Annotated in this window: 58 protein-coding genes, 1 tRNA gene and 1 riboswitch (1 of these 60 running past the window's edge); of the genes, 24 read left to right on the top strand and 35 right to left on the bottom strand. The window is 60.9% G+C overall.

The window, feature by feature from the left end; translation table 11 throughout:
• Positions 1-303, top strand: the 3' portion of a protein-coding gene (locus NW833_RS07945; RefSeq protein WP_414394683.1) for a DNA-3-methyladenine glycosylase. Its footprint begins 285 nt before the window's first position; only the last 303 of its 588 coding nucleotides appear in the window; its start codon lies off the left edge, out of view; it ends in the stop codon at positions 301-303.
• 539 nt (positions 304-842) lie between these two features.
• Positions 843-2,738 (top strand): NHL repeat-containing protein, encoded by a 1,896-nt coding sequence (locus NW833_RS07940; protein WP_414412104.1) that lies wholly within the window; start codon positions 843-845, stop codon positions 2,736-2,738.
• Here the strand turns inward: NW833_RS07940 and NW833_RS07935 are convergent.
• From NW833_RS07935 to NW833_RS07925, 3 genes are all read right to left on the bottom strand, one after another.
• On the bottom strand, positions 2,735-4,201 hold the full coding sequence (locus NW833_RS07935) for a DASH family cryptochrome (RefSeq protein ID WP_414412103.1): 1,467 nt from the start codon (positions 4,199-4,201) through the stop codon (positions 2,735-2,737). The two genes, NW833_RS07940 and NW833_RS07935, sit on opposite strands and share 4 nt — an antisense overlap.
• A 1-nt stretch (position 4,202) precedes the next feature.
• Positions 4,203-4,529: an HU family DNA-binding protein gene (locus NW833_RS07930; RefSeq protein ID WP_414394677.1), complete on the bottom strand. Its 327-nt coding sequence runs from the start codon at positions 4,527-4,529 to the stop codon at positions 4,203-4,205.
• A 117-nt stretch (positions 4,530-4,646) separates the two neighbouring features.
• Entirely contained in the window at positions 4,647-4,874 is a 228-nt protein-coding gene (locus NW833_RS07925; protein WP_041438789.1) for a cytochrome b6f subunit family protein, read from the bottom strand.
• A gap of 148 nt (positions 4,875-5,022) precedes the next feature.
• On the opposite strand from NW833_RS07925, the gene NW833_RS07920 reads away from it, so the two are divergent.
• Positions 5,023-5,466, top strand: a complete 444-nt coding sequence (locus tag NW833_RS07920) for an ATP-binding protein (RefSeq protein WP_414412102.1) — start codon at positions 5,023-5,025, stop codon at positions 5,464-5,466.
• On the opposite strand, the gene NW833_RS07915 is transcribed toward NW833_RS07920, so the two are convergent.
• Entirely contained in the window at positions 5,463-7,067 is a 1,605-nt protein-coding gene (locus NW833_RS07915) for a DUF3352 domain-containing protein (protein ID WP_414412101.1), read from the bottom strand. The two genes, NW833_RS07920 and NW833_RS07915, sit on opposite strands and share 4 nt — an antisense overlap.
• 339 nt (positions 7,068-7,406) lie before the next feature.
• Between NW833_RS07915 and tatC the strand changes: the two genes are divergently transcribed.
• The 3 genes from tatC (at position 7,407) to NW833_RS07900 (ending at position 10,906) form a co-directional block, all read left to right on the top strand.
• Entirely contained in the window at positions 7,407-8,093 is a 687-nt protein-coding gene (gene tatC, locus NW833_RS07910) for a twin-arginine translocase subunit TatC (protein WP_414394817.1), read from the top strand.
• A 609-nt stretch (positions 8,094-8,702) separates the two neighbouring features.
• A complete protein-coding gene (locus NW833_RS07905; RefSeq protein ID WP_414412100.1) occupies positions 8,703-9,926 on the top strand; it encodes an NAD(P)/FAD-dependent oxidoreductase in 1,224 nt (407 codons plus the stop codon).
• Between the two features lie 248 nt (positions 9,927-10,174).
• Entirely contained in the window at positions 10,175-10,906 is a 732-nt protein-coding gene (locus tag NW833_RS07900; protein WP_414412099.1) for a DUF2993 domain-containing protein, read from the top strand.
• A 443-nt stretch (positions 10,907-11,349) separates the two neighbouring features.
• On the opposite strand, the gene NW833_RS07895 is transcribed toward NW833_RS07900, so the two are convergent.
• Complete coding sequence (locus tag NW833_RS07895; RefSeq protein ID WP_414412098.1) at positions 11,350-13,227, bottom strand: cation:proton antiporter; 1,878 nt, start codon at positions 13,225-13,227, stop codon at positions 11,350-11,352.
• Between the two features lie 198 nt (positions 13,228-13,425).
• A riboswitch (Glutamine riboswitch) is annotated at positions 13,426-13,505 on the top strand.
• Positions 13,506-13,601: 96 nt separating this feature from the next.
• Here NW833_RS07895 and NW833_RS07890 point away from each other — a divergent pair.
• The 3 genes from NW833_RS07890 (at position 13,602) to NW833_RS07880 (ending at position 16,535) form a co-directional block, all read left to right on the top strand.
• Entirely contained in the window at positions 13,602-14,051 is a 450-nt protein-coding gene (locus NW833_RS07890) for a DUF4278 domain-containing protein (RefSeq protein WP_414394668.1), read from the top strand.
• A 240-nt stretch (positions 14,052-14,291) separates the two neighbouring features.
• Positions 14,292-15,275, top strand: coding sequence for a methyltransferase domain-containing protein (locus NW833_RS07885; protein WP_414394667.1), 984 nt, complete (start codon positions 14,292-14,294; stop codon positions 15,273-15,275).
• Between the two features lie 15 nt (positions 15,276-15,290).
• The gene (locus tag NW833_RS07880; protein ID WP_414412097.1) at positions 15,291-16,535 is read left to right on the top strand and encodes an FAD-dependent hydroxylase; all 1,245 of its coding nucleotides are present in this window, start codon (positions 15,291-15,293) and stop codon (positions 16,533-16,535) included.
• Here the strand turns inward: NW833_RS07880 and NW833_RS07875 are convergent.
• Entirely contained in the window at positions 16,505-16,723 is a 219-nt protein-coding gene (locus NW833_RS07875; protein WP_414405698.1) for a hypothetical protein, read from the bottom strand. The genes NW833_RS07880 and NW833_RS07875 overlap by 31 nt on opposite strands.
• Before the next feature lie 506 nt (positions 16,724-17,229).
• Complete coding sequence (locus NW833_RS07870; RefSeq protein WP_414394661.1) at positions 17,230-17,535, bottom strand: AbrB family transcriptional regulator; 306 nt, start codon at positions 17,533-17,535, stop codon at positions 17,230-17,232.
• 428 nt (positions 17,536-17,963) lie between these two features.
• Between NW833_RS07870 and coaBC the strand changes: the two genes are divergently transcribed.
• Both coaBC and cax read left to right on the top strand, forming a co-directional pair.
• The gene (gene coaBC / locus NW833_RS07865; protein WP_414412121.1) at positions 17,964-19,193 is read left to right on the top strand and encodes a bifunctional phosphopantothenoylcysteine decarboxylase/phosphopantothenate--cysteine ligase CoaBC; all 1,230 of its coding nucleotides are present in this window, start codon (positions 17,964-17,966) and stop codon (positions 19,191-19,193) included.
• Between the two features lie 227 nt (positions 19,194-19,420).
• A complete protein-coding gene (gene cax, locus NW833_RS07860; RefSeq protein ID WP_414394655.1) occupies positions 19,421-20,608 on the top strand; it encodes a calcium/proton exchanger in 1,188 nt (395 codons plus the stop codon).
• A 56-nt stretch (positions 20,609-20,664) separates the two neighbouring features.
• On the opposite strand, the gene NW833_RS07855 is transcribed toward cax, so the two are convergent.
• The 4 genes from NW833_RS07855 to NW833_RS07840 form a co-directional block, all read right to left on the bottom strand.
• Complete coding sequence (locus tag NW833_RS07855) at positions 20,665-20,904, bottom strand: DNA-directed RNA polymerase subunit omega (RefSeq protein WP_414394653.1); 240 nt, start codon at positions 20,902-20,904, stop codon at positions 20,665-20,667.
• Between the two features lie 73 nt (positions 20,905-20,977).
• A complete protein-coding gene (locus NW833_RS07850; protein ID WP_414394652.1) occupies positions 20,978-21,883 on the bottom strand; it encodes a cell division protein FtsX in 906 nt (301 codons plus the stop codon).
• Between the two features lie 80 nt (positions 21,884-21,963).
• The gene (locus tag NW833_RS07845) at positions 21,964-22,650 is read right to left on the bottom strand and encodes a cell division ATP-binding protein FtsE (RefSeq protein ID WP_414409888.1); all 687 of its coding nucleotides are present in this window, start codon (positions 22,648-22,650) and stop codon (positions 21,964-21,966) included.
• A 308-nt stretch (positions 22,651-22,958) separates the two neighbouring features.
• Positions 22,959-23,714 carry a WecB/TagA/CpsF family glycosyltransferase gene (locus tag NW833_RS07840; RefSeq protein WP_414412096.1) on the bottom strand — a complete coding sequence of 252 codons (756 nt, stop codon included), beginning with the start codon at positions 23,712-23,714 and terminating at the stop codon, positions 22,959-22,961.
• A gap of 72 nt (positions 23,715-23,786) precedes the next feature.
• Here NW833_RS07840 and NW833_RS07835 point away from each other — a divergent pair, with 72 nt between their 5' ends.
• On the top strand, positions 23,787-24,755 hold the full coding sequence (locus NW833_RS07835; RefSeq protein WP_414412095.1) for an alpha/beta fold hydrolase: 969 nt from the start codon (positions 23,787-23,789) through the stop codon (positions 24,753-24,755).
• Here NW833_RS07835 and NW833_RS07830 read toward each other — a convergent pair.
• Positions 24,649-25,161: a pyridoxamine 5'-phosphate oxidase family protein gene (locus NW833_RS07830; RefSeq protein ID WP_414412094.1), complete on the bottom strand. Its 513-nt coding sequence runs from the start codon at positions 25,159-25,161 to the stop codon at positions 24,649-24,651. The two genes, NW833_RS07835 and NW833_RS07830, sit on opposite strands and share 107 nt — an antisense overlap.
• A gap of 230 nt (positions 25,162-25,391) precedes the next feature.
• Here NW833_RS07830 and NW833_RS07825 point away from each other — a divergent pair, with 230 nt between their 5' ends.
• A complete protein-coding gene (locus NW833_RS07825; RefSeq protein WP_414405691.1) occupies positions 25,392-25,613 on the top strand; it encodes a high light inducible protein in 222 nt (73 codons plus the stop codon).
• Between the two features lie 76 nt (positions 25,614-25,689).
• On the opposite strand, the gene NW833_RS07820 is transcribed toward NW833_RS07825, so the two are convergent.
• Positions 25,690-27,705 (bottom strand): CHASE2 domain-containing protein, encoded by a 2,016-nt coding sequence (locus NW833_RS07820; RefSeq protein WP_414412093.1) that lies wholly within the window; start codon positions 27,703-27,705, stop codon positions 25,690-25,692.
• Positions 27,706-27,748: 43 nt separating this feature from the next.
• The gene (locus tag NW833_RS07815; protein WP_414412092.1) at positions 27,749-29,887 is read right to left on the bottom strand and encodes a polyribonucleotide nucleotidyltransferase; all 2,139 of its coding nucleotides are present in this window, start codon (positions 29,885-29,887) and stop codon (positions 27,749-27,751) included.
• Between the two features lie 311 nt (positions 29,888-30,198).
• Here NW833_RS07815 and NW833_RS07810 point away from each other — a divergent pair, with 311 nt between their 5' ends.
• The gene (locus tag NW833_RS07810) at positions 30,199-31,848 is read left to right on the top strand and encodes a 2-isopropylmalate synthase (protein WP_414394640.1); all 1,650 of its coding nucleotides are present in this window, start codon (positions 30,199-30,201) and stop codon (positions 31,846-31,848) included.
• Between the two features lie 64 nt (positions 31,849-31,912).
• Here NW833_RS07810 and NW833_RS07805 read toward each other — a convergent pair whose 3' ends face one another.
• The 5 genes from NW833_RS07805 to NW833_RS07785 all read right to left on the bottom strand — a co-directional run bounded on the left by NW833_RS07805 (position 31,913) and on the right by NW833_RS07785 (position 35,245).
• On the bottom strand, positions 31,913-32,920 hold the full coding sequence (locus NW833_RS07805; protein WP_414412091.1) for an ABC transporter ATP-binding protein: 1,008 nt from the start codon (positions 32,918-32,920) through the stop codon (positions 31,913-31,915).
• A 103-nt stretch (positions 32,921-33,023) separates the two neighbouring features.
• Positions 33,024-33,227 (bottom strand): phycobilisome linker polypeptide, encoded by a 204-nt coding sequence (locus tag NW833_RS07800; RefSeq protein WP_011431036.1) that lies wholly within the window; start codon positions 33,225-33,227, stop codon positions 33,024-33,026.
• A 157-nt stretch (positions 33,228-33,384) separates the two neighbouring features.
• Entirely contained in the window at positions 33,385-33,870 is a 486-nt protein-coding gene (gene apcB / locus NW833_RS07795; protein WP_414394636.1) for an allophycocyanin subunit beta, read from the bottom strand.
• 52 nt (positions 33,871-33,922) lie between these two features.
• Entirely contained in the window at positions 33,923-34,408 is a 486-nt protein-coding gene (locus tag NW833_RS07790) for an allophycocyanin (RefSeq protein WP_414412090.1), read from the bottom strand.
• Between the two features lie 144 nt (positions 34,409-34,552).
• Positions 34,553-35,245, bottom strand: a complete 693-nt coding sequence (locus NW833_RS07785) for a hypothetical protein (protein ID WP_414412089.1) — start codon at positions 35,243-35,245, stop codon at positions 34,553-34,555.
• Between the two features lie 263 nt (positions 35,246-35,508).
• On the opposite strand from NW833_RS07785, the gene NW833_RS07780 reads away from it, so the two are divergent.
• The 3 genes from NW833_RS07780 to NW833_RS07770 are packed head-to-tail and all read left to right on the top strand — an operon-like array spanning position 35,509 to position 38,201.
• Positions 35,509-36,777, top strand: coding sequence for an HhoA/HhoB/HtrA family serine endopeptidase (locus NW833_RS07780; protein ID WP_414412088.1), 1,269 nt, complete (start codon positions 35,509-35,511; stop codon positions 36,775-36,777).
• A 51-nt stretch (positions 36,778-36,828) separates the two neighbouring features.
• The gene (locus NW833_RS07775; protein WP_414405686.1) at positions 36,829-37,431 is read left to right on the top strand and encodes a sigma-70 family RNA polymerase sigma factor; all 603 of its coding nucleotides are present in this window, start codon (positions 36,829-36,831) and stop codon (positions 37,429-37,431) included.
• 17 nt (positions 37,432-37,448) lie between these two features.
• Positions 37,449-38,201, top strand: a complete 753-nt coding sequence (locus tag NW833_RS07770; protein ID WP_414412087.1) for an anti-sigma factor domain-containing protein — start codon at positions 37,449-37,451, stop codon at positions 38,199-38,201.
• On the opposite strand, the gene ubiE is transcribed toward NW833_RS07770, so the two are convergent.
• From ubiE to NW833_RS07755, 3 genes are read right to left on the bottom strand one after another with little or no spacing between them, the layout of a single operon-like run.
• The gene (gene ubiE / locus NW833_RS07765) at positions 38,198-38,911 is read right to left on the bottom strand and encodes a bifunctional demethylmenaquinone methyltransferase/2-methoxy-6-polyprenyl-1,4-benzoquinol methylase UbiE (RefSeq protein WP_414394628.1); all 714 of its coding nucleotides are present in this window, start codon (positions 38,909-38,911) and stop codon (positions 38,198-38,200) included. The two genes, NW833_RS07770 and ubiE, sit on opposite strands and share 4 nt — an antisense overlap.
• Before the next feature lie 31 nt (positions 38,912-38,942).
• The gene (locus tag NW833_RS07760) at positions 38,943-39,713 is read right to left on the bottom strand and encodes a hypothetical protein (RefSeq protein WP_414412086.1); all 771 of its coding nucleotides are present in this window, start codon (positions 39,711-39,713) and stop codon (positions 38,943-38,945) included.
• Positions 39,714-39,771: 58 nt separating this feature from the next.
• Positions 39,772-40,044, bottom strand: coding sequence for a hypothetical protein (locus NW833_RS07755; protein WP_414409899.1), 273 nt, complete (start codon positions 40,042-40,044; stop codon positions 39,772-39,774).
• Between the two features lie 132 nt (positions 40,045-40,176).
• On the opposite strand from NW833_RS07755, the gene cobU reads away from it, so the two are divergent.
• The 3 genes from cobU (at position 40,177) to NW833_RS07740 (ending at position 41,852) form a co-directional block, all read left to right on the top strand.
• A complete protein-coding gene (gene cobU / locus NW833_RS07750; protein WP_414394623.1) occupies positions 40,177-40,740 on the top strand; it encodes a bifunctional adenosylcobinamide kinase/adenosylcobinamide-phosphate guanylyltransferase in 564 nt (187 codons plus the stop codon).
• A gap of 69 nt (positions 40,741-40,809) precedes the next feature.
• Complete coding sequence (locus tag NW833_RS07745; RefSeq protein ID WP_414394621.1) at positions 40,810-41,298, top strand: CRR6 family NdhI maturation factor; 489 nt, start codon at positions 40,810-40,812, stop codon at positions 41,296-41,298.
• Between the two features lie 5 nt (positions 41,299-41,303).
• Positions 41,304-41,852, top strand: coding sequence for a hypothetical protein (locus NW833_RS07740; RefSeq protein WP_414412120.1), 549 nt, complete (start codon positions 41,304-41,306; stop codon positions 41,850-41,852).
• Here NW833_RS07740 and NW833_RS07735 read toward each other — a convergent pair.
• From NW833_RS07735 to NW833_RS07700, 8 genes are all read right to left on the bottom strand, one after another.
• Entirely contained in the window at positions 41,828-42,301 is a 474-nt protein-coding gene (locus NW833_RS07735; protein WP_414394618.1) for a YbhB/YbcL family Raf kinase inhibitor-like protein, read from the bottom strand. The genes NW833_RS07740 and NW833_RS07735 overlap by 25 nt on opposite strands.
• A gap of 48 nt (positions 42,302-42,349) precedes the next feature.
• A tRNA-Ser gene (locus tag NW833_RS07730) sits at positions 42,350-42,434 on the bottom strand.
• Between the two features lie 202 nt (positions 42,435-42,636).
• A complete protein-coding gene (locus NW833_RS07725; protein WP_414412085.1) occupies positions 42,637-42,894 on the bottom strand; it encodes a DUF2358 domain-containing protein in 258 nt (85 codons plus the stop codon).
• Complete coding sequence (locus NW833_RS07720) at positions 42,891-43,688, bottom strand: MBL fold metallo-hydrolase (protein WP_414412084.1); 798 nt, start codon at positions 43,686-43,688, stop codon at positions 42,891-42,893. Before NW833_RS07720 ends, NW833_RS07725 begins: the two co-directional genes overlap by 4 nt.
• 4 nt (positions 43,689-43,692) lie before the next feature.
• Positions 43,693-45,033, bottom strand: a complete 1,341-nt coding sequence (locus tag NW833_RS07715) for a TldD/PmbA family protein (RefSeq protein ID WP_414412119.1) — start codon at positions 45,031-45,033, stop codon at positions 43,693-43,695.
• Between the two features lie 18 nt (positions 45,034-45,051).
• Positions 45,052-45,345 (bottom strand): DUF4351 domain-containing protein, encoded by a 294-nt coding sequence (locus NW833_RS07710; protein WP_414412083.1) that lies wholly within the window; start codon positions 45,343-45,345, stop codon positions 45,052-45,054.
• A 27-nt stretch (positions 45,346-45,372) separates the two neighbouring features.
• Positions 45,373-45,984 carry an Rpn family recombination-promoting nuclease/putative transposase gene (locus NW833_RS07705; RefSeq protein WP_414412082.1) on the bottom strand — a complete coding sequence of 204 codons (612 nt, stop codon included), beginning with the start codon at positions 45,982-45,984 and terminating at the stop codon, positions 45,373-45,375.
• 15 nt (positions 45,985-45,999) lie between these two features.
• Complete coding sequence (locus tag NW833_RS07700) at positions 46,000-47,460, bottom strand: TldD/PmbA family protein (protein WP_414412081.1); 1,461 nt, start codon at positions 47,458-47,460, stop codon at positions 46,000-46,002.
• A gap of 262 nt (positions 47,461-47,722) precedes the next feature.
• Here NW833_RS07700 and NW833_RS07695 point away from each other — a divergent pair, with 262 nt between their 5' ends.
• Positions 47,723-48,328, top strand: coding sequence for a uracil-DNA glycosylase (locus NW833_RS07695; RefSeq protein WP_414394814.1), 606 nt, complete (start codon positions 47,723-47,725; stop codon positions 48,326-48,328).
• 50 nt (positions 48,329-48,378) lie between these two features.
• Entirely contained in the window at positions 48,379-49,986 is a 1,608-nt protein-coding gene (locus NW833_RS07690; RefSeq protein WP_414412080.1) for a B12-binding domain-containing radical SAM protein, read from the top strand.
• Positions 49,987-50,001: 15 nt separating this feature from the next.
• On the opposite strand, the gene rbsK is transcribed toward NW833_RS07690, so the two are convergent.
• Positions 50,002-50,919, bottom strand: a complete 918-nt coding sequence (rbsK, locus tag NW833_RS07685; RefSeq protein WP_414412079.1) for a ribokinase — start codon at positions 50,917-50,919, stop codon at positions 50,002-50,004.
• 120 nt (positions 50,920-51,039) lie between these two features.
• Here rbsK and NW833_RS07680 point away from each other — a divergent pair, with 120 nt between their 5' ends.
• A complete protein-coding gene (locus tag NW833_RS07680; RefSeq protein WP_011431068.1) occupies positions 51,040-51,351 on the top strand; it encodes a YbjQ family protein in 312 nt (103 codons plus the stop codon).
• Between the two features lie 5 nt (positions 51,352-51,356).
• On the opposite strand, the gene NW833_RS07675 is transcribed toward NW833_RS07680, so the two are convergent.
• Both NW833_RS07675 and NW833_RS07670 read right to left on the bottom strand, forming a co-directional pair.
• The gene (locus NW833_RS07675; protein WP_414394604.1) at positions 51,357-52,106 is read right to left on the bottom strand and encodes a YebC/PmpR family DNA-binding transcriptional regulator; all 750 of its coding nucleotides are present in this window, start codon (positions 52,104-52,106) and stop codon (positions 51,357-51,359) included.
• Between the two features lie 96 nt (positions 52,107-52,202).
• The gene (locus NW833_RS07670) at positions 52,203-52,829 is read right to left on the bottom strand and encodes a hypothetical protein (RefSeq protein ID WP_414412078.1); all 627 of its coding nucleotides are present in this window, start codon (positions 52,827-52,829) and stop codon (positions 52,203-52,205) included.
• 399 nt (positions 52,830-53,228) lie between these two features.
• Between NW833_RS07670 and NW833_RS07665 the strand changes: the two genes are divergently transcribed.
• A complete protein-coding gene (locus NW833_RS07665; RefSeq protein WP_414412077.1) occupies positions 53,229-53,891 on the top strand; it encodes a hypothetical protein in 663 nt (220 codons plus the stop codon).
• On the opposite strand, the gene NW833_RS07660 is transcribed toward NW833_RS07665, so the two are convergent.
• Entirely contained in the window at positions 53,888-54,205 is a 318-nt protein-coding gene (locus NW833_RS07660; RefSeq protein WP_414412076.1) for a hypothetical protein, read from the bottom strand. The genes NW833_RS07665 and NW833_RS07660 overlap by 4 nt on opposite strands.
• Positions 54,147-54,395: hypothetical protein (locus NW833_RS07655; protein ID WP_414412075.1), on the bottom strand; the 249-nt coding region annotated here is incomplete at its 5' end. The genes NW833_RS07660 and NW833_RS07655, both read right to left, overlap by 59 nt.

The raw sequence follows: 54,395 nt of genomic DNA, 5'->3' as shown, positions 1-54,395 counted from the left end.
CTAATCCGGGCAGCCCAGTTGGATTGCCTGCCGGAGTGGATCCCGGCCAATAAGCGCATGAAACCGGCGCGGGTGGCGGCAGGTCCGGGCCTACTCTGTCAGGCGTTGCGCATTGACGGATCCCACAACGGCTGGCGGCTGGAGCCGGTGGCCGTCGGCCAGGAAGGCATTTGGCTGGAGGGATCCCCTGCCTGGGAGGCACAGTTCCCCATTGTCCAGACCACCCGCATCGGCATTACCCGCGGTGCGGAGCTCCCGTGGCGCTGGTACATTAAGGGGCATCCGGCAGTGTCCTGCTACTAGAAGGGCAAGATGAACCCAAGCCCTGCGGGTCGCCAGTGGGGGAGCTTGATGCTTCTGGCTGCTCTGGCGCTTGGGGCAGCCTCACCTCTTTGGCGGCAGAAACCTGAATTGCGCTAGGGGTGCCGGTAGTCCTCAGATCTGCCTGGGGCGGAGGCAAGCTGAGGGGCACCGATCCCCAGAAGCGACGGCAGCGAAAGCTTCTGCTCGGGATCCCGTCTCTGACCGTTGGGCGAACAAAAACAGACCTGGCTTAGTAAGCATCAGATTGCAGCTGGCTTTTCGAAAGGGATTTGCGTAAGGATAGAGGGAGTGAGGGGTGCAACTCACCCTTGGGTGAGACAGGTTAAGCATGAATAGAGTTAGGGTTAAAGGCCCAGGACGGTGGTTCGGGGGCTTCTCCTTGCCCAATAGACGCTGGAGCGTGGCTGTCGGAAGGAAGGCAGCGGGGCAATTTCTGCCGGCTTTTAGGTAGTCGGTGTCAACATGAGGGGTTTGGGTTGCTGCCACTTCCCAGTTTGTGGAAGAGGATGAGCTGCACGATGCCACGACGGGTTTCCCCTGCGCCGCTCTCCCTGCCTGCACTCAGTGCCCTGGTGCTGGCCCTCTCAGCCTGCGGCCAGCTCTCTTCCTCGAATGTCTCTCCCAGCCTTGTTCCCCCTTCTACCCTGCAGCCAGTTTTCACGCCAACTCCCCTTGGTCTTTCCACCTTTGCCCTCACGCTCGAACAGGCCCGCCAATCGGGTTTGGCGGTGCCCAGCAACCGCATCGTTTTGCTGCTCCAAGAACAGGGATCCGATCTGGTGGCCCAGCTGCCGGCTTCTGAGGTGGAGCGCTGGCTGGCCCGCACCCCCACCTGGCCGGGGGTGGAAGGGATTGACCTGAGCATTAACCTGGGCAGCTATCGCCAGACTGCCAACGCGCCCCTGCGCCTGGGGCAACCAGCCACCTTCACCTTTACCGACCCGCCCGCTGGCGAAGCCGAGCTTAGGGCTGTTGCCTATCGGGGATCCACCACCTTGGCACAAGGAAAGGGATCCCTGACTCTTTCTGCCCGCTCTGGAAGCGCTGACAGCAGCAGTCGCCGCCTGAGCCTGCTGGTGCTCTCCGAGGTGGAAGTGCCGCTGCTGCACGCAGGGGCAGGGGTGCCGGCGCCTGGCCAGCCGTTGTTGCTGTCGGGGGAAAATCTGGAGCGGGTGGAAAGCGTTCTTTTTGCCTCAGCCGCCAATCCGGAGCGCATCCTGAGGGGGGAAATTCGCTCGCGCAGCCGCAACAGTCTGACGGTGATGCCGCCAGCCTCCCTTTCCGGCACGGTCTGGGTGGCGGTGGCCGACGCTGAAGGACAAGGACTGGGAACCTGGATTGACGAGTGGCCCACTCCCACCCCCACTCCTACAGCGGCCTCGGGCTGGCGAGTGGAGACCCTCCTCGATGGCCGCACCGCTGCGGCAGCCAAGCCGGAGGGCAGCAGCTCCGATAACGAGGGGGAGGCCGGGATCTCCCTGCAGCAGATCGGCGGCATTGCCGCAGACCCCGAGGGGTTCTTTTACTTAGCCGACCCGGCCCAGCACCGCATTTTCCGGCTTTCCCCCGAAGGGGAACTGGAGGTGTGGGCGGGCAGCGGCAAGGCCGGCCACCGGGATGGGGTGGCGGAGCAGGCCCAGTTTCACTCCCCCCAAGGGCTACTTTGGGATCCCAAGGGGGGGTTGTGGGTGGCCGACAGCGGCAACCATTGCCTGCGCTACATCAGCCGACAGCGGCGGGTGAGCACCTTTGCCGGCACCTGTTCAGCCGGCCACCGAGATGGAGAGCGCGACGAGGCGCAGTTTCGCGAACCCTTTGGCCTGGCCCTGGGTCTGGACGGCAGCCTTTACGTGGCCGATCGCGCCAACCGCCGCATCCGCCGCATCACTCCCACGGGCAAAGTGACGACGGCCGCTGGCACTGGCCAGCCGGGATCCGCCGATGGGCCGGCAGACCAAGCCCAGCTTCTGGAGCCGACAGCTCTGGCAGTGGACAGGGCAGGCAACCTCTGGATTGCCGATAGGCATCGCCTGCGCCGGCTCTCTGCCGACGGACACCTGACCACCCTCTCCCAGGCGGAAGCAGGCTACCGCGATGGCCCTCTGGCGGAGGCCCGTTTTCAAACCCTTGCGGGGCTGGCCTTCGACAGTGCGGGGGTCCTCTGGCTGACTGACCAAGACAACCGCCGCATTCGCCGTCTTCAGCCCAGCGGGCAGGTCTCTACCCTGGCCGGGGGGGATGAGCCTGGCTGGCAGGATGGCCCGGTGGTCTCAGCTCGCTTCCAGCGGCCTGGCTCTCTGCTTGCCTTGCCAGACGGCAGCTTGGTGGTGGCGGATGCTGGCCTGCCTGGCTTGTGGCGTCTTAGCCGCGTCGTCCCCCAGCCCGCCACTCCCGTTTCGAGGGGATCCCCCTAGGTGCGACGGTGACGGTCCAGGGCCGCTTCGTAAGCCCGCCGACTGGCCTGCAGGGACTTTCCCAAATCCACCACGGGGCGGGGATAGTCTACCCCCAGCCGCACGCCAAACTGCTTTTGCTCAGCAGCGCTGAGGCGGTAGGGCTCGTGGATCTTGTCCCCCGGGATCCCGGCCAGCTCCGGCAGCCAGTGGCGTAAGTAGTGGCCCTGGGGATCGTAGTCGCGGGATTGCTTGGGAATGTGGAAGTAGCGAAAGCCGCGGGCATCGTTGCCCACGCCGGCGGTGTAGTTCCAGTTGCCGTAGTTGCTGGCCACGTCGTAGTCAATCAGCAGCGATTCAAACCATTCCGCCCCCAAGCGCCAGTCGATCCCCAGGTTCTTGGTGAGAAAGCTGGCCACATTCTGCCGCCCGCGGTTGGACATAAAGCCGGTGGCGGCCAACTCCCGCATGTTGGCATCCACCAGAGGGTAGCCGGTCTCGCCGCGGCACCAAGCCTGAAAGCGGTCCCAGTCCTGCTGCCAGGGGATGGGGATCCCTTGGATCCCCGAGGGACGAAACAGCTTGGCGCCATGCTTGGCCAGGATGAAGCGAAAGTAATCCCGCCACAGCAGCTCGAAGACCAGCCAGTAGGTGGATTCGTTGCGCACCCGCTCCTCCTCGTAGCGCTTGACTTCGGCATACACCGTGCGAGGAGAAAGGCAACCCAACGCCAACCAGGCAGAAAGACGCGAGCTGTCGTTGGGATCCAGCATGCCGTTGCGGGTTTCTTTGTAGACGCGCAGCCGATCCAGACCCCAGATGTAGATCTGCAGGCGCGCCTGGGCAGCGGTGCTGCCGCCGGTATAGACAAAGCGGGCGCGGGGATCCGGCGGCGGCAAGCTCAACCCCAGCTCTGCCAGAGTGGGCAGAGGGCCAGGGTCCAGCCCTGGCGGCAGGGGCGGCAGGGAGGGGATGGGCAGGGGAGCGCGAACGGCGGCCTTGGCTTCCACCTGCTGGCGGAAGCGGGTGAACACCTCCGGCAGGTCTGCCAGGGCAAAGGGGAGGTCAGCAGGATGGTAGAGAGTGTGGCCCCACTCCAGGTGCAGCGGGATCCCTAAGGGCTGAAGCGCTTGCTGCAGGGCCCTGGCAACCGCCTCCTCCTCCGTGCCCACCTCTTCGTGGGCATAGACAGCCTTCACCCCCCACTCCCGCGCCAGGGCCGGGATCACCTGCTCCGGCTGGCCTTGGCGGATGACCAGATCAGAGCCGCGGGCCCGAAGCTGCTGCCGCAGGTCAGCCAGGCTTTCCAGCAGGAACTGGGCGCGGAAAGGACCGGTCTTAGGAAAGCCAAAGGCCGTCCGGCCAAAGTGGCGCGGATCCAGGCAGTAGAGGGGAATGAGGAAGGATCCCTGCTGGCAAGCGCGCGTCAGCGGCTGGTGATCCAGTAGGCGCAAATCGGTGCGAAACCAAACCAGAACGGCCATTCTAGACGGATGGCGGCGCTTCCAGATCCCCTCGGCGTTTTCTCCTAGGGCGTCCCAGCTCCGGGCTGGGGACAAAATAGGGCACTTGGGCAGCCGGGATGTGGACAGGAGCCTTAGTGCGGGGGTGATAGGTTTGCCGGGCCGGACGGGGCCGCAGCAAGAAGGTGCCAAAGCGCGCCAGCCGCACGGATCCTCCTTCCGCCAGACATTGGCTGATGCTGTCTAGCATTGCCTCTAGGGCAGCGGCAGCCATTTTGACGGTCAGGCCATCCACTTGCGCAGCCATCTGGCGGGCCAACAAACGGCGATTTAGATGGGGAGAAGCCACAGCCACCTCCCAAAACGGCAAGATATTATAAGCTTCCCTAGCTCTACAACGGCGCCGAAGCTGGCTACCAAGCCGAAACACCAGCATGGGGAAGCCTGCTTGGCTGCCTCCAGAGCTTCAGCGAGCCTTCTCCTGCGTCGGGTTGGAATCGACCTCCTCTACCTCACTCTCGAAAAACCAGTGCCGCGAGCGGTCAGGAAACTCCAGGATATAGCCAATGCCGCTGCCATCGACCACCCGACGCGCCAGGACCACGCCCTCCTTGCCCACCAGGGCGCTCACCTCTTCCTGCCCGCGATCGCGAATGGAGCGCACCCTAACTTTATCGCCAACTTTGATCACCATAGCAACAGGGGTAACCGCGAAGAGCTTCACCACTCAAGATGGTACGGCAAAAATGGCCACCCCTTTCCCGAAACTGGCCTGCGCCGGCCGACGCAGACGGCCATTGCTAAGATCGACAAGAGCGTTGTGCGCCGGGAAGACCGCCCCTGTGATTGCCCTGTCCCTAAGACCCGCCCATTGCTCCTGGAGCGTTATCAGCTTTCCCTCCACCCTCTACACTCAGCCGATTCTGGATCTGTTGGTTGCCAAAGTTCCTCCCCCCTGGAAGGCAGAGGTACGCCTGGGCCTGCAAGAAGCCATCATCAACGCTGTCCGCCATGGCAATGGTCTGGATCCCAACAAGAGAGTGATCGTCGAATACACCAGCTCCGAGCGCTTCTACCAGTGGCTAGTGCGGGATCAGGGATCCGGCTTCTGTCCCCAGCAAGAGCTGCAGCGCTGCCGCTGCGGCCTCTTGGAAACCGAGGAATCGGGCCGGGGGGTGCTCCTGCTGACCCAAATCTTTGACCTTGTGGAATGGAACGAGACGGGCAACCAAGTCTATTTGGCCAAGTTCATCTACCCCGGCTGCCGCGATCCCTGGATAGTCTAATACCACTGCCAAAACAGCTTGCCCCTCTGGAGAAGCCAGCGGCCCCGATCGGGGTAGGGAGCTTCAGAGAACTTCAGGGCAGTAGTGGCAAAGGCAAAGCGAGTGGATGACCAGCGGGATCCCGAAAGCTGAGGCAGCCAGGTTTCCAGTAAGCCTAAGGATCCATATCCATAACCCAGGTTGCGGTGAGGCAGGGGAGCCACCAGGCGGCGCCAGGCGCGAGTGGCGCTCAAGGGGGGATCTGCCAGGGCCGCTTCCAGAGCCGCCAAAGACGGAGCCAGATAGGAATAGCCGTCCCGGTCAGCGTGATACACCTGGGCTAGCGGCGGCGGCTTTGGGATCGCGGGCAGGTTCTGAGGCAGCGCCTCTGCTAGGGGCTGGACTACGGGTTTGCTCCAGGCGGTGGCGACGCCGTGTTTTGTTGCCATCGACACCACCTGCCAGCCCTGGGCAATTGCCCGCTCATCCAGCGTCGGTGCCTCCGGCCTCTTGCCAACCCAGAGCCAGGCCGGTTTCCCATCCGCGGGTAGAAGGGCAAGGGCAAACTCTCCCGTTTCCGGCACCAGCCGCTGCCAGTCCAGGTCGACCTGGGCTGGCCCCCACTGACCCGGATCCAGCGGCAATCCCAGAAGGCGGAGGGGCTGCACCTGGCCCAGGCTTTGCCAAAAGACAGCCCAGTTGCGGCCGGACACCAGCGCCAGCGTCTCGTCGGGCAGCTGACCAATAACCTGGGGACGAAAAGCTTCGCTCCTGGGCAGGGCAAAGTTGGCAGGCGTATGCCAAAGGGCAGCCGTTTCTGCTAGCAAACCCTGAAAGCTCACCCCTAGCCCCAGCCCCACCGCCTGCAAGGTCAACCCTTCGGCGGAGGCCGGCTGCGGATTTTGCCAGAAGGCCCAACCTACCTGCGCCGGTGGCAGCGCCTGGATGACCTGCCGAAACTGCGGCTCGGCCATGAGCGACAGCTGCGGCACCTGCCAGGCATCGATAGCGGCGCGAAGGGCTGCTGCCTTCTCCGCCAACAGCACGTAGCGCTCCCCGAAAAGGGCTGCCGCAAACCCCGGCAACCCTGGCAGCGGACTGGAAACTACCTGGATGCCCTTGTAGGTGTCCACCTGGACCGGCAGACCGGCCAAACTCTGCCGCTCCCACAACAGGTTGAGCTCAAACTGCGCCAGCGCCGGCTTGCGGATTTCCAGGGCAACCAAGGTGCCCCACTCCGGCAAGCTGGCCAAGAGGGTGCTTTTTCCCAGCCAGGGCTGCACCTCCCGCTCGAAATTCAGGGATCCCCCCGCCAAGAGGGATCCCAGCCATCCTGGACCTTCGCTGGAGAAAAATTTGCGCCACTGCTGGCGGGTAGCGCGTCGTTGGGAGGCGGGGGTTGCCGCTTGCCAGAATGCCTGCAGATTTTCCAGGGGAACAGCTAGCAGCAGCAGCGCCTGGGTGGAGCGGGGGGCCAGGCCCACAATCGGCGGCAGCTCATGGCGAACCAGCAACAAGGCCAGCGGACTTTGGGTGAGCAGCCAAGCGATTACCCACACGCTCATGGCCGCCAGCAGGCCCAGACCAATTAGGATGCCGCGCCGGAGTTGCCCTTGTCCCATACCTCCATCCCCAGTCTGGAATAGACGCTGTCTTGCCGCAAAGCCGGCAGTTAGCACCGCGTAACCATCTTACCTGGGAGGGGAAGTTGGCTCCCCTTGCTTGCCGTTAACCGCCACCTATGAAGAGTTTCCTGGAACAGCGGTGCGCTGACCCATGCTGAGGGGGGCGTGTTGGGCGGGCGCTTTTCCTTGAGGCTGGGGCAAGGCTAAGATAGCGGGAAAGGTTGTGTTACCAGCCGGCTCATGCCCCTTGCCTCTGAGACTGACTCCTCGCAGCAAGCTGCGCCAGCGCAAGCGCCCACGCGGCTGCCCAATCCAGAGTTTCCCTACGAGGTCGAGATGACCTTGATGGAGCACCTGGAGGAGCTGCGCCGCCGCCTCTTGGCCAGCCTCATTGCTGTGGGCCTGTGCATCGTCGCCTGTTTTCTGGGGGTAAACCGCCTTGTTGCTTTTCTGGAGGTGCCAGCCCAGGGGGTAACCTTCCTGCAACTGGCGCCGGGCGAGTACTTCTTCGTCTCCCTCAAAGTAGCGGCCTATGCCGGCTTGCTCTTGGCCACGCCCTTTTTGCTCTACCAAATCGTCCGCTTTGTGTTGCCAGGGCTAAGCGTCAAGGAGATCAGGCTGCTGGGACCGGCGGTGCTGGGATCCAGCCTCTTGTTTGTGGCGGGCTTAGCCTTCGCCTACTACCTTCTTATTCCGGCAGCGCTGAACTTCTTTATTCGCTATGGGGAAGGGGTAGTGGAGCAGGCATGGTCCATCGATCGCTACTTTGAGTTTGTGCTGCTGTTGATGTTCAGCACTGGCTTGGCCTTTCAGGTGCCAATTCTGCAGGCACTGCTGGGGGCTTTGGGGCTGGTAACTGCCGAGCAGATGCTCAAGGGCTGGCGCTACGTCGTTGTGGCTTCAGTGGTGGCGGGGGCCATTCTTACCCCTTCCACGGATCCCCTTACCCAGAGCCTCCTAGCCGGCGCGATCACGTTCCTGTACGGGTTGGGCGTTTTGCTGGTGAAGCTACTGGGTCGGTGACACGGGCGCTGGCTTGGGCAGCCTGGCTTCCCCGTGCGGGGAAAGCGGTTTGACCTTGGAAAGAAAGATGGACAAGCTCTACCTGCTCACCAAAATCCTTAGCGGTAACAGTCGAGACTGCAGCCCTGGTTAGGGCTGGAATACCAGCCTTTGGCAACAGCCGCACCCTTTGGCCAGCAGAAAGGCTCATTGGGGCAGAGGGAAAGTTTGTCCAATTTGTCTATCCCGGCAGGGGATCCGCCCCGCCCCTACCCTAGCTCAGGCGAGGGGGGTAGCTAGCTATGCGCCCCTAGTGTAAGGGGTGTGGGCAACAGTTGGCTGCTGTTTTCCATCTTCAGTAGCTGCTGCAGGGCCTTGGCCAGCGGGGACAGGCAGCAAAGCTTCCTACTGCTGCTCGCTGCCGAAGAGGCTGCTGCTGCAGAAGCGGATTTTCTGAACTTTCAAGAACGAGTTCTTGACCTCAGGGCTTCTATGCTTTCTTGGAGTTTTTGCCCCAAAACAAACCCCTATCCTGCTAGAACCTACGATCCTTCCTATCCAGTTGGCAGTTACTGGGACAGCACGATAGCAGACTCCAGTTGGCGACACCCAGCACCTCTGCAAGGGCAGGTGGAGGCTGAGGTAGCCATCATTGGGGGCGGGTTCACAGGGCTTTCGACAGCCCTGCACCTAGTCCGCGATCACGGCATTTCCGCCTGCCTGCTGGAGGCGGGATCCCTGGGCTGGGGAGCCTCGGGGCGTAATGGCGGTTTCTGCGGCGTGGGGGCAAGCTGCCTGACTCACGCCCAGATGGTACGGCGGGTAGGGCTAGCGGAGACGGAGCGCTACTACCGGGATCAATGGCAGGCAGTGGAAACCGTCCAAGAGCTGGCTGCTACCGAGGGCTTTTCCCTGGATGCCCAGGGCCAGGGCTGGTACGCGGTGGCCCATCGCCTCAGTGCTTGGCAGGAGTTGGAGGCGGAATACCAGATCTACACCCAGGTGGCCGGCTACCCCGTTCAGCTCCTTAGCCCCAAAGAGCTGCGGGAGCGGGGCTTCGACAGTCGGGAGAACTACGGCGCTCTCCACATCGGCATTGGTTTTGGCCTCAACCCCCTCAAGCTTACCCAGGGGCTAGCTCAGGCTGCCCGCCGGTGGGGAGCCCAGCTATACAGTGCTAGCCCGGTTATCGCCTGGGAGAAAGTGGGATCCTACCACCTTTGCCATACACCGGGGGGGACGGTGCGGGCGCGCCACCTGGTGATTGCCACCAACGGCTACACGCCAGCCCACCTCTATCCCCAACTGGCGGGATCCCTGCTGCCGGTGCTTTCCAACATCGTGGTGACCCGCCCCCTGACGCCAGCGGAGCAAAAAGCTCAGGGCTGGTGGGATCCGACCCCTGTCTACGACACGCGGCGGCTTCTGTTTTACTACCGTCTCTTGCCCGATGGGCGGCTGCTATTTGGGGGGCGGGATGGCACCTGCGACGACCCAGCGCAACGGCAGCGCCTGCAAGCTTGGATGGTGCAGCGGCTCTACCGCCTCTTTCCCGCCTGGGAGGGGGTGGAGATTGAGTACGCCTGGAATGGCTTGGTTTGCCTCTCCCGCCAGCTTCACCCTCACATCGGCCCTTCGCCAACGGATCCCAGCCTGTGGTACGGCCTAGCCTACCATGGCAGCGGTGTGGCCACAGGGGTGTGGGCGGGCAAAATCTTGGCTCAGGATATCGCCGGTAATCGACCCCAGATCAGTGCCCTCTTTCGTCAGCCGCCGCGGGTTTTCCCTTTCCCTGGCTTGCGGCTTCACTACCTGCGGTTGGGGTATCTTTGGTGGCAGTTGATAGACGGCTAGCTTCCCCAAGAGTGCGCGAGAAGCCCCTGGGCGCTGCCACCGCCCTGTCGTAATCTAGTCCTAGCCTGGCCCGAGAAAGCCCCCTAGCTTCTCGCCTTTTGGTTCTTATTCCCCTGAGGTGCCTCGTGCTGTCCCCATCTTGGCCTGAACAGGACTCTCTCCCCCTGAAGCCAACAACTAGCCGCCAGCGACAGCCCTCCCCTGGGAGGCAGCGGCTGGGGTTTGCTCTGCTGCTTGGCCTGCCTGCTATGTTTTTGCCCTGGCCTGCCTTTGCCCAAATTGCCGGATCCCTGCTCAATCCTCTGGTGGCTGCCTGGATTCGCTCCGAGGTGCAGCAGGTGGACAACTTGCAGGTGCAAATTGCCGGTTCCGACGCCCAGATTCTCAAGGGTCAGATCCCTCAAGCTCAGGTCTCAGGAGACAACCTCATCTACCAAGGCTTCCAGATCAGCCATCTGCGGCTGCGGGGCCAAGATATTCGCCTCAATGTGGGGGAAGCTATTCAAGGGCGCAGCCCCCTGCGGCTGTTGGCCCCTGTGCCAGTGCAGGTAAGCTTGCGCCTCACGGAAGCAGACTTGAATCGCACCCTTCAGGCTCCCCTCATCCAGTCGCAACTGGCCCAAGCGCGGGTGCAACTGCCCTTTGGAGAGCAAACGGTTCCCTTTTTAATCCGCCAGCCCCAGGTTGCCCTAGAGCCAGGGCGGCTGCGCATCCGGGCCCAACTGGTTACTCCTGAGGGGGCGGAGGTGCCCGTTACGGTGGTGACTGGGCTGCAGGCTCAGGGCCCTAGCCAGTTGCGGCTGGTTAACCCTGTGTGGATAAGTGAAGGTCAGGAGATCCCTATCCCCGGCCTGGCAGATTTTCCCATCCAGTTGGATCCAGGTGTGCGCATTGATCGCTTGGAGCTGCAGCCCGGCCAGATCCTCTACGAGGGGATGTTGGTTATCTACCCGGAAGCGGCGACCCCAGCCCGGGGGTAGTTGCTGCTGCTGAATTCTCTCCCCCGCAAGCTGCAGGTAGCCAGATACCACTTGACCAAGTTGAGGGCAGCGTTGAAACTACCCTATAACCGAGCTGGCCCCGGCCACGCCTATCGCCACAATCCCTTCTCTCCAACTTCTCAAGGTGGGGTGACGCCTGTTCTCTGGGCCGGTGAGCCAATGATGGACGTAGGCAACAAGGCACGCCATGACACCCAAGTCGTGGCAAAGGCTACCCCCAGAAGTGCCTTGTTCTCGAAAATAGCGCTGGCTACTGCTCCCCAAAATAGAAGAGTCCTCCCTACCCCTGCCACGAGAGCCGAAAGGGCAAGCAGAGCAAAGGATCTCAACCAAGCGAGTGGTCTGGGTAGCCAAACAGGCCAGCGCATAGAGACCTCCCAGAGAGTAAGTCGCCCAGCTTAGTCTTGCCCCAGCTTGTGTTCTCACTCAGCCGAGCTAGGGATCCCTGCCCATTCCGGCTGCCCGGGGCGCCGCCACTGCTCCCACCAAGCCAGCACCGATTCCGATGGACTAGCGTCATGGCTGCCGTTAGCAGGAGGCGGTGGCGGCCAGCTGACAGACGTGGGGATTAGGCAACTGGGGGGGAGAGGTCGCAGGTTGCGGTAGTGGCAGCTGCGGATGGCCAGGATCTCCTGCTGGACAACCTCCAGGGGCTCGCCCAGCTGGAGCAACAGGTGACTGCACAGCCCCAAGCTGGCCTCGAATTCCGGGTGGACGACTTCTCTAGCCCCCAACTGGTAGAGCTGTTCAATGTCCTCTTCGTGAGTGGCCCGCACCACTACCTCCAGGTGGGGCGCCAGTTCTAGCGCCTGTTTGAGGCAGAGGCGGGTGCTTAGACGATCTGGCAAGGCAATGACCAGAGCGTGAGCTTGGTTCAGGCGAGCTTTCTCCAGCACCAGGGCGCTGGCAGCATTGCCGTAGAGGTAGGGGATCCCCTGCGAGCGCAGCTGTTGGATGACCTGTTCCGAGGAGTCAACTACCAAAAGGGGATGGCGACGGGCCTGCAGAATGCGCACCACATCCTGCCCCACCCGACCGTAGCCACACACCACCACGTGGCCCTCTTGAGGAGCCCTGGCATCCAGGTCGCGAGGCCGCTCGTCTGCTGCTAGCCAGCGAGACAAGAAGGGGATCCCTTGCAGTTTCCTCAGCAGCCCCGGCGCGCCCTTAAGCAAAAAGGGAGTGACAAGCAAGGTAACAGCAGTGGTGCTGACAATGAGCAAATACAGCTGCCGCGACACCAGTCCCAGGGCCTGCCCCTCGCTGGCCAGGACAAAGGAAAACTCGCCAATCTGAGAAAGGCCCAGCCCTACCAACACCGCCGCCGGGAGGGGGTAGCCAAACAGCCCAGCCAGAGGCGCCACCAGGCAAAACTTGCCCACCATCACTAGCCCCACCAGCCCCAGAATCAGCGTCAGGTGGTCAGCAATGAAGCGGGGATCGATGAGCATGCCAATGGCAGCAAAAAAGAGGGCAGCAAACACATCCCGCAAGGGCTCTACGTAGGCCAGGGTTTGGTCGGCGTATTCCACTTCCGAAATCATCAGCCCCGCAATGAAAGCCCCGATCTCGCTGGAAAGGCCCAGCCGCTCGGTTAGGAGAGCAATCCCCACGCAGAGGCTGATGACCCCCAGTAGGAATACCTCTTTGTTCTCCTGCTGGGCCAATAGCCGCAGCAAAGCGGGCACCAGCCAAATACCCCCCAGCACTGCTCCTACTGCCACCAGGCCAATTTCCGCTACTGACTTAGCCAGGGATCCCGCCAGCTCTGGCAGGGGAGCATCCAAAGCTGGCAACACCGCCAGCATTAGCCCTACCGCCAAATCCTGCACGATCAAGATCCCCAGCATGGCCTGGGCCTGGGGCGTGCCCATCTGGTTGGTCTCGGTGAGGCTTTTGAGCACCACCGCCGTGGAAGACAAGGAGAGTACCGCTCCCAAAAAGATCCCCTGCACCGGCGTCAGCCAGCCACTGGCCACTGCCAGCACCGCTGTGACTGCAATCGTTAGGCCAATCTGCAAAAGGCCGCCGCCTAGAGCAATCCCGCGCACTTGGCGCAGTTCTTTGAGGGAAAACTCCACCCCCAAGGTAAACAGCAAAAAGGTCACGCCAAACTGGGCCAGGGTTTCCACCTGCACCACCTCTTTAATCCACCCCAGCCCTGTTGGCCCCACTAGGATCCCGGCTAGCAAGTAACCCAAAAGCACTGGCTGCCGCAGCAGTGCCGCTAGAAGCCCTCCTGCTGCCGCTGCCGCCAGTACTGTGGCAATGTCCAGAATCAGGCGAAAGTCTTCCTGCACAGGGACACCCACCCCGAAATATGAACTTTTGTAGCCGATTCTGAGGGCTCTTCCACGATACTGCTTCCCTCAGCCGCGTGGACAGATCCCCGCGCACTCCAGTCCAGCAGGGGTAGCCCCGGGGGAGAGCGGCCAAAATTTTTGTTAAAGGTTACCTAGAAAACCTCAAAACCGTAGCTTATAATACGAAATGAAGAAATCGTTCATCCTCTGGCGGGTTCAAGAGCGACCCCACAGCCAGAGGACGGAAGTAGGGAGCTATCCCGAAGGAACGCGCCTCAACCCCTGTAGCTGTTTGCAAAACATCCCAGCTCACCTCTCACCTGGGGAGGGGGAGGGGATACCAACAACTCTCAACTTTGGAGGCGAAGATGATGAAACTCTCTTACCGTGGTGTCGGTTACACCTTCTCACCGGCGACCGTGACCGTTTCCCCTGGCAAGGTGGGGGGCCGTTATCGAGGGCTGGACTGGCGGTTCCGCCACCTAACCAAGCCGCTGGTTTTGTCCACCAACTTGGACTTTCTCTACCGGGGAGTAGCCTATCGTCCCAAAGCGGCTGAGGCAGTGGCTCAAGAGATTCCAGCAGTAGCCTCCGAGGCGGCAGCAACCCCTGGCCGTTCCCACGTTTTGGATGAGCTAGCTCGTCGGCTGATGGCGGGCCACCAACGCGCTATTCGAATTCGGCAGCAGGCGATGCTGGTACGCGGTACAGAGCGGGTTGGCCTGCACACCAACGTGCGCAACTTCTGGAACCGTATCCAAGGGAAAGTGCACCCCACCTTCCGCTTGACCTACGACCGTACGCGAGTTAGCATGAGCTAACCTCCAGGCAAGTGCTTTGGGGGGATCCTCAAAGAGGCCCCTTGCAAGAGGCGCCAGAAGTCTTCCTGCTGCTAGCAGGGAGAAAGGCGCTGTTTTTTGTATCTCTTTGTATCTCTCAGACTCGCGAGGAGGAGCCTAGTAACCTCCGCGGGGTCAAGAAAACTGGCTCTCCAAGGCTATAATGCCCTAGTGAGCTTTTGGGATTCTGTCTGTCTCAACTCGAGCAGCCTCTAGTTATTCATGCGCCCAATGCCTTGGATTTTGGCCCCAGTTTTGCTCCTAGGGGTAGGTCTAGCGGCCTACGTGCTGACTGCTCGCAAGTATCGCTCTCCTGAGTCGGTAGCCCGCGCCTACGACGAGTGGACGCGGGACGGGATCCTGGAGTTTTACTGGGGCGAACACATCCACCTGGGCCACTACGGATCCCCGCCGCGGCGGAAAAACTTCATCCAGGCTAAGCACGACTTTGTCCATGAGATGGTGCGCTGGGGGGGGCTGGATCGGCTGCCGCCGGGGTCAACAGTGCTGGATGTGGGCTGTGGCATTGGCGGCAGCTGCCGCATCTTGGCTCGCGACTATGGCTTTGTGGTAACCGGCATTACCATCAGTCCGCAGCAGGTGAAGCGGGCCCAAGAGCTCACCCCTCCTGATCTGCCTGTGCGATTTCAGGTGGCCGACGCCCTCGACCTCCCCTTTCCCGACGCCAGCTTCGATGTCGTCTGGTCCATTGAGGCCGGCCCCCACATGCCAGACAAGGCCCGCTATGCTAGCGAGATGCTGCGGGTGCTCAAGCCAGGCGGCATTCTAGTGGTGGCGGACTGGAACCAGCGCGACGACCGCCAAAAGCCCCTCAACTTTTGGGAGCGCTTGGTGATGCGGCAGTTGTTGGATCAGTGGGCGCACCCTGCTTTTTCCAGCATCGAAGGCTTTGTGGAAGCGCTGGAAGCCACAGGGCTGGTAGAGGGAGGAGTGGAGACTGCCGACTGGACCCAAGAGACTCTTCCTTCTTGGTTAGATTCCATCTGGCAGGGGGTTGTCCGACCGGAGGGGTTGCTAAAGTTTGGCTTGGTGGGCCTGATCAAGTCGCTGCGGGAGGTGCCCACCTTCTTACTCATGCACCTGGCCTTCAGTACCGGCCTCTGCCGCTTTGGCATGTTCCGAGCCGTGCGAGCGGCCACGCCAGCTAACTCGAGTTGCGTGGAGGCAGTGGCCTACAGCACCTGACTACCCAAGTGGGAAATGACAGCCCTTGCTTCCCCTTTAGATACCTTGGAAGCCTTCTACGATGTGGTGATTGTCGGCGGAGGCATCACGGGTCTAACCCTAGCCTGTGCCCTCCGGGGTTCCGGCCTGCGTTTAGCCCTCGTTGAGGCCCAGTCGTCTGAGGCTGTTCGGCAACGCCCCCTGGCCTACGCCCTTTCGCCCCTGTCAATCCGCATCTTCCGGTCAATTGGCGTGTGGGAGGCCCTAGCTCCCCACATTACCCCCTTTGCCCAAGTCATTTTGACAGACGCCGACGCTCCCCAGCGGGTGACGTTTAGACCGGAGGATGTGGGGGAAACAGCAGTTTTTTACTGCGGCGAACATGCCTGGCTGCAGCAGGTGCTCCAGGAGCAGGTGGCTGCCGATCCCTGCATTACCTGCTACTACGAAGCCAGGGTGGAGCGAGTTACCTACGGGAAAAGCGCGGCTGAGGTGGAGCTGACAACAGCCCAGGGTCAGCGCCGACTGGCAACCTCGCTGGTAGTAGCCGCCGATGGTCTGCGCTCCCAGGTGCGGCAGTGGGCAGGGATCCCAAGCGACGGCTGGGACTACTGGCAGTCGTGTATCACTGCCCTGGTGGCCCCTGCCCAAGACCACCAAAACATCGCCTACGAACGCTTTTGGCCTGCTGGGCCCTTTGCCATCCTGCCCTTGCCTGGCAATCGCTGCCAGGTAGTTTGGATCTTGCCCCATGAGCAGGCCAAAGCCACGCTGGCTCTTTCTCAGGCTGACTTCTTGGCCGAGATGCAGCGCTACTATGGTTCCCAGGGCGGCTGCCTGACCTTGCTGAACCCGCCTCAGCTCTTCCCCGCTCGTCTGCGCCAGAGCCGCCGCTACTATCAGCACCGCTTGGCCTTGGTGGGAGATGCGGCTCACCACTGCCATCCGGTGGCTGGCCAAGGGCTAAACCTCGGTATCCGCGATGCTGCCGCCCTGGCCCAAGTGTTGCTGGAGGCTCGCAGGCGGCAGGAGGATCTGGGGGATGTTAGAGTCCTGCGGCGCTACGGCCGCCGTCGCCGTTGGGAAAACTGGGTGGTGCTGCTCTTTACCGACCTGCTCACCCGCACCTTCTCCAACTCCTACTGGCCCGTAGTGGTTGGGCGGCGCTGGGTTCTCCAGGGGATGATAGTTTTCCCGCCACTGCGGCGCTTTTTGCTGCGCCTGATGACTGGCCTGTGGGGGAGTCCTCCCTACAACCCCAGCTCCTCCTTGGCCTTTTGAGCTGCCCAAAGCACCTCCGCATCCTCGACCTGCAACCGGTTGGGCTTGACAATCTCAGCGTAGAACTTTTCGTCGTAGGGGCGGGTTCGCACCACCACCGGCATGGGCACAGCATGGCCAAGGATCAGGGGCTGCTGCTTCGAATCCAGCTTAACTAGCACCGTCTTCAGGTTCTGGTTGCCTGCCACTCGTGGGAGCACGGCCTTGACGACAGGACAAGTGCAGCTTGTAGGTGTCCTGCGGCTCAGGGCGAAAGCGCAGCTGACTAACCTGCTGCAGGGGCAGCCCTAGCTGCATCGGGATGGTGAGGGCAGAGTTGGTGCTGAAGCGCAAGAGCTCCTGCGGTTTAAGCAGCAGCTCGCTGCCCTACCCTACACGTCGAAAACGACCGCTGTCAGCGGCTCCAACTGAACCGTCAGCCGTTGTTCAAATTGCAGCCAAATGCGTCCTGCTGCCCAGGGGCTGGCTGAGAGGAGACCCACTGCAGCAACTCCCTTGGCAGTGACCCAACCTGCGGATCCGTTGCCCTCATGAACCCTCTACGCTGGAGCCCTCAACAATTGCAACTAGGGATCCTCAACAGATGTGAGGGTCCCTTCTCTGCCTCAAGGAGGGGGAAGATTTCCCACCCACCGTACCCCCCTGAAACGCTGGCATTACTAGAGAGAACCTCGACAAGGTAGGTGATGGGAAATCAGTCGACGCGCTCCAGCTTGATGTTGTGGTGGCCCAACTTGATCTCAAACTGATCTCCGGGCTTGAGGCCCATTTTCTTTGTATAGGCGGCCCCAATTAGGATGTTGCCGTTCTTATGAACCGAAACCCGGAAGGTAGGAGCGCGACCGCGGGAACCGTTCTCATCACTGGTACCGAGATCTACCCCAATAGCCTTGAGCAAGGCGTTGTTGAACTGCATCAGATTTACTCGCTCCTGCCCGTTCTTGGTATAGGTGACGTAACCGCAAGCGCGAGCTTTCTCCTTGGGATCTGCGTTTCCCATGGAGGTTACCTTGTCGAGGAGCTCTTGGCCAGTGAGTGGCTTCGGCTTTCCGGTCGTAGTCATATCCAGCGCGTTTAAGGACAACAGTTAGTGTAGCCAAAAACAAATAGCGATTGCAATAGAGTTGCCTTCAGCTCTTTCTTATCTTGTTAGACTTGTTAAAGGGATAAGTTTGGCAACCGAGTAGGATCTGAGGAGGCGGGTGCGCAAAGCCGCAGTAGTGAATTCTGTCTAGGGGACGGAGCCTGTAGAGTTGGGTTGGACTTTTGCAAAGAGGGGTTCTCCGCAGGCAAGCCATAGGCTTGCAAGTGCTGTTCTCAGCTATGTCTACTGTCGGAGTACTAGCGCCTTTGGGCGAGGGATTTGTGTCGCTGGCAGGAGGCAAAAGCAGGGAAACTGGAAGCAAGGCTGTTTGAGTGTTCACTGGTATGGATCTCTTTTGGTCGGGGCGGCGTCTTTTGGTTGGGGTGAGCGGGGGAATTGCAGCCTACAAAACGGCAGCCTTGGTGTCAGCTCTGGCGCAGCAGGGAGCAGAAGTAAGGGTGGTTTTAACCAGAGCCGCCGAACAATTTATCTCCCCGCTGACCTTTGCTACCCTGTCCCGTCAGCCAGTTTTTACGGATGCCGAGTTTTGGCAAGCTACGCGGGGGCGACCGCTGCACATCGAGCTGGGGGAATGGGCCGAGGCTCTCCTGATTGCGCCGCTTTCGGCCAACACCTTAGGCAAGCTAGCCCAGGGGCTGGCGGACAATTTGCTCACCAATGTGGTTTTGGCTTCCCGCGGTCCGGTGGCCTTGGCGCCGGCCATGAATACACACATGTGGAAGGCTGAGGCGGTGGCGGAGAATTGGCAGCGACTGCAGCGGGATCCCCGCTTTTGGGCCTTGCCTACTGCCAGTGGCCGCCTGGCCTGCGATGCGGTGGGGGAAGGACGGATGCTGGAGCCGGAGGTGTTGCAGGAGTACGTACGGGCTTTGTTTTGGACAGGGGGGAAAAAAGATTGGCAGGGCAAGCGGGTGTTGGTGACAGGGGGGGGTACACGGGAGCCCATTGACGCCGTGCGTTTCATCGGCAACCCGGCCAGTGGACGGATGGGGGTGGCGCTGGCGGTGGCTGCCGCCTGCCGAGGTGCCAAGGTTACCCTGGTGCACGGGCCACTGGGAATCCCCTTTGATCCAGCACCCTTCGCCATCCGGACCATTCCTGTGCAGACAGCAGCCCAACTGGAGCAGGTTTTGCAGGCCGAGTTCCCCCAGGCCGATCTCCTGTGGATGGCAGCAGCGGTGGGGGATGTGCGACCTGCGCAGACCTACGCGGGCAAGCTGGCTAAGACTGAGCTGCCGTCGCTACTGCCTTTGGAACCCGTTCCTGATCTGGTGGCAGCTTTGGCCCGTCAGCGACGTCCCGGCCAGCGCCTGATTGGCTTTGCTGCCCAGAGCGGGGATCCCCTCCCCCTAGCCCGCAAGAAGCTCCAGCAAAAAGGGCTAGACGCCATCGTAGCCAACCCCATTGACCAGCCGGAGAGCGGCTTTGGCAGCAGCCACAACCAAGGCTATTGGATCCCGCGTCAGGGAGATCCCGAGCGGCTCCCCCTGGCTCCCAAGGCTACCCTGGCCCATCGGCTGCTGGATCTGGCCCTGCAACTGGACCTAGGCTGAAAGCTACCTCTGGCACTCCTCGTTTTGAGAGGCTGGAGAGAGCTCCTGGCAGGGGAAGCTCAGCAGCCCCTATCCGCGCCTCCCCAGCAACGGCTAGACTGCTTCGGGAGATGTCCAGACGGTGGCTTTTGTTTTGGGCAGTCCTATTTTCCGCAAAGTCTCAAAGCTGCAGCGGCAGCCACTTTATCTGAAACTGGAACTAGCTATTGGTCTTCATCTTTGGAGCTATGACTCTGGCGGATACAAATTTCCCGGCTCGTTCTGCAGCAGGTTGGCAGCAAGTCCTAAACGTCTTGCCGTTTCTGCTGCTGGCGGGGGTTCCCCTCTCCTGGATAGGCCACCTTCGGGGTTGGGATCCCAACCTAATCTTCCTCTGCGCCGCTTTGGCAGTGGTGGCTTTGGCCAAGTTTACCGGCCAGGCCACAGAAGAGATTGCTGCCTTGACGGGGCCGACGATTGGGGGGCTGGTCAACGCCACCTTTGGCAATGCCACCGAGCTCATCCTCGGCCTGGTGGCCCTGCGGGCTGGCCTAGTGGAGGTGGTCAAGGCTTCCATCACTGGCGCCATCATCAGCAACCTGCTCCTGGTGGCTGGCTTGGCCATGCTTCTGGGCGGGATCAAGTTTCGCGAGCAGAGCTTTCGGCCTGAGGTAGCGCGCATGAACGCCTCAGTAATGAACCTGGCGGTGGTGGCGCTGATCCTACCCAGCGTGGTTACCTATGCCGATGCCAATTTGGGCGAGATCTCGATTCAGGAGCTCTCGACGGCAGTGGCTCTGGTGTTGCTAGTCGTCTACGGTCTCACCTTGCTCTTTTCCCTCAAAACCCACAGCTACCTCTACAGCATTCACGAAGCTGAAGCCGCGGAAGAGGAAGCTGCCGCCCGTCTTGCCCCCAATCCGGTTCTGCAGGCAGAGGGATCCATCCCCCAGATCTTGACGGCCTCGTCGGAGCAAAGTCGGCTGTGGCCCTGGGTGCTCGCTCTTTTGGGGCTAACAGTGCTAGTGGCCCTTGAGTCGGAGTTGCTGGTGGATACCCTAGAGACCGCCCTCGAGCAGTTGCAAGTCACGCCTCTGTTTATGGGGGTGATCCTGCTGCCAATCATCGGCAATGCGGCCGAACACGCGACGGCAATCACAGTGGCCTTGAAAAACAAGATGGATCTCTCCTTCTCGGTGGCCCTGGGCTCGACGATGCAGATTGCCCTGTTCGTGGCTCCTCTCTTGGTGCTGGCCGGTAGCCTTCTCGGCCAACCGATGAACTTTAACTTCGGGCCAGTGGAGTTGGTGGCAATTGCCGTCTCCGTGCTGCTGGTTAACTCCGTTACCAGCGACGGGCGTTCCAATTGGCTGGAGGGGCTTTTGCTCTTGGCCACCTATGCCATTCTTGGGATTGCCTTTTTCTTCTTGGAGTAACTGCGCCTGCCTACGGACAAAAACCCTCTCTCCCGCTCAAGGGGTTGGGCCGACTTCTACTCATCCCCAATGATTTCTGGCTGGGTCAGCTCATCCGACATCTCGATGATGGCGCGGCGAATGGGCTTCATCCAGCCTTCTTCGACATCGTCGGGATCCTCATAGCGGCGACGCTTGGCACGATTAGCTACCTGTACGGTAATGCGATAGCGATTTTTGGAAGCGTTAATCAATGCCTCTACCCGACGCATGAGCTCGTCGTTGTCAATGGCCAAGTGAGGGTTGCGGGACACCATAGTTGGAGTCTTCCTGTTCCTGAGTCAATCGTAGCGTAAGGGGGCCGAGTAGACTGGCATAGAAGTCCCAAGCTTAGAACCCGCGACCTGCTGACTTGCGCACTGCAATGAGGCTACTGCTGGTGCCTAGGGAAATTCCCATCCCCAACAGCAAAAGCGGTAAGAACCAAGCCTTCAGGGGATCCGAACCTGCCTGGAACACTTTGATCAAGGGCAGGGCAATGAGCTGCTCCAGCGCCTCCTGCAGCAACTGACGGGATCCCACAACTAAGCCCCAAGCCCCCAGGGCACTGATCAACCCAAACAAGCAGCCCTGCAAAACAAAGGGCAGGTAGATCCAGGCTGCCGTTGCCCCCACCAGCTGCATCACCTCAATCTCCCGCCGCCGGGCGATGACGACAAGGCGAATGGTAGTGGTGGTTACAGCCACCGCGGCCAGGGTCAGCACCCCAAGGATGCCCAGGGAGCCCAGCCGCAGCAGCTCCTGAAGCTGGGCCAGTTCCTCCACAACACGGCTGCCGTAGTATACCTCGTCCACCCCTTCCAGGCGACGGATCTGCTCAGCCACTTGAGCCAGGGTTGCGGCAGAATCCGCCTTGACCCGCAGGGTATCTACGAGGGGGTTTTCTCCCAACTGGGTTTCCAGGGCCGCCTCATCTTGGATCCCCATCTCCAGCAAAAGGTCGCGCCAGGCCTGCTCTTTGGTGATCACCCTCACCGCTTCTACATGAGGCAGTCGGGCAACTTGCGGCTCCAGCTCCACCCCTCGGCGCCCCGGCTCTAGATAAACGGAGATCTCCAGTTGTCCTCCCAGGGAGCGCACCGTCGCCTCCACGCCCCAAGACAGCTCCACGCCGATCCCGACCAAAAACAGCAACACCAACAGGGTGCTGATCGCAGCCCAGTTCAGCCAGCCCCCCCGCCGCAACCCCAAAAGGGTCTCCTGCAGGAGATAGCGGATCTTATAGAGAAATGGCATGCTGCCTACCGCCACCTGAACCCAGCTTGGGATTCCAGCCCTCTGGAGCGCCGCCTTGCGCTGGGAATCCCGGCAGATCCTCAGCCCATATCATACAGACGTCCTCCTTCTATGCGCACCACCCGGTGGCCGGCCCGCTCCACAAGATAGGGGTCGTGGCTGGTCATGATGACAGTCACCCCAAAAGAATTGAGCCGCTCCAAAATCTGGAGAACCAACAGCGAGTTTTCCGGATCCAGGTTGCCCGTTGGCTCGTCTGCTAGCAGCAGCACCGGCAGGTTGACAATGGCACGGGCCAGGCTGAGGCGCTGCTGTTCTCCCCCTGAAAGTTCGTGGGGAAAGCGATCCTCCTTGTCAGCCAGCCCCACCATCTTCAGGGTTGGCCCGAGGCGGCGGCGAATTTCTGCTGGGGAGAGCCCTTGGGCGCGCAGGACAAAGGCCACGTTTTCCGCTAGGGTGCGATTGGCCAACAGGCGATAGTCTTGAAAGACCACTCCCAAACGCCGCCGCAACATCGCCAGGGGACGGGAGGAAATCCGGTAGGGCCGCTGCCGACCTTCCGAAGAAAACAGGCACACCCCATCCACCATCACCGTGCCTTTGGTGGCCTGTTCAGCCCCGTAGAGCAGCCGCAGGAGGGTGGATTTGCCCGCTCCCGAGGCCCCCGTTAGGAAGACAAACTCGCCGCGGCGCACCTCCCAGTCTACCTCCCGCAAGATCCACTCGCCGTTGGGAAAGACTTTGCTCACACCCCGCAGCAACACCATGCTCTCGGAGCCGCTGGGCAGGGATCGCGGGCGAGGTTGAAGGCCTAAGTCCGTTAAAGCTGGAAGAGAGAGGCTTGGGCTTGGATTGGCCAAGTAGCAAGAAGCATAGCCAACGGGCTGACCAGCCATATGGAAAAACGCGGCGCACAGATCCCCAGACTTAGCCGTGGCAAGGAGCGCCACCCTCTACAACCCTGGCCTGCAAGCTAGCTACTGCTTCTTCCGGAAGCAGTTTCCCTACTCGGGCCAGCGGAGCGGCGTCCTTAAAGCTCCCGGCTTTAGCCGTAGGGTAGTTTACAGCAAAGCACCTACAAAGAGGAAGCCGGGGAGGAGGAAGAAGACCACAGCACTTGCCAGGCAAATCTGGGCAGAGCCAGCATGCGTCGCCAGCGCCAGGGTTCCTGATAGAGACGATACAGCCATTCCAGGTGATGGTCGCGCCACCAGCGGGGGGCCCGTCGTTTTTGCCCAGCCCAAATGTCGAAGCTGCCGCCCACTCCCATCCAGATGGCTTGGGGCAAGAGGCTGCGCCATCTCTGGATCCACAGCTCCTGGCGCGGGGATCCCAGCCCCACCCACACCAGTTGGGGTTGGATTTTCTGGAGAGCTTGCAGAAGTTTTTCCTCTTCGGCGCCAGAGAAGTAGCCGTGATGGCCCCAAATGGACAGAGAGGGAAAGTGAGCTTGCCACTGCTGAACCGCTGCCCGGTTGACTGCCGGCCTTCCTCCCACCAAGGCCAAGCGCCACCCCCGTTCTGCTGCCCGCGAGATCAAAGCTTCGGCCAGCTCGATCCCCGGCACCCGCTGGACACGGATCCCCTGCCGCCGCAAAGCCCACACCACCCCCGCCCCATCTGGGATCACCAGCTCAGCCTCCTGCAGCACTTGGGCAAAGGCCGGATCCCGCTGCGCCTGCATGATCATCTCCGGATTGCAGGTGACTACCTGGGCGCCCAGACCCTGGCTGATGCGCGCTTCAATCCAGGCAGCGTAGCTCTGCAGGTGGGCTTCCGGCAGGGTAAGGTGCAGGTTGACGCCCAAGAGGGGGCAGGTGACCAGCGACATGCCACGAGGGGGGAGAGGACTTGCTTCCCAATTCAAATTGTGCCAGCAAAAAAGAGCGCCATCCTAATCCCCATGCTCCCCGAACAGCCTTCTCCAAGCGGTGTTGCTCCCTGCGAGGGGCGCTGGCTCTGGCAGGGCCAGTCCATCCGCTACCAGCAGGCGGGATCTGCTGGCCCAGCGGTGGTGCTCATCCACGGCTTTGGCGCCAGCAGCGACCACTGGCGGAAGAATTTGCCGGAGCTGGGGCGGCACTGCCGCGTGTACGCCCTTGACCTTCTGGGATTTGGGGGATCCGCCAAGCCCTTGCCCGGATCCCCGCTCCCCTACACCTTCGAAACCTGGGGTGCCCAGGTGGCCGATTTTGGGCGGGAGGTGGTGGGGGAGCCGGCTTATCTGGTGGGCAACTCCATTGGCTGCATTGTGGCCTTGCAGGCGGCTGTTTTGGAGCCAGCCCAGGTCTTGGGAGTGGCGATGTTGGATCCCTCGCTGCGGCTGCTGCACGAGCGCAAGCGACACCAGCTCCCCTGGCTGCGCCGCTGGACTGCTTCTCTGCTGCAGTTCCTGCTGGGGTGGCCCCCCTTCGGGCGGTTTTTCTTTGCCCAGCTAGCTCAGCCCCGGGCCATTCGCCAGATCCTCCTCCAAGCCTATGGGCGCAAGGAGGCAGTTACGGAGGATCTAGTGCAGCTTTTGCTGCAACCGGCTCTCGACCCAGGGGCGGCAGAGGTCTTCTTGGCTTTTGTCCGCTACTCCCAGGGGCCCTTGGCCGAAGATCTCCTGCCGCAGGTCACCTGCCCCGTCCTCATCCTCTGGGGGGAGGCAGATCCCTGGGAGCCCATTGCCCTAGGGCGGGCCCTGGCCGAGTTTCCCTGCGTGGTGGGGTTTATCCCCCTGCCGGGGGTGGGCCACTGCCCCCAAGATGAGGCGCCGGAGCTGGTCAACCCGCTGCTCCTAGCCTGGATCCGGGATCCGCACGGCCTAGGTGCTCCAGTTGATCCAGGTTGGGTCCACTCAGCCGGAAGGCCTGGCCAAACCCCTGGATGAAGCTGCCCCCAGTGGGGGTGATCTGACAGAAGTGGAAGTCCGCTAGCCCCAGGATTATCTCGGCAATCTCGTACTTGGAGCGGTAGAGGGCCTCGAACCCCTGGACTTGGGCCTCCTCGCGGCTGAGGAACTGGGCTGTTCCACTGACCATTAGCCGCGGCAAGGCGTGGTTGCTGCGCGGATCCCCTGCCGTGGGCGGCTCGTGGATGAGCAGGCCGACCCGTGGATCCTCCCGCAGGGCCTGAGTGTGGGGGGAAAGGTCGCTAATGACGATGGCAAAACGCAGGGGATCCCACTGCACCACAAACGGCACCAGCGACACCGCCGGCGCTCCCCGCTCCAGCACTGCCAGACTGGCTACTGGCTGGGTCTCCAGCAGTGCTCGCAACTTTTCCTGGGCTGACATGGCTGCTCCCATAGCCGCTGCTATTATCCTCAACCTGGCTTGGCTTGAGAAGAGTGGGATGTAGTCTTCGGGTTGCAGGGGAGCGGGAGGGAGCAAAATCCCGCGTCTCAGTCACCGAGCTCGCACCTCTTGACGAAAGCCACAACCCTGCTTACCCAGCTTCCTCAACAAAACTTTACAATTCTCTATAGAGCAGGCTACACTGCTAAAGAAAGGATGAGGAGAACCCTATGAGCAGATATCGCTCCGTGGTTGTCGAAGACGGTGGCCGCCTCAACAACTACGCCATTGAGCCAGAGATGTACGTAGATCCCGTTCCACGGGTGGGCTTTACCGAGTATGCGGAGCGCTTGAACGGGCGCTTGGCGATGATTGGCTTTGTGGCGCTGGTTTTGTTTGAAGCGCTGTCCGGCACCACCCTCATCGGCTGGCTACAGGCCTTGGGTCGCTAGGAGAAGGGAAGGCAGGCGGGAGCTTGTAGGGAGCAAGAGGCTTGCCGAAGAGCTTCCCTTGCCTTCCTGACTGTAGCTAGGGACCAGGCATCTCCCAGCGTAGCTCTACATGGGTGTAGCCTTCCGGGGTTTGGGTGCGGTGCCAAGAGCCCTTAGGCAGGTAGCGGGCGATGGTATTCATGGCCTTGCTGCCGTAGCCGCCGCCCGGGGTAGGGGCGTACTCTATGCCGTCGTTGATAATTGACAGACAGCAGAGGCGATCCCTTTGAACCAGCGACACCTTGACGAAGGAAGCGTTGCCCTTGGGAGGCTGGACATGGGCAATGACGTTGCCAATGGCCTCCCGCAAAAAGCGCAAGATGTCCTCCCGCTGGTCAAACCACTCACTGGTATTGGGCTCCGCTAAGGGCTGTAGGTGGCGCTCCACAGGTAAAGTCAGGCTGCCCGTTTGGATAAGCTCGTCCAGGTAGGTGTCGATGCCCCGGTGCAGCCCTTCCCGCAAGCTAGGGGAAATGTGCAGCTTGGTGGCCAGGGTGCGCACGTCATTGAGCTGGGCGCGAATGCCCCGCCCAATTTGCTCCAGTTGCTCCAGCAGACGATCGTAAATAGCCGGATCGGGAGCCCTGCCCTGCTGCTGTTGCCATTGCAAGCTCTCCAGCTCGTCCATGACCACCTTCAGCTCCTGCAGCTCGCGATCGTGAATGTCGGTGGCTACCCGGTAAAGGAGCTTACGGGCTTGGTCAATGGCTGCCTCCTGCTCAGCCCGGCGCAGGCGCTCCAACTCCTGCTGTTGAGCCAAAAGCCGCTGGTGGTTTTCCAAGATCACCAGGGTCAGCAGCAAGCTCACCCCCGTCAGGCCAACGGCCAAAGCTGGCAAGGTCAGCGGCCAAATCCAACGCCCCAGCAAGAATTGGGCCACAGCCCAGCCCTCGTAAACGGCTAGCCCTAGCAGCGGCAAGAGGAGAGAGCGCACCTGTTTCCAGCGGTTTTCGCGCGAAGAGGGTCGATAGAGAACCAAGAGCAGGCCCGTTGCCGCGCCTAGGAGGAAGACAACTCCCGCTGCTAGCTCCGCCGGCAGGGATCGGTACACCTGGCCAGTGAGCAGGCTGGAGAGGATTTGCGCCTGGAGTTCTACTGCCGCAATCTGGGATCCGTCCGCTGTCCGCACGGGGAAGGTCTCGGGGTAGCCGCCCACAAAGCCGACCAGAACAATCTTGTCCTGCAGTTGACGAGCTACCTCGGGCTTGAGGGGAGGGATCCCTTCATGAGCGCCGCAAGTCTGGCCGAGGTTGAGCGGGAGGGGCGGACAAACCTGTTCGATAGGGAGGATGGGAATGGAGTGTTGGGCGCCGAGAGGGTTGAATTGCACCGGCCGGAAGCCCCGCTCGCGCAGCCAGCGGCTGGCCCGCTCTGGATCGTACTTGGCAAAAGCCAAGGCCTCCACCGAGGCAAACATCTGCTCCTTTTGGCTGTCGCGGCGCAGGTAGAGCCCTCGCAACTGGGCCTGGCGCAGGATCCCAGCCCCATCCAGGCGGTGTTGCACCACTCCCTGAACATGTTCTGGTGCTACCAAATACTCCAGCCGTAGGGAGGAAAAAGGCAAGAAGTGGTTGTAGATGGTGATCTCAGGGCGGCCAAAGCTCTCACTGCTGCGGGTAGCCAAAACTACGCGATCTGGGTAGCGCTGGACTACCTGACGCAGGGGAGCATCCAGGTCCTCGTCACCCAGCGTCTGGGGGACCACAAAGCTACTGGGCAGATTCAGCACCACCACCCTGGCTTCTGCTTCTTCCAGTAAGCGCAGGGTCAGGGCAGCGTAGTTGGAGCGCTCCAGGAGAAAGTCAACATGGGGATGAGGCTTGCTCTCCCCACTTTCCCCCTGTCCTTCGAGGCGGCCATCGATGCCGACGATTGCCACCTCCGGGGAAGGCTGCTGGGGGCCGCGCAGGGCATAGAGCCATTCTTGGGCATCGCTCTCAAGCCGCACCAGCAAGGGGTGCTGAGCGGAAAGGTTGAGCAAGGTAGCCCACCCCAGCCCCCAAGCCAAGGCCCAGCCCACTTCGCCGCGGGAGGCAACCAGTGGAGCGGGCAAGCCAGAACCTTGGCCCCTACGGGACTGGGGAGAAACCCTAGCCTCAACGGCGGTGGCTGCGCACCCGCGCCGCTTCCTCAGGGCTAATGCCAAGCCGAGTGAGGTTGACCCGGCCCTTGTGATCAATGCTGCGAACCTTGACCACCACTTCGTCCTCCACGGCAACTTCATCTTCTACTCGGGTGACACGGTACTCCGCCAGCTGCGAGATGTGGATCATGCCCTCCTTACCGGGCAGGAACTCCACAAAAGCGCCAATGGGGAGGATGCGGGTCACCCGGCCCAGGTAAACTTGCCCCTCCTCCACTCGCCGCACCAGGTTTTCAATCATCGCCCGCGCCGCTTCGGCCTGGCCGCTGACGGTGGAAGACACTGTGATCGTGCCGTCGTCGCTAATGTCTACCTTGGCTCCTGTGGCTTCAGTAATGCTGCGCACCATCTTGCCGCCAGGGCCGATGATCTTGCCGATGTCTTCTGGATCCACCTTGAAGGTGAGCAGACGGGGAGCCGTTTTGGCCAACTGCGGCCGGGGGGCAGGAATGACCTCCAGCATCTTGTCGAGGATGTAGTCGCGCCCAGCCTTGGCTTGCAGGAGAGCTTTCTCGAGGATGTCAACAGTGATGCCGGTAATTTTCATGTCCATTTGCAAGGCGGTGATCCCTGCCCGCGTGCCGGCCACCTTGAAGTCCATGTCGCCCAAAAAGTCCTCGATCCCTTGGATGTCCGTGAGGATGCTCACCTCATCCCCTTCTTTGATGAGGCCCATGGCCACGCCGCTGACCGCTGCCTTGATCGGCACCCCGGCATCCATCAAAGACAGGGTAGAGCCGCAGACCGAAGCCATCGAGGTGGAGCCATTGGAAGAGAGCACCTCCGAGACCACCCGCACCACGTAGGGAAACTCCTCCTCCTTGGGCAACACGGGCACCAGGGCCCGCTCCGCCAGCGCCCCATGGCCAATCTCCCGCCGCCCTGGCGAACGAGAGGGCCGCACCTCTCCCACGGAAAAGCCAGGGAAGTTGTAGTGGTGCATGTAGCGCTTTTCGTCTACGGGGTGGAGGTCGTCCAACTCCTGGGCATCGCCAGGGGTGCCAAGAGTGGTAATGGAAAGAACCTGAGTGAGGCCGCGGTTGAACAGAGCACTGCCGTGGACTCGCGGGATCAAGCCCACTCGGCAAGAGACTGGTCGCACCTCATCCAGCTTGCGCCCATCTACCCGCACCCCCTCTTCCAGGATCTGTCGGCGCATCAGCTTCTTGAGGAGAGCCTTGAACTGGTTGTCCAACTCCTTGGGGTTTTCCAGCAGGTAAAGCCGCAAGGGATCCCCCTCTGGCCGTTCTTGGATTTGGGCCGCCAGCTTGGCCTTGATGGCCTCCAGTTGCTGCTCGCGGCTGGTCTTGTCCAAAAACTGCTTGAGGACAGCGCGAATCTCCTCCTGGGCCTGTTCTGCTACGAAGGCAACCAGCTCCTCATTGACGGGGGGTGGGGGTAGCTCTACACGAGGGATGTTGAGATCGGCAAGGACTTGCTGTTGAGCTTTGAGGAGCTCCTGAACAGCCTCGAATCCAAACTCGATAGCCTCGACCATGTCCTTTTCCGGCAGCTGCTTGGCGCCTGCCTCGACCATGATCACGCCGTCGGCGCAGCCAGCTACCACCAGATCCAGGTCGCCAGCCTCGATTTCGGCGTAGGTGGGGTTGATGATAAACTCATCCTGGAGTAGGCCCACCCGCACCGCTGCCACCGGGCCGTTGAAGGGAATGCGGGCGCCGTGGAGGGCCAGCGAGGCTCCCAAGATGCACAGCACGTCAGGGGGCACCTTGTCGTCCACAGAGAGGGTAGTGGCTACAATCTGTACGTCATCCCGCAGCCCCTCCGGGAACAAGGGCCGCAGGGGTCGGTCGATGAGACGCGAGATCAAAGTAGCCCGCTCCGGGGGCCGACCCTCGCGCCGCAGATAACTCCCTGGGATCCGACCAGCAGCGTAGAGGCGCTCCTCGTAGTCCACCAGCAACGGTAAAAAGTCAGCCCCCTCGCGATTTTCCTGGCGGGTAGCCGTGACCAAGACGGAAGTTTCCCCACAGGTTAACCAGACTCCACAGCCTGCCTGGGGGGCCATCAAGCCAATATTGATGTCAATTTCCCGTCCGTAAAAGGAAATCGACCGAGTATATTCTGCCATGTCACGCTTTGCCTTCCTTTTTTCCTTGCCGCTATCGTAGCATTTTGGCTTGCTGGAGAAGGCAACCCTTGTCCAGCCAGGGGTTGGTCTGCAGCTACTTACTTCTTTTGCATTGGCTAGCTCAGCCTCACCCCCTCCCCTTCTCCCTCGGTCGAGTACCGCTAAAGGCGGTCGGCAATGCCTCCTCTGAGCCTGCGCAACTTTTGGCCTTTGCCAGCCGCTGGCCTGTCCTCGGTGGCTCTTTACGCCGCTTCTAGGAATGCCAAAATAAAAAGCACTGCCTACTGTCCCCTTCTTCAATCGAACAAGTTATGAACGCTGCCGCATCTTCTCCCTCTTCTTCATTCGATGGCCAAGCTTTGGATCATGTGCTTATTCTCGACACTACTCTGCGCGATGGGGAGCAGTGTCCTGGCGCAACCCTCAACGCTGAGGAGAAACTGGCCATTGCCCGGCAATTGGCTCGGCTAGGGGTCGACATCATTGAGGCGGGGTTTGCCTACGCCAGCCCCGGCGACTTTGAGGCGGTGCAGAAGATAGCGGAGCACGTGGGCACCCCCGATGGCCCCGTCATCTGCAGCCTGGCTCGTGCCTGCAAGGCTGATATTGAAGCGGCAGCTGAAGCCCTCAAGCCTGCTGCCAAGCCCCGCATCCATACCTTCATCTCCACCTCTGACATCCACCTCAAATATCAGTTGCGCAAAACCCGCGCTGAGGTGCTGCAGATTGCCGAGGAGATGGTGGCCTATGCCAAATCCTTCGTCGACGATGTGGAGTTCTCCGCCATGGACGCCACCCGCTCCGATCCCGAATTCCTCTACCAGGTTCTAGAAGCAGCCATCCGGGCCGGGGCCAAAACCGTCAACATCCCTGACACGGTCGGCTACAGCATGCCCGAGGAATTCGGCCAACTGATTAAAGGCATCCGTGAGAACGTGCCCAACATCAAGCAGGCCATCATCTCTGTCCACGGCCACGACGACCTGGGAGTCTCAGTAGCCAACTTCCTAGAGGCCATCAAGCAGGGCGCGCGCCAGGTGGAAGTAACCGTTAACGGCATTGGCGAGCGGGCCGGTAACGCGGCGCTGGAAGAATTAGTGATGGCCCTGCATGTGCGCCGCAGCTACTTTAACCCCTACTTTGGCCTGCCAGTGGACTCTGAAAAACCCCTTACCCACATCAAGACTCAGGAGATCTACCGCACCTCTCGCCTTGTCTCCAACCTCACCGGCATGTTGGTGCAGCCCAACAAGGCAATTGTTGGGGCCAACGCCTTTGCCCACGAGTCCGGCATCCATCAAGACGGGATGCTCAAAAACCGCCAGACTTACGAGATCATGGACGCCCAAACCATCGGTCTGCAATCGAGCACCTTGGTGTTGGGCAAACACTCAGGCCGCCATGCCTTCCGTACCCGCCTCAAGGAGCTGGGCTTCGAGTTGTCAGAGCAAGAGCTCAACAAGGCTTTCTTGCGCTTTAAAGAGCTGGCCGACAAGAAGAAAGAGATCACCGATCTCGACCTGGAGGCCATTGTTAACGACGAAACCCGGCCAGTGCCGGATCTCTACCGGCTGGAGCATGTGCAAGTGGTGTGTGGCAATCACGAGACGCCCACAGCTACCGTGCGCCTGATTACCCCTGAAGGCGAGGAAAAGGTGGATGCAGCGGTGGGCACGGGACCGGTAGATGCAGTTTACAAAGCCATCAACCGCATTGTTAACATTCCTAACCAGCTCATTGAATTTTCCGTCCAGTCGGTTACCGCCGGCATTGACGCCATGGGGGAAGTCACCATCCGCCTGCGCCATGAGGATCGCATTTTCTCAGGACATGCTGCCAACACGGACATTATTGTTGCCTCTGCGCAAGCCTATATGAATGCCCTCAATAAGCTCTACGCCGCTCTGCACGCAGCTCGCTCAACGGCTGCCCAGCGGGAGGCTGCCACTCAGAAGGTTTGAGCGCAAGGCTAGGCTTCCCGGCTGCCTCCTCCCCAAGAGGAAGAGGAGTTGGCGGGGGAGCGGCCTAGATCTCTCCGGCAAACACTCGCCCGATGACCTCTTCAAGGGGCGGATCGGTTACCGCCAAGTCCAACACCTCCAGCTCCGCCAGGAGCCTGGCTACCGTCTGGGTGAGGTGTTCCCGCCGTACCCACAGCCGCACCTCGCAGCTGCTGCCGGGATCCCCCTCGCTGCGCAGCTCGCCATAGGACTGCAGTTGCGCCAGGGGACAGGGGTGGGCCAATTCCAGCTTTACCTCTCGGTAGGGGGCAAAGCGCTGCCGCAGCTCTTCCAGGCCGCCATCGTAGATAAGCTGCCCGCCGCTAATCACCAACACCCGCTCACAGAGGGCGGTAATATCGGCCATGTAGTGGCTGGTCAGGAGCACTGTTGCCCCATAGCGGCGGTTGTAGTCGCGCAGAAATTGCCGCACCGCAGCCTGGGCGTTGATATCCAACCCCAAGGTGGGCTCGTCCAAAAACAAAACCTGCGGGCGGTGGAGCAGGGCCGCCAGCAGCTCTGCCTTCATCCGCTCCCCTAGGGAAAGCTTGCGCACCGGCTGCTTTAGCTTGTCCTTCAGGTTGAGCAGCTCCGCCAACTCCTCCACCCGCTCCTGAAACACTTTCTCCGGGATCTCGTAAACAGCGGCGTTAATGCGCAAGGAGTCCATCGCCGGTAGATCCCAAAGGAGCTGCTGCTTTTGCCCCATCACCAGGGTAATCTGCCGCAAAAAAGCTGGCTCGCGCCGGTAGGGCAAATGACCAACCACCTGTACCGTGCCACTGGAGGGGTAGATGAGACCCGTCAGCATTTTAAGGGTGGTGGTCTTGCCAGCCCCGTTCGGCCCTAGAAAGCCTACCACCTCCCCCGCTTGAATTTGAAAGCTCAGGGATTGCACCGCCGGGATGTAGCGATAGGTGCGGCGAAAAAAGTGGTGTAATGTACCCACTACCCCCGGCTCCTTGATGGCTACGGGGTAAACCTTGCTCAGGTTGTTAACAGTAATGACCGGCTCCCGCTCCGTCAACCTCATCCCCACAAAATAGCCAGCCTGGCCTCCCCAACCCCAGAGCCAAGTTCCCCGAAGCTGAGTCTGCCAGAGCTGGCAAGGAGGCCACCGCAGATGGGCAGGGGCACTACAGCAGCCCCACGTCTATTCCTGGCTTGCCGGCAACGAGCTCTACTTTCAAGATGCGGCCACCCGACTTCTGAATGCGCTGCTGCTCGCGGAACCAGTTGTCGTAGGGCACCAACTTGGTGAAGTAGGTATTCTGCAGCTCCCGTTGGGTGCGAATTCGGGTTTGGCTAGGCACACAAGCGGTAATCTTAAACATGCGCATGGTGGAGGATCCCCCCTGGCAAGGATTAACTTGACCAGCAACACAGGCGACCCACCTCAGAAAGCTCGCGTACCTTAGTTAGCACACCAGATCCCTGGGGCAAGTCGCCTGTCGTGCTTGTTAGATGAACTTCACGCCAAGGCCACGAGGCTGGCAGTTAGCTGAGGCCAGAGCAGATGTAGTCGAAGTACACACCCATTTCTTTGCCGGCTTCAGGGCCCACCAAAGCAGCGGTTACTTCTTTCATAGCTTGGATGGCCTGAATCGTTGCCCCAATTGGCACCCCCAGCGAGTTGTAGGTTTCTTTGAGGCCGTTGAGCACCCGCTCGTCGAGGATGGAGGGATCCCCCGCCAACATCGCATAGGTGGCGTAACGCAGGTAGTAGTCCATGTCGCGAATGCAAGCAGCATAGCGACGGGTGGTGTACATGTTGCCACCAGGGCGGGTGAGATCGGAGTAGAGCAGGGCCTTGGCAGCAGCCTCCTTAATGATGTTGGAAGCGTTGGCGGCAATAGTGGCAGCCGCTCGCACCCGCAGCTCGCCCGTGGCGAAGAAAGCCCTTAGCTTGTCCATGGCCGAGCTGTCGAGGTACTTGCCTTGGACATCGTAGCTGTTGATAACAGCAGTAATGGCGTCTTGCATGATGAGCTTCCTAAATCAAACAACCTTAAACAGAGGGCAGTCGAAAAAGAGCCTAGCTCATGGCTCCCGCGACAAAGTCGAAGTAGTAGGCCGCTTCAGCCGCGTCCTCGGGAGACAAAAGACCCATGGCTACCTGCTTCATGAGGCGGATGCTCTCCGCCACTGCCGGGAGGGGCGTGCCCAGAGAGTTGTACATCTCCCGCACACCCACCAAGCCGATCTCTTCAATCGGGGTAACGTCGCCGGCAACGATCCCGTAGGTAATCAGGCGCAGGTAGTAGTCCATGTCCCGCAGGCAAGTTGCCGTCATTTCCTCCCCATAGGCGTTGCCCCCTGGAGAGACAATGTCGGGACGCTTCTGGAAGAGCTGATCAGCTGCTTGCTTAACGATGCGCTCGCGCGACTCCGCCAAGACTTGAGCGATGCGCAGCCGCTTCTCCCCCGAGGTAACAAAGGACTTAATCCGATCCAGTTCTCCCGGGCTGAGGTAGCGGGCCTCCGCATCCGCATTCACAATCGACTTCGTGATAACGCTCATGGATATCCATCCTCAAGTCGCTTTTTTAAAAAAGGAGTATGGCAGGCATACCCGCATGCTATTTTCCGATATGCCTGCCGTCTGCCATCTTAGATCTTCACACTTCTTAAAATCTTTCCCAGGAAAGGAGCTCTCCCTTTGCCGCTAGGGCAGATAGGGTTGAAAGTCTTGCGTAACCCTCAAGGTCAGGCTGGCGTTGGCCTCAATCACCGCCACTTCTGGCGCTGTTACATTGCCAATCACCGCCCCTGCGGCTGCTCCGCCCAGCACTTTCTCGGTTGAGATCACCCGGTCGCCCAAAAGGCCCCCCAAGAGAGCCCCTGCGGCTGCCCCAATCAGGGCATCTTGGACAATTGCTTCCGCGGAGGTGTGACGGGGATCCTTGCGCAGCGGGATCACCTGGCTTTGCGCATAGAGGGGGTAGGATTGGCCATTGAAAATCAACGCTCGCGAGACAAACTGGGCGCCGCCGCTTACTGGCTGGAATTGGCCTTCTAGGAGGGCTCCTGCCGGAACAACCGTGTTGCCGTAGATATCCCGCAGAGGGGTTTCCAGAGTGAGTCTGACGGTGCGAGTTTCGCCAGGGGCCAAGAAAAGGGGCTCAGCAGAGCGGTGCACTGCTTGGATCAAGTCTCCGGAGCGCAACAGCAGCGTGGCTCGCAGTTGAAAGGGCTGGCCAAAGCCGTTTCTGTCTGTCCCTGGATTTACAGGCCGCCATCCCTCGCCACGGGGCGGAGGTGGCAAGGGATCCCTCTGCGCCAGAACCGGCGTAGCCACCGGTAGCCAGAGCATCCCCCCCGCTAGAGAGGCCAACAGGCGACGGGCTAGGTTGGTCATGGTCTCAATCCCTGAGCTCCACTTCTACGTTAGCGGCAAGCTGGCCAAAGCCAAGGGCAAGAGCTACTTTGGCATTCCCCTTCCATCAAACCCGATCCAAAAGTGGGGTGGACTACCCCAAACCAGTAGATGCTGCTGCTCTTTGGCCTTAATAGAGGTGCGGAAAAGCGCTGCCGTCGCCGCTGTGGGAACTCTGCTGTCCGTGCTAGATTAGGCCCTAGGTTTCTCCCTTCAGGTAGGGCTTACACCTTTTTCCTGTGGCCATGAAGCGCAGCCCCTCCACGCCAGAGCAACCCTCTCCCAGTTCAGGCACTTCTACCCAACCGCACTGTTTGTCGCAGGGGGAAAGAGGATTTCCCTTTTTGCGGCCTTGGGCTGTCTCGGGGCTAAGGTCTCTTCTCTTGTCAGTGCTGCTGGTGCTCTTGGGCATGGGTCTGGGGGCAGCTCTGGTGGGAGGCAAGGGGGTATTGGCTCAGACGACGGCAACTCCGCCCCAGCTGAACCTAAACTTTATTGCCGAGGTGGCCCAGAAGGTGGGGCCGGCAGTAGTGCGCATCGACGCGGAGCGGACAGTGAACGTTCCTGGGGCTTTCCCAGAGGAGTTCTTTAGCGACCCGTTTTTCCGCGAGTTCTTTGGCCAGGTGATCCCTCCCCTGCCGCGACAGCGGCGACAGCAAGGCACCGGCTCCGGCTTTATCATTAGCCCGGACGGCCAGATCATCACCAATGCCCACGTGGTAGAGGGATCTGACAAAGTAACGGTGACGCTGAAAGATAGCCGGAGCTTTGAGGGCAAGGTCATCGGTACGGATCCAGTTACGGACATTGCTGTGGTGAAGATTGACGCCCAAAACTTGCCAACGGTGAAGCTGGGCCGCTCCGAGCTTCTCGAGCCGGGCCAGTGGGCCATTGCCATTGGCAACCCGCTAGGGCTAGACAACACGGTAACCGCTGGGATCATCAGTGCCTTGGGCCGTTCCAGCAGCGAGATCCGCGTGCCCGACAAGCGGGTGTCTTTCATCCAGACCGATGCAGCCATTAACCCCGGCAACTCTGGCGGTCCGCTGCTCAACGCCCAAGGGGAAGTGATTGGGGTCAATACCGCTATCATCCAGGGAGCGCAGGGGCTGGGCTTTGCCATCCCTATTGAGACAGCCCAGCGGGTGGCCAAGCAGTTGATTGCCCGGGGCAGGGTGGATCACCCCTACTTGGGCATCCGCATGCTTACCCTCACTCCTGAGCTGAAGGAACGCCTCAACCAGGATCCCAACAGCCGCATTTTCGTAACGGTGGATCGGGGGGTGCTCATCGGCGAGGTTGTTCAGGGATCCCCAGCCGAGCGGGCCGGGCTGCGCGCTGGCGACATCATTCTCTCCATCAATGGCCGCCCTGTAACCACTGCCGACCAGGTGCAGCAAGAGGTGGAGCGCATGGAGGTAGGCAGCAAGCTGGAGCTGGAGATTGAGCGCGGTGGGCGGCGGCAAAAGATCCAGGCGGTCACTGGATCTTTCCCAACCCCGAAGCGCAGCTAGGCGGAGGCCTAGGCGTACTGCTTGTCAACTTCGGCGGCAGGGGGGCAAATGATGGACAAGCAGGTCGGTTTCCTCTGGCGCAAGCGGGTGAGGAATTGGCCAGCCTGCACCGATTTGGAGCTGATGGAAGGCCTCAAAGCGGGGCAGCCTGCTGCTCTAGCGGCTCTTTATGATCGCTACGCCAGCTTGGTCTATGGCCTGGCCCTCCAGATCCTGGGCTGTATGACTGAGGCGGAGGATCTAACTCAGGAGGTGTTTGCCCTTCTCTGGCGGAAGCCCAGCCACGATCCAAGGCAGGGATCCATCAACAGTCTTCTGTGTAGGTTGACCCGGGCGCAGGCCCTTGAGCGTCTGCGCTCTCGAGGCAGCCAGCGCCGCCTCGGGAAACCCTGGCAGCCTCTGCTGATTGCCAGCCATAGATCCCCAGCCCCCTTTGAGCAGCTCTCCGTCGAAGAGCGGCGGCAGCCCGTTCAGGAGGCTCTCAGTCAACTCTCGGAAAGCCAGCGCCAGCTGCTGGAGTTACTCTACTACCGAGGCCTAAGCGCGGCAGACATTGCCCAGGAGCTGGGGATGCCCCTGGCAACCGTCCAAGCCCGCTCTCGCCAAGCCCTCTGCAAGTTGCGGAGATCCCTGCGGCCTCTGCTTGACCAGTAAGGCGGCGGGGCTTTGGGATGGCCATGTCTACATGTTCCTCTGAGCTGGGAGAAGAAATCCTAGCCGATTATCTGCTGGGGATCTTGCCACCCGAGCAGGCAAGGGCCCTAGAGGCGCGCTTGGCTCAAGAGCCCCAGCTAGCGGCAGAATTGCAAGCCCTCCAAGAAGCCCTGCATCTGTTGCCCTATGGGCTGCCGGGGGTGATCCCGTCAGCCAGCGTGCGAAGCCAGGTGATGGCAGAAGCGGGCGCCCCGCCCATCCCCCCCCAGCCAGCCTTGCCTTCTCTAGGGCTGGCTCGCCTCAAAAAGCGCTGGTTGAGGGGCCTAGGGGCAGTGGCCCTGCTGTTGCTGGCTTTCGATAACTGGCGGCTACGGCAGACCCCGCAGCCAGCTCCCCTAGAAGCGGGGCAGGCGCTGGCCCAGTTGCTCCAACAGCCGGGATCTCGCCTAGTTACCTTGCAAGGGGAGGCAGGGTCAGCTAACTTGCTGTTTCGCCCGGGGGAGTGGCAGGCGGTGGTTTTGGCAGCAAGGGATCTGCCCCCTTTGCCTGAAGGGGAGCGCTACCACCTTTGGCTCAAGCTGGACACTGAGGAGATGCTCTACTGCGGCAGCTTTCAAGTAGATGCCCAGGGCAGTGCCATTGTTGCCTTGCGCCTGGCGCAGCCCCCCTCCGAGGAGGCGCGCGTCCAAGAAGTGCTGGTTACGGCCGCCCCTGCCCTGCCAGAACTTGGCAGCAGGGTTCTCCTCAGCGCTGGGGTGGTGGAAGACTAGCGGGCCACCAGCAGCACCCCCATCATGCCGCCGGCGAGAGGATAGAACTTGGCAGCAGAAAATCCCACCTGCAAGGCCATTTGCCGCTGTTGTTCTCCGGAGGGAAAGCGATCCAAGCTAGGGTCAATGTAGGCATATTCGGCTGCCAATCCCAGGGCTTTGGCCTGAGCCACAACCCAGCTGTTGAGGTACCAGCGCTGAAAGCTCTCCAGGAAAGGGATCCCCCTGGGGCGATGGAAATCCAAAATGGCAGCGCGGCGGCCAGGTTTGAGCACCCGGCAAATCTCCCGCAGGGCCTGAGGAATGTCGGTTACGTTGCGCAGGCCGTAGCCCATCGTAATGGCGTCAAAGCTGCCATCCGGAAAAGGCAAGGCCAGAGCATCGCCCAAGACCCACTCCAGGGAGTAGTCGGGGAACAATTGCCGGGCCCGGCGCTGGGCAATGGCCAGCATGGCTGGGGAGAAATCCAGTCCCACCACCTGTCCGCCTCGTCCCACTCTCCGGGCCAGTTGCAGGGCCAGGTCGCCAGTGCCACAGCAGAGATCCAACACCCGCTCCCCCGCAGCCGCACCCGACCAGCGTACGGCCATGCGCTTCCAAACCTGATGTAGCCCCAGGCTTAGAGTTTGGTTAAGGGCGTCGTAGTGAGGAGCAATGCGGTCAAAGAGCTCCCGGATTTGCTCAGGGCGCTCAAAGGCTGGGCTGGGCACCGGTTCTCAACTCCACGGGCAGAAGAAGAGGCTAGGGTGGCACGGGGATCCCGCTGACCCCAACTTGGTGGCGGCGGCTGGGATAATCCGCTAGGCTCAAAGACAATGAGCGGGAGCCAGCCAAGGTGGAAGCAGGGATGCGGATCGTTCCCTGGAAAACTTGGCTGTTGGGAGGCAGCTCTCCAGGCAAGCCCTGGATGAGAGCGTCGATTGGCCGGCCGTTGTCGTCAGTAACGTTGAGGAAGCTGTAGAGAAAGCGCACCGTTTCCGGCGAATTGTTTTGTAGGGCAACGTTTAAAACCACCTGCCCTCCCTCGCGACGCACGGAGAGCACCTGCATGGCCACCTGCCCGCTGGCAGCCACTTGGAGAGGCGGAGGTGGTGGCGAAGGACGCGGCGGCGGAGAGGGGGAGGCAGGCTGCGGGGTAGGCAAGGGAGAGGGAGCCGAAGCCAACTCGGGAGACAAGCGGCGTGGAGGAGTGGGGGTAGGAGGGGCAATGGCTACAGGTGGGGGTGTAAAAAGCGGAGTAGGAGTTGAAGGCGGGCGAAGAAGGGCTTCCGCTGCTGCGATCACCTCCGCCTCGTTGAGGAGGGGCACAGTGCGGGGATCGCGAATGACCCGCGAGGCAGAAGAAGTGCTGGTTTCGGTAACTGGGGAGGAGACCCCCGAGAGAGCACGTTGGCCGAAGAGGTAACCCACGCAGCCGCTCACCACTGCCGTAAAGAAAAAAGCCACTAGCCAACCCACCTCTCCCAAGAAGCTGGAGGTGAAATCTCGGGCTGGCCTAAGCGATCTCCGCAAAGACTGCTCACTCCTGCTAGGAACCTGTTCTACCTATGATATGCAGGCAGCAGGCCAGCTACTTCACCGGCTCAGAATCAGGGTGCTCTTGCGCCTGGCAGCCGAGAGAGGCGCTGTCGAGGTTGGGCAGCCGTTCCCCCAACCACCAGCCCGGATCCTCCCAGTTCAGAGATCCCAGCCACTTCCCCGCCCGATCCGCCAAGACCAAGCCCAACAAAACCGGCGCGGTGGTGATCCCCAACGCCAGGCTCAGCCAAAGGGGAGGAAAGGTTGGCGAGGCAGCTGAAGCAGCATTTTGGCCAGGGGAAGATGCTGGCTTGGGATCCGTCATGCCTCTTGTAAAACTGCTCCTAATTGAGCTTTATCCTAGCTCCAAACTCACAGATCCAGAGAATGTGCCCGAGCTCCGCGCAGGGGTTTTCAACCGCTAAGCTAAGGCAATGGACTTCCCTCCTCCTGCCTGATGGCGATTGTACTTATCTGCGGCCCTGCCCGCTGCGGTAAAAGTCGGCTGGCGGAGAGCCTAGCTGCCGCTTCCGGACTGCCGGTCTTCTACCTGGCCACGGGGCCTAAGCCGGATCCTGAGGCTGACCCGGAGTGGGCGGAGCGGGTTCGACAGCATCGGCAGCGGCGTCCTCCCACCTGGCAAACCTGGGAAACGGGGCCTGACCTGGGCGCCGAACTGCAGCAGCTACCTCAGCCCTGCTGTGCCCTAGTGGATTCGCTGGGGGGCTGGGTGGCCCAGAGCTTGGACTGCTCGCCTGGGGAATGGGATCCCTTGGCGCAATCCTTCTTGAGAGCGTTGCAAGGCTGCCGAGGAAAAGTGATCCTGGTTTCCGAAGAAGTAGGCTGGGGAGTGGTGCCTGCCTATCCGCTGGGGCGTCAGTTTCGCGATCGGATGGGGGAGCTCACTCAGAAGCTGGCCCCGCTGGCAGACCAGGTGTTCTTGGTGGCGGCAGGCTTTGTTCTCGACCTAACTCGGCTGGGGATCCCGCTGGCAGGGGTGAATAGCCCAGAGCTGAGATAAGCTGCAAGGGGTTGATGCTATCCACATCCCTGGCCAGGACTTAAGACGTTAAGGTAACTGCTTGTCGTCGTGCCGATTACCTTCTACTTGCCGGCCAAAGCCATTCAAACCCTGGATTTAACGCCGGGCCATGAGTTGGTGAAAACCTTGATGGCGGATCCCGTTGGCGCCGCTCAGCAGGTTCAGTGCGCCATCGATTGGCCGCGCAGCCCCGACGATCCGCGCGAGCTCTCGGAGATCCCAGAAGTGCGCCTGTGGTTCATCCGCTGGGACACGGTTTACCCCTGGATGCCCTACTTTCTCGACTGGCGCAGTGGTGAGCTGGCCCGTTACGCCGCCATGCTGGTGCCCCACCAGTTCAACCCGCGCGAAGGGATCGTCTACAACCCGGAGGCATTGGAGATCTTCGTCTACCAGAAGATTTTTGTGCTGATGCGCTGGTTTAAGCAGCAGAAACTGGGATCGGTCTCGATGCTGCGCGACATGGCCTTGGTGTTCGGCTTTGAGGTGCAACCCGAGTTTCTAAGCCTCTGGGAAGCCGAGACAGGGGAGCCATGAGAGTGATGGTGGCAGACACCTGGCCTGGAAGTCGGGCAGCACTAGGAGTGGCAGAGGCCTGGCAGCAGGCGGTGCAAGCCCCTTGGGGCCTGCTCGAGGTGGATCCCAGCCCTTCTGAAGCCCAGCTTAGAACCCTCTGGCGGCAGATGGTTGCTTGGGAGGGAGAGAAGGCCCCGCTGCTGGTGGTGCCCGGAAGCCTTGCCGACCCTCTGGGGCCTGGCCAAACCTGGGCTGACCTAGCTGCTGCGTGGGGGTTCAAGGTACTTCTGACGCTGCCTGAAGAAGCTGCCCTCAGCCAAGCAGCCGCCTTTGCAGCTTTGCTGCGGCAAACCAAGGCCGACTGCCTAGGGTGGGTGCTCCTGGAAGCGGCACCAGCCCTCTCCTCCCGACTAGAGCCTGCCTTGGTCTGGCAGTTGCCGGCCCAGGTAGGGATCCCCGTTTTGGGTAGAAAAGCAGTGGCTGGCTCGGTGGTGTGGAGAGAAGAGCTGTGGGATCTCCTCAGTCTAAGATCTACGCAGGGATGGGGGGTCTACCCCGAGCTTCCCCTCCTTTGATAGGTGCCCATCAGCTGCGCCTGGGCGAGGATGTGGCCTTCCATGGCCCGTAGCAAGGCCTCTTTGGTGGCTCCTGGAGCTAAGGCTAGCTGCCTGTCCAGGGCGTAGAGGGTGAAGAAGTAGCGGTGGGTGCCGCTGGGAGGGCAAGGGCCACCATAAGTGTTCCGACCCCAACTGTTTTGCCCGTGGACGGCCCCTTGGGGGAGATCGCTGTCGGAGCGGATCCCTTCTGGCAGACTCGTGACCCTGGCAGGCAAGTTGTAGACTACCCAATGGACAAAGGTGCCTCTGGGGGCGTCTGGGTCATCCATGATCAGGGCAAAGCTTTGGGTTCCTGCAGGTGCCCCCGACCAACTCAAGGGGGGAGAAAGGTCGTCTCCTTCACAGGTGTAGCGGGAGGGGATGGGTTCTGAGGGGGCAAAAGCGGAGCTAACAAGCTGCAGAGTCATACGACCGGAGCTCAGGAAACCTCAGCAGCTGGGGAAACGATTCTGTGACGGAGAGAGTGGGATTCGAACCCACGGTGAGTTGCCCCACACAGCATTTCCAGTGCTGCGCCTTCGACCACTCGGCCATCTCTCCAGTGCACCTATGCAACTACTTTTCAGCAGCGCCGAAAAGTGAGCTTTCTAATTCTAGCAAAGAAACTCCCCGCCCTCTAAAGCTTGCAGCAGTACCTGCCAGCGAGAGCAGCGCTAGGGATTGAGGGTGGCGTTGAGTTGCATTGCTGTCTAGTCAGGGATGCACAGGCGGGGACGCCAGGGCAAAAAAGACAGGGATCCCCTTAGCGTCCACTCGGTGCTAATATAGCGCCGACCGGTTGGATGTCGTGCAGCTCGAGATGGATATCTTGCAGCCACCGCCCCAGGCTGTCGATCATGGCTCGATAGCGATCCAGGCCGCAAAACTCGTTGAGGGGATCCCGGAAGTAAACTTGGGGATCGTAAGTTGAGTAAGTTTGATTTTTGGGAAAGCGAGCGTAATCTGCCCGCAAAATAGCCACCAGATCAGGGCCAGGCGGGACTTGGGAAGGAATGCTCATGCCTTGGCTGCAACAGAAAGAGACACCGCTTCCCCAGGAGCAGGGCAGCATAGTCGGATCGATTGGCCGGTGGCAGCGTTCAGGGATCCCAGCTTTTCCCGAAACTCCTCTAGGCTCCCCAGAGGGCGGATCTGGGCGGCCAACCAGCCCTGGTAGTTCACCTCTCCCATCGCCGTCGGGATCACCTGCTGCGGGCGCAGGGCTGCCACCACCTGCAGGGCTCGCTCCGGCCCCATGATGACCTCGCCCAAGAGGGGAAAGATTTGCCCCACCACCGGAATCAACAGAGTGTGGATGGGAGAAAACTCCTGCTGTAGCCGCGGGCGGACATCCGGTTGGGAAAGGTGAGGCTCGTAGTAAAGCCGTGTCTGCGAGGAGGTCTCTTCCAGCAAAAAGCCCAGCTCCCGCACCGGCCCCAAAGGCGCGCCGGGAACTGCTGTGATGCGCAAATCCCCCCACTGTACCCCCTGCCAGGGATCTAGCGCCTGCACGGTGGTAAAGCCAAGGCCCCGCGCCACTCTGGCAGCCGTTGGCGAAGCCAAAACCGGGATCTGCTTGTCCAACCTTCGCAAGGTAGGCGGGTGGCAGTGATCCGGCTGGCCCTGGCTGAGGAGGATCCCGTCAATTTTGGGCAGAGTCTCCGGGGTAAAGGGGGGCGGCTGGCGGTGCTCCAGGCGGAGGAACCAGGGCAGGCCAAAGAAGACCAAAGGATCCACCAGCCACGGATCCAGGAGGAAGGTCTGCCTCTGGGTCTGGACAAGCCAACTGTTGAGGTCGAGGCGGGTGAGTTTCATGGGGCTATTGGCCGGTGATGGAGAGGTCAGCTACCCAAATGCGGGGACACAGGCCAGCAGGAGTGACCTGTGGCTCCGGCTCGACGTAGAAAATCGACTTCAACAGCTCCAGAAAGTCCCCGGCTACTGTGGCTGCCTCGATGCTGATGCGCTCTCCCTGGCGCACCCACCAGCCCTGAAAGGGTAGGGAGAAGGATCCCTGTAGAGGCTTAACTCCAGCATGGAGAGCCTGCAACTCGTCAATCCAGACCACGTTCTCAGCCGTGGCCAAGTCATAGGTGCTCTCCGGCGGTGCGCCAGCAAACACGTGATAGTAGTGGGCGGCAACCGTCACTTTGGCGCCGATGTTGGCATGGCCGGTGGGCTGGGCCCCCAGACGTTTGGCAGTGCCGGCGCTGTGCAAGAAGTGGGTTAGGACACCGTTGGTGATGAGGGGAACGCGGCGGGTGGGGGTGCCTTCGCCGTCAAAGCTGATCGCTCCTACGTTGGTTGGGTGGAGAGCGTCATCACACACCGATAGGAGAGGTGAGGCAATCTGCTTGCCCAGCGAGTCGGGGGTGGAAAGGCTTTGGTTGTCGAGGATGTTCTGGGCGTTGAAGAGATTGGAGAAAGCTCCCAAGAGGCTTAAAAAAGCTTCCCCAGAAAAAACCGCCGTGTATTTTCCAGAAGGGATCCGCTCGTACTCCAGGTGGCTGATGAGTTTCTCGGCAGCTTCTTTGGTGCAACCTTGAATATCCAGCTCCTCCAGGCTGCGAGCCACCCGCATGGCGCCGGCGCTGCGGGGTTTGCGGCCCTCTTGTTCTGCTTTCCCGTAGAGAAAAATGGAGGCCAGGGTGTGGCCCTCTTGGCGCAGGGCTTGGTCGCTGTTGAGGTAAAAGCGGTCAATCTGCCGCTGGGCCAAGCTGTTGTAGGGTACCCCTTGGATGGCGGGATGGGATCCCAGCAAAGCCTTCTCAGCAGCCACCAGTTGCTCTAGGAGCTCGCTAGCCAGCGCCAGGGGCCTTTTGTCGTTGCAGGGCTGGAGAATGGGCAGCTTGGCCTCTGGGCTAAATTGGGGCGCATGTTCCCGCACACCGAAGTGGCTGGCTTCAAAGGCCATCTGCAGAGCCAGTTCCAGCCCCGCCTCATCGACATCGGTGGTGGAGGTCACCCCCACCTGCCCTTGGTCGTTCCAGGCCCGCACCGTTACGCTGCAGCGGTGGGAAGCCTTGACCTGGCGAGGTTCCCCGTGATCTACCTGCACGCTGGTTTCGTCCACTTGAGCCCCGTAGAGATCAAACTGGGGGATCCCCAAACGTTGGGCACAGCTTTGCACCCGTTCGGCCAAGGCCTCAACTTGCAGTATCGCCACTCCTTCTCTCCCCTACCGACGGGCCAGCCAGGCGGTCAAGTCCTCCACGCTGTTGAAATCCAGCAGCGCTTCCCCCAGCGCCTCCAGTTGCGACGTTGGCAAAGTCCAAATCCTGTTTTCCAGAGCCGGGTCAAGGGATCCCAGCTTCCGCCGCAAAAGCCGCAAAACCAGCGTTGCTTCTCCATGCTGCAATCCCTGTTGCAGTCCTTGTTGCAGGCCCAGTTGCAGACCTTCTTTGCGCCCTGCTTCCAGGCCCTCGCGCAGAGCTTCTGCCCGCCACTCTTGGTAGATCACCGACTCCCTCATATCCAAAGACCTCATGATTTGTCGAATTCAGCACCGATCCAATGCTAGTCCTGCCAAAACGGCTGTTGCCGCTGCCAGTTCCCGTCGCTCGTTGAGGTCTGGCAAGCGCTCTAGCTCACTGACCACTCCCCGCAAGGTTTCTGCCGGATCCTCCACCTGACTCAAGACGCGAAAAGGGAGCAGGGCTTGCCAAACGTGCTCCGCACCGCTCACGCGAATGTGCTCCGCACCGCTCACGCGAACGGCTCCGGCTGGCAAGTTGCATTCCCACAAGCGAATGACCTCGAACTCATGGCTGAGCCTTTCTAGGCGGAAAAAGGTTTGGAAAACCCTCTCCGAGCGCGTTTTGCGAAGATAAATGACCGCCTGCCGCACCGGTAGCTGGGGATATTTCCGATAGAAGCGAAGCCGGTAGTCAGCCATGCGAAAGGGGATTTCAGGATCTGGATCTGTTTGAAATTCCAGATGCAAAATGCTCTGCCGAAGCCCCAACAAAATCACGGAGTCTGCCCGGATGGGCTCCTCTGACAATTCCGTAGGCAGCATCTGCACCGGCGCAGCCACTTCTCCTACCAGCCAGCCGGTAAACTGCTCCGGGAAGCGCTCTGCCAGGTATTTGCAAACGTTGTCGTAGGCCATGGGGGATCCCTGGATCTAGCGCCCGCCCACGGTGATGGCGTCCACCTTGATGTGGGGCTGACCCACGGTGACGTAGATGTTGCCGCTGACAGAACCACAGAAGCCAGGGGCTAGGCGAAGATCCTTGGAGCACATGGAGATCTTGGCCAGGATGTCCTTGGCTTCCCCGATTAGGGTAGCCCCCTTGAGGGGCTTGGTAATTTTGCCGTTTTCGATGAGGTAGGCTTCTTCAACGGCAAAGTTGAATTGTCCCGTGGGGCCGACGCTACCTCCCCCCATGCGCTTGCAGTAAATGCCCTTGTCAACAGAAGCAAAAAGATCGTCCAGTTCGGCATCGCCGGGGGCGATGTAGGTGTTGCGCATGCGGCTGGCGGGGGCAAAGGTGTAGTTCTGGCGGCGACCGCTGCCGGTGCGAGGGTGGCCAGTGCGCATGGAGCCAGCGCGGTCAGCCAGGAAGTTCTTCAAAATGCCCTTTTCAATGAGCAGGGTGCGCTGAACCGGCATGCCCTCGTCGTCCACATCCAGGCTGCCAAAAGCCCCCTCGGAGAGCCCCTCATCCCAGGCGGTGAGGTTTTTGTGGGCAATTTTCTGGCCTTTTTTGTCGGCAAAGGGGGTGGTTTTGCGCTCAATCTGAGTGGTTTCCAAGAGATGCCCACAGGCTTCGTGGAAGATCACGCCGCCAAAGGCGTTGGACATGACGATGGGGTAGGTGCCCGATTCCACGTAGTCGGCATAGAGCATCTGGCCGGCAGCCTCTGCCAGCTCCTGGCTGTGGGCTACAAGATCCCAGCGGCGCAAAAAGTCGGGATCCCCGGTGCCCCCCGCCCGTTGACTAACGGAAGCCCGGTGGTCGCCGTCGGCGCAGAGCAGGGTAGAACTGACCGACTGGGTGAGGCGAATGTCACGCACAAAGGTGCCATCGCTGCAGGCCACCAGGATCTCCTGCCAGTCGCGGAAGTAGTTGGTGCGGCGGGACTGGACGTGGCGAGCTTGCCGCTTCAGCTCTGCGTTGGCCCGCAGCAGGATCTCCCCCATTTCGCCGATAGGGCTGCATTCCTTGAGCCAGCCGTCTTTGCTGCGGCGCTCGGCGTAGTCTTGGAGCAGCCCTAGGTTGGCAGGGGAGACCAAAGCGGCAGGGCCAGGGGGGGTAAGGCCCATGAGCAGCAGGCCTTTTTCCAGAGCAGCTTTGAGGCCGGCAAAGGAGAGATCGTTGGTGCTGACGTAGCAGTCAGCCAGGCCACGAAACACCCGCACCCCCGCGCCGGTGGAAAGCCGAGGGGTGATACTGGTGATGGCGTCGTCTTCCGCCAGGCAGCTGATGGAGTTGACCCGCTCCAGGAAGATCTCCACCAAATCGGCGCCGGCAGCCCGCCCCCAGCCCAAGAGAGTTGAAAGGGGATCCCGCCAGTCCTCGCCGAAGCGCTGCAGGGTGGGGCGGTAGTCGAGGTTGGGCAGGTCTTTGGATAGAAGCAGCATACAGGCCTATGGGGCTGGGGCCGGTTTTTGTTTCCTCAGTTTAACAAGACGTAAAGGCTGCCTTTTGGGGGAAAGAGCCTCCCAGCTTGACAAGGGCAAAGGAGCAGCCGAAGATCGCTGCACAAGGAACCCCCAGCTTGCAATGGCTGCCAAGAAAAGAGGCTCGGAGCTTCAGCCCAGCCTGTTTGACGATCCCCTAGAGCCGCCTGCCCCCACTGCGGAGACTTTTCCCCAATGGGATCAGATCCCGCTCTCGGCCCAGGTGCCCATTCCCCCCGGTACCTATCGGGATCTGGAACAACTGGAGCAGCACTGCCGAGTCTGCCAGCGCTGCGAGTTGGCGGCCAACCGTACCCATGTGGTGGTGCACCGAGGCAACCCCAAGGCAAGGATTCTCATCATCGGCGAGGGGCCGGGGGAACAGGAAGATCTGCAAGGGCTGCCCTTCGTGGGCAAGTCGGGGCAGTTGCTCGATAAGATCTTGGCCTCCGTGGGGCTAGATTCCGAACGGGACACCTACATTTGCAATGTCGTCAAGTGCCGTCCCCCCAACAACCGCGTGCCCACCCAGGAGGAGATGGACGCCTGCCGGCCCTACTTGTTGGAGCAGATCCGCCTGGTGGATCCCTGGATCATTTTGTTGACCGGCGCCACCTCGGTGCGCTCCCTTCTGGGGGATAAGCGGGGCATTACCAAGATTCGCGGCGAGTGGATCCAGTGGCAGGGGCGCTGGTGCATGCCGATTTTTCACCCAGCCTATCTGCTGCGTAACCCCGACCGCACCCCCGGCAGTCCCAAGTGGCTGATGTGGCAAGATATTCAGGCGGTAAAGCAAAAGTACCTGGAGCTTGCCGGCGCAGCGCGGTGAATCCTGCAAAACCCGGCTAAGCTGGGAAAGGAGCTCCTTGCCGTCTTGCCTTGACCCCTTCGGAGTTTGCCCTCGAGCAGCTTCTTTTCACCCCGGCCACACCCGACCCGGACGCCGTGCGGGTCATCTACGCCTTTCCCAACACTTACTCAGTAGGAATCACCAGCCTTGGCTACCAGGTCATCTGGAGCCTGCTGGCCAGCCGTCAAGATGTGGTCGTCTCCCGCCTCTTTACAGATCTGGCCGAACCTCTGCCGCGGGATCCAGAGCTGATGGGCTTTTCCCTGTCTTGGGAGCTGGACTACGTCCATATCCTGGATCTGCTGGAGCGACAGGGGATCCCTCTCCAGGCCGAGGCGCGGGGGGAAGCGGATCCCTTGGTTTTCGGTGGTGGCCCAGTGTTGACGGCCAACCCTGAGCCCTTTGCTGCGTTCTTCGACCTCATCCTGCTGGGGGACGGGGAGGGGCTAGTGGAGCAGATGATCCAGACCTACCGCCAGGTAAGGCGGGGATCCCGAGCGGAAAAGCTGCAGGCGCTGGCCCAGGTACCAGGGATCTACGTGCCCAGCCTCTACGAGGTGCATTACCGCGAGCCCGAGGGCCCGGTGGAGAAAGTCATCCCCAAGCTGGACGGGATCCCCAGCTCCATCCGCAAGCATACCTTCCGCGGCAACACCCTCTCGGTTTCCACCGTGGTTACCCCCAAGGCAGCCTGGGAGAACATCTACATGGTGGAGGTGGTGCGCAGTTGTCCGGAGATGTGCCGCTTTTGCCTGGCCAGCTACCTGAACCTGCCCTTCCGCGCTGCTGAGGTGGAGGGGCATCTGATCCCCGCAGTGGAGCGGGGGCTGCAGGTAACCCAGCGGATTGGCCTTTTGGGGGCCTCGGTAACCCAGCACCCCCAATTTGAGCAGCTGCTGGAGTACCTGGCCCAGGATCGCTTTGAGCGGGTGCGCCTCAGCCTGGCTTCGGTGCGCACGGGCACGGTCACGCCTCGCCTGGCGCAAGTTCTCTCCCGTCGCGGCAGCCAGTCCATCACCGTGGCCATCGAGAGCGGCTCGGAGCGGCTGCGCCAGGTCATTAACAAAAAGCTGGCCAACGAAGAGATCTTGGCGACGGCAGCCCACGCCCAGGCTGGCGGCCTGAGGGGGATCAAGTTCTATGGCATGGTGGGGATCCCGGCAGAGACCCAGGCCGATCTCGAGGCCACGGTTGCCCTCTTCAAGGAGCTCAAGAAGGTGGCTCCCCGCCTGCGCTTGACCTTGGGCTGTAGCACCTTTGTGCCCAAAGCCCATACTCCCTTTCAGTGGCAGGGGGTAGATCCCCAGGCGGAGAAAAAGCTGCAGTGGTACCAAAAACACCTGCGTCCCTTGGGGATTGAGTTCCGCCCAGAAAGCTATAGTTGGTCGGTCATTCAGGCTCTGATTTCCAGAGGGGATCGACGAGTAGCGCAGGTTTTGCAGTTGGCGCGGGAGTTTGGCGACTCCCTGGGCAGCTACCGGCGTGCTTTCAAAGAGCTCAAAGGAAAGCTTCCGCCCTTGGACTACTACGTCCACAGCAACTGGGATCCGGCGGATCCCCTTCCCTGGCAACACCTTGAGGGCCCTCTTAGCCTGGAGCGGCTGCGGCAGCACCGCCAAGAGGCCTTTTCCGTGTAGCGCAGGAAGCTGTGCTTAAGGATGGGGGCCTGCAGCGGCCAGAAACGCCTCGATCTCAGCGCGGCGCGGCAAACTAGGCTGAGCGCCAGGGCGGGTTACGCACAAAGCCGCAGCGGCATTGGCAAACCGTAGAGCTTCCCTCAGGGGTTTGCCAGTAGCTAGGCAGGCGGCCAAAGCGCCGCAGAAGCTGTCGCCGGCAGCGGTGGTATCCACTACCGCCACAGGGTGGGCCGGCAGGTAGCCGCTTTCTCCGCCATCGGCCCAGACCAAGCCTGCTCCCCCCAACGTGACGATCACTGTCGGGATCCCCTGCCGTTGCAAGGCTTGGGCCACTTTTTCGGCTTGCGCGGGTGTCTCCACCGGGGATTGGGCAAGAGTAGCGGCTTCGCTTTCGTTGAGCACCAAGTAGCGCACCTGGCGCAACAGGGATCCCGGCAGGGGCACCACAGGGGCTGGATTGAGCAGGATGGGGATCCCTTGGGCAAAGGCTTGCTCTGCCACCGCCTGCACCGTGGCCAGGGGGATTTCCAGTTGCAGCAGAACCATCGCTGCCGGCGTCCAAGGAGGCAGCTGGGCGGGGGTGTAGCGACCGTTAGCGCCGGGGCTGACCACAATCCGGTTTTGCCCTGCTGGATCCACAGTGATCAGAGCGATGCCGCTGGGCCCTTCCAGCTCCCGCAGGTGGTGGGTATCGACGCCGTTCTGCTCCAGGTTCTCTTTCAGCAGGCGGCCAAAGCTGTCAGATCCCACTGCCCCCCACATCTCCACCTGGGCTCCCGCCCGTGCCGCTGCCACCGCTTGGTTGGCCCCCTTGCCGCCAGGGTAGGTGGCGTAGTCGGATCCCAGCACCGTTTCCCCAGGCCCAGGATGGCGTGGTACCTGCACCACCAAGTCCAGATTCAAGCTCCCCACTACGCGAACTAGGGCTGTCATTGGCTAGCTGAAAAACGGTGCCCTAGAGGTAGCTCATTCTAGCTCCCACCACTGGGTTGGAGAGCTTTCCACCTTGGAGGGGCTTGGCTATCTTGTGAGGGGGTGACGCGGAAACAAGCCATGCTGCTGACCACTACAGACGTGCTCCAAGGTAGAGAGGTTGAGCGTTACTTGGGCATTGTTACCGCCGAGGTAGTTTATGGCACCAATGTTCTACGGGACTTCCTTGCTAGCCTCCGCAACATCATCGGGGGACGCACAAGAACCTATGAAGAAGTTCTCGAGAATGCCCAGAAAAAGGTTTTGGAAGAGTTGGAGCAGCGAGCCAAACGTTTGGGAGCAAATGGCATCCTAGGCGTTAGCATTCATACCAACATGAGCGCGACAATGATCCTCGTTACCGCCGCCGGCACCGCCGTCAAGCTGCGCTAGAACCTTTAGGCCAGGCTCTCCATCAATGCCTCGTCGATCTCAAAGTTGGCGTAGACATTTTGCACATCATCCAAGTGGTCCAGCCGCTCCATGAGGGTCAGTACCAGCTTGGCTGTCTCGGGGTCCTCCACATGCACCTCCGTAGAGGGGATCCAGCGGATGGCCGCCTCTTGCACCTGGTAGCCTTCTTTTTTGAGGTAGGTGGCCACCTGCTCCAGCAGGGTGTAATCGCAGTAGACTTCTGCGTCGGTTCCCTCTACCTTGAGATCCTCCCCGCCTGCTTCGGCTACCGCTAGCAGCAGAGCTTCGGGATCTGTCACCCCCTCTAGGCTAATCACCCCTTTTTGCCGGAACAGCCAGCTCACGCAGCCACTTTCCCCCAGGCTGCCGCCGACTTTGCTGAAGGCCTCCCGCACCTCGGCAGCCGTGCGGTTACGGTTGTCGGTCATCGCCTCGATCAAGACAGCTACCCCCCCAGGGCCGTAGCCTTCGTAGCGAATTTCCTCCAGGGGGCTGTCGTCGGTCCAGTTGCCCGATCCCTTGGCGATGGCCCGCTCGATGGTCTCAGCAGGCATGCCTGCCGCTTTGGCTTTCTCCACGGCCGAGCGCAGCCGAAAGTTGGCGTCAGGATCGGGCAGGCCGTTGCGCGCTGCCACGATGATGGCCCGGGAAAGTTTGGTAAATAGGCTGCCCTTTTTGGCATCTACACGGGCTTTTTGCCGCTTAATGTTGGCCCATTTGCTGTGTCCTGCCATGCTGTGCACACCAGTCAAGCAACCTAAGCGGGAGGGAGCCCCTAACTTTGAAGCCTAAATCACCACCTGCTTAGGTCTCAACCCCAGAGGTGCAGGTCAAGGCTGGATGGGTTGCCGCTCGATTACACCCCCTGGTGGCGGTGGAGCTTCTGGCGTTGCTTGAGGTGTAGGCGTTGGAGTCTCCATAGGAGGCGCAGGCGTTGGTGTCTCTATAGGAGCTGGCGTGGGAGGCAGAGGAGGTACAGGCTCTTCAGGCACAGCCTCAGGCGGAGGGGTCGGGGTTGGCGGCTGAGTTAAAAAGGGCGTTACCTGTTCCAGCAGCTCGGCATAGAAGATTCCGTCCTGCTCCGGCCCAAAGCGGCCCACCGCCCAGCGGTGACGGGGCACAAACAGGGTTTGCAGCAGCACTTCCCGACTGGCGAAAGAGGGAGTGCCCACAAAGACATAGCCATCGACAATGACACGGTTCAAGTCAGGCCGAGTTTGAAACACCCGGTCCACCTCCCGCAGCATCTCCGCATCCAGCCGCTCCAGCAGAGTTTCCAGAGTGTCTTCAGGCCTGACCAAAACCCGCACTGGAAAGCGATAGCTTTCGCATCGATACTCTCCGCAGAGCTTAACCAGCTCGTTCCGAACTCGGATCTGCACCGCCGGATCGATGTCTCTCACCGGTGGTGAGACTTCTGGCTCTGGCTGCTGTTCCGCTTCCTGGGCCCAAGTCAAGAGGTGGCCACCCCAAGCTCCCAATAGCAGCGATCCGCACAACAAGGCGAGTTCCCAACCTCCAAGGGGAAGGCTCCAGCCTGGGCTGCCTCGCTCAGGGCGTTGTGAAGGCAGGAGATTGGGATCCCGATTCTTACTCAGCGGGCTGTTCATAGGTTAACCACTACGGCGTCGATAGCTACCGCCAACTCTACCCGACATGGGCCTAGGAGGCACTAGGCTAAAACGGAGCCGCTCCTGCTGGATGTCGCTGCTCAAAGGATCAAGGGGAGGGATCGATGGATTGCCAAATCCGTTCGCTGCAGCTTGCCGAAATGGCTGTAGTCTAATCTGGAGGAGCCAATGAGCCTGCAAGAGGTATCTATGCCAGCGCCAACATCAAAGGTTTGGGGATCCCCCTTGAAGCTTTTCTGCGGCCTTCTAGCCTCGGCTGCCCTCCTGGCAGGCTGTGGGGGAGCTGGAGGGACGGTGCCACCTCCAGTCAATGTTTGCGCGCAAGCCTTTCCAGCGATTTTCGAGGCCAAGAGCTTGCGCCCAGGAGCAAGGCGCAGTGGAACCTTGGGGCCAAATAGCGACTTGGAGATCTACTTTGATGAGAAGGACAATGTCATAAATGCCCGGGAAGTCCCACCTCCCCCTGGTACGTTTACCTTTTATGTCGATGGATTCCTTTACTTTCCTTCTGCAGCCAATGTTACAGGAGTTACTATCCGCCTAACTAGTCCAGTCTTCGACCCTCTGCTGGTCATCTTTGGTCTTGATGTCAACAGGGAGACTGATCCGGAATTCTTCTTCATCAACGATGACGCAAAGCCTGGTGATTTCACCACCTCCGAGCTGACGATCCCAGTACGGCTAGACCGCTGTTACCTAGTGCTAGTGCAGAGCTACTGGGCGCAGAATGCCCGCAGCGTTGCTCCGGGTAGCCCAGGCCGAGGTCCCTATACCCTCGAGGTGGTGAGGGAAACCTCTGCCGCGCCTCCTCCTCCCCCTCCCATCCAGCAGAAGCCTGACGACAGGGAAAACGGTGGTGGCGGTGACCGAGGCGGTGTGGGTATTTAGCTCTGGCGGGTAAGCCTAATGGCAAAGCTTGCGCTGCCACAGGTGGCTGTGCCGCGAATCAAACGCCCGTCAGAGCTGACGGTACCGCTCCACGTGACAGTTGGAGTACCGCTACCCCCTATTCTGCCGCTAACAGAAAGTTGGTTGCCGATGAGCTGGCCACTGCGCTCAGAAAAGCTGGGTGAGGAAATGATAATCTGATCGCCGTTTTGCTGGATGGAGACGGTTTCCTGGATGCCAGTTGCAACATTGATCTTACACAGGGATCCCTGCCAGATAAAGGACCCTCCCTCGTAGAGCCACTGGCCGCTCAAGGCAAGCTCTGGTGCAGGCGTTGGCGTTGGCGGGGTTGGTGTCGAGGCCGGAGTTGGATTGGGGGTAGGGGTAAGAGGGACAAACGGCGTAAATCGAGGAATAGGGGTAAGCGTTGGGGTTGGCACTAGCGTGGGAGTGGGTGTTGGGGTTGGAGGGGGTGTTGGTGCCGGAGTTCGTGTAGGCGTCGGC

Origin of the sequence: Synechococcus sp. O70.1, from assembly GCF_047462215.1 — a bacterium.
Classification (GTDB): domain Bacteria; phylum Cyanobacteriota; class Cyanobacteriia; order Thermostichales; family Thermostichaceae; genus Thermostichus.
The sequence above is the reverse complement of the archived record's forward strand: the minus strand, read 5'-3'. Positions and strand labels throughout refer to the sequence as shown.

Coding starts and splice junctions, on each gene's coding strand:
- NW833_RS07785 (WP_414412089.1), bottom strand. CDS start 35,245: ATGACCAACCTAGCCCGTCGCCTGTTGGCCTCTCTAGCGGGGGGGATG.
- tatC (WP_414394817.1), top strand. CDS start 7,407: ATGACCTTGATGGAGCACCTGGAGGAGCTGCGCCGCCGCCTCTTGGCC.
- NW833_RS07825 (WP_414405691.1), top strand. CDS start 25,392: ATGAGCAGATATCGCTCCGTGGTTGTCGAAGACGGTGGCCGCCTCAAC.
- NW833_RS07890 (WP_414394668.1), top strand. CDS start 13,602: ATGAAACTCTCTTACCGTGGTGTCGGTTACACCTTCTCACCGGCGACC.
- NW833_RS07900 (WP_414412099.1), top strand. CDS start 10,175: ATGTTTTTGCCCTGGCCTGCCTTTGCCCAAATTGCCGGATCCCTGCTC.
- NW833_RS07940 (WP_414412104.1), top strand. CDS start 843: ATGCCACGACGGGTTTCCCCTGCGCCGCTCTCCCTGCCTGCACTCAGT.
- NW833_RS07740 (WP_414412120.1), top strand. CDS start 41,304: ATGGTGGCAGACACCTGGCCTGGAAGTCGGGCAGCACTAGGAGTGGCA.
- cobU (WP_414394623.1), top strand. CDS start 40,177: ATGGCGATTGTACTTATCTGCGGCCCTGCCCGCTGCGGTAAAAGTCGG.
- NW833_RS07755 (WP_414409899.1), bottom strand. CDS start 40,044: ATGACGGATCCCAAGCCAGCATCTTCCCCTGGCCAAAATGCTGCTTCA.
- NW833_RS07840 (WP_414412096.1), bottom strand. CDS start 23,714: ATGTCGCTGGTCACCTGCCCCCTCTTGGGCGTCAACCTGCACCTTACC.
- NW833_RS07810 (WP_414394640.1), top strand. CDS start 30,199: ATGAACGCTGCCGCATCTTCTCCCTCTTCTTCATTCGATGGCCAAGCT.
- NW833_RS07710 (WP_414412083.1), bottom strand. CDS start 45,345: ATGAGGGAGTCGGTGATCTACCAAGAGTGGCGGGCAGAAGCTCTGCGC.
- NW833_RS07880 (WP_414412097.1), top strand. CDS start 15,291: ATGACAGCCCTTGCTTCCCCTTTAGATACCTTGGAAGCCTTCTACGAT.
- NW833_RS07915 (WP_414412101.1), bottom strand. CDS start 7,067: ATGGGACAAGGGCAACTCCGGCGCGGCATCCTAATTGGTCTGGGCCTG.
- NW833_RS07830 (WP_414412094.1), bottom strand. CDS start 25,161: ATGTCAGCCCAGGAAAAGTTGCGAGCACTGCTGGAGACCCAGCCAGTA.
- NW833_RS07925 (WP_041438789.1), bottom strand. CDS start 4,874: ATGGTGATCAAAGTTGGCGATAAAGTTAGGGTGCGCTCCATTCGCGAT.
- NW833_RS07675 (WP_414394604.1), bottom strand. CDS start 52,106: ATGGCAGGACACAGCAAATGGGCCAACATTAAGCGGCAAAAAGCCCGT.
- NW833_RS07870 (WP_414394661.1), bottom strand. CDS start 17,535: ATGGGAAACGCAGATCCCAAGGAGAAAGCTCGCGCTTGCGGTTACGTC.
- NW833_RS07705 (WP_414412082.1), bottom strand. CDS start 45,984: ATGGCCTACGACAACGTTTGCAAATACCTGGCAGAGCGCTTCCCGGAG.
- NW833_RS07680 (WP_011431068.1), top strand. CDS start 51,040: ATGCTGCTGACCACTACAGACGTGCTCCAAGGTAGAGAGGTTGAGCGT.
- NW833_RS07780 (WP_414412088.1), top strand. CDS start 35,509: ATGAAGCGCAGCCCCTCCACGCCAGAGCAACCCTCTCCCAGTTCAGGC.
- NW833_RS07815 (WP_414412092.1), bottom strand. CDS start 29,887: ATGGCAGAATATACTCGGTCGATTTCCTTTTACGGACGGGAAATTGAC.
- NW833_RS07770 (WP_414412087.1), top strand. CDS start 37,449: ATGGCCATGTCTACATGTTCCTCTGAGCTGGGAGAAGAAATCCTAGCC.
- NW833_RS07845 (WP_414409888.1), bottom strand. CDS start 22,650: ATGGTGTTGCTGCGGGGTGTGAGCAAAGTCTTTCCCAACGGCGAGTGG.
- NW833_RS07885 (WP_414394667.1), top strand. CDS start 14,292: ATGCGCCCAATGCCTTGGATTTTGGCCCCAGTTTTGCTCCTAGGGGTA.
- NW833_RS07790 (WP_414412090.1), bottom strand. CDS start 34,408: ATGAGCGTTATCACGAAGTCGATTGTGAATGCGGATGCGGAGGCCCGC.
- NW833_RS07850 (WP_414394652.1), bottom strand. CDS start 21,883: ATGCCATTTCTCTATAAGATCCGCTATCTCCTGCAGGAGACCCTTTTG.
- NW833_RS07805 (WP_414412091.1), bottom strand. CDS start 32,920: ATGAGGTTGACGGAGCGGGAGCCGGTCATTACTGTTAACAACCTGAGC.
- coaBC (WP_414412121.1), top strand. CDS start 17,964: ATGGATCTCTTTTGGTCGGGGCGGCGTCTTTTGGTTGGGGTGAGCGGG.
- apcB (WP_414394636.1), bottom strand. CDS start 33,870: ATGCAAGACGCCATTACTGCTGTTATCAACAGCTACGATGTCCAAGGC.
- NW833_RS07800 (WP_011431036.1), bottom strand. CDS start 33,227: ATGCGCATGTTTAAGATTACCGCTTGTGTGCCTAGCCAAACCCGAATT.
- NW833_RS07700 (WP_414412081.1), bottom strand. CDS start 47,460: ATGCTGCTTCTATCCAAAGACCTGCCCAACCTCGACTACCGCCCCACC.
- cax (WP_414394655.1), top strand. CDS start 19,421: ATGACTCTGGCGGATACAAATTTCCCGGCTCGTTCTGCAGCAGGTTGG.
- rbsK (WP_414412079.1), bottom strand. CDS start 50,919: ATGACAGCCCTAGTTCGCGTAGTGGGGAGCTTGAATCTGGACTTGGTG.
- NW833_RS07935 (WP_414412103.1), bottom strand. CDS start 4,201: ATGGCCGTTCTGGTTTGGTTTCGCACCGATTTGCGCCTACTGGATCAC.
- NW833_RS07855 (WP_414394653.1), bottom strand. CDS start 20,904: ATGGTGTCCCGCAACCCTCACTTGGCCATTGACAACGACGAGCTCATG.
- NW833_RS07725 (WP_414412085.1), bottom strand. CDS start 42,894: ATGAGCATTCCTTCCCAAGTCCCGCCTGGCCCTGATCTGGTGGCTATT.
- NW833_RS07735 (WP_414394618.1), bottom strand. CDS start 42,301: ATGACTCTGCAGCTTGTTAGCTCCGCTTTTGCCCCCTCAGAACCCATC.
- NW833_RS07835 (WP_414412095.1), top strand. CDS start 23,787: ATGCTCCCCGAACAGCCTTCTCCAAGCGGTGTTGCTCCCTGCGAGGGG.
- NW833_RS07775 (WP_414405686.1), top strand. CDS start 36,829: ATGGACAAGCAGGTCGGTTTCCTCTGGCGCAAGCGGGTGAGGAATTGG.
- NW833_RS07720 (WP_414412084.1), bottom strand. CDS start 43,688: ATGAAACTCACCCGCCTCGACCTCAACAGTTGGCTTGTCCAGACCCAG.